We start from the raw sequence: 57671 nt of genomic DNA on the forward strand, positions 1-57671 counted from the left end.
CGGGCACAAAACCACTGACCCCATCCGGATTGATTTCCATCAGCGTGTCGCTGCCGGTCGTGGTGAAGCGCACAAAATCCGTGATGTCATCGGTCGCAGAGTTGTAGCCAACCAGTGCATCACTCACATCGATAAAGTTCCACCAGGCGTAGTCGGTGACCGTATCGACCGCGCCATCCACCACAGAGAACTTATAGGTGTCGTTGCCCTTGCCGCCGGTCAGCGTGTCCGCACCGGCGCCGCCGTCCAAAGTGTCGTTCTGCTTCTCCCCGAACAGGCTGTCGTTGCCGGAGCCGCCATAGAGAATATCCGCGCTACTGCCACCGTAGAGGGCATCATCACCAATATTGCCGTAAAGCGTGTCCAGACCATCACCGCCATAAAGCGTGTCATTACCCGCCAACCCGTCGATCGCATCAGCGCCGCCAGTCAAATACGGCAGGCCGTCGTCATCAGCATTTGTCAGTTGCGTCGCATTGGGATCAATGGGGTCCAAGCCTACTTGTACGACGGCCCATGCGGTATTGGATGTCTCACCATTAGCATCAACAACTGAGTACTCAAAACGATCAACACCCACGAAATCTTCGCTACTAGGAGTGTAGGTAAAGACTCCAGAAATAGGATCCTGGTTCAAACTTCCATAAACCGGAGCTTGGGTAATGGTGATATTTAAATCGTCTAGGGAGAGACCATCTGGATCATAGTCGTTGGCCAGTAAGTCGAGCTCCATGGGGCTGCTTGTTTCGCTGAAGAACCAATCGTTTTTTGCGATCGCAGCAGAACGCGCAGTGAAGCTGACACTTTCGTAAGATGCCGTGGTGGACGGAGCAAAGTTCGGGTCCCCCATCCAGCTAGGTGTACCGTGCCAAATGCTCATGAATATTTGAGCGTCAGCAGTCGGTACATCCAGATCCATAGGGTCGACAACTGAATGTAAAAGAACGCCATCCGCGTACCATGAAATTGAGTCCGGCCCCCATTCAATTTCATAAGTGTGGAAACCAGCGGAGGAGTCAAAGCCGAGATCGACCACTGTTCCAACGCTTTCACCCTCAAAGTGATAGGTCAGCCAGGCTTTTGTAGGATCTTCGCTTAGAAACTCAAAATCTATCTCTGTTTCCGGAGAATAAAGAAAAAATGTCGAATTTGCACCGCTGCCAGATGCGGTCTGCATTTCGACGGTATAACGCCCAAAACTATACTCGTTGATCGTGCGAACTTCCCCACCGCTATATGATTTTCCGTCAGACGGTTGATCATCAAGTGTCAGGGTCAGCTGCCCTGCAGAAACAGCAACATTGCCCGGAGACCAAGCAGTGTCGATCCATCCTCCTAGCAGTGCATAATCTGAAATCAGCCAGACGTTCGAATCTAACTGGCTGTTAAAGTCATCAGAAAAATTAGACATGCATCCAAACCCATAAAATCCCACAAAAATACGACTTATTAAGGAACAAGAAATGTCGCTTAAATTGCTAATATAATTAAATAGTCTTGAACCTTGTTAACGCATTTATAACAAATGTCGAGAACCTAGCAAATCAACTCTACGTAAAGATAGTGAGAGTTGTTTCCGGAGCTGCAACAGTGAGCCGTCGAAGTTCGCATTGTGAGGACAGAGCGCGCATTTTGGGCGGATTTTGAGTCCGCCCTCGTCAATAAAGAAGAATCAACGAACCGTTCAAAATTCAACGCGATTATTTCTTCAATTCTACAGCATGCTCGAAACCAATGTGTTGAATGATCTATTTGAATAACCCGTGAATGGCGCTTCTTCGAAGAACAAAGCAAAGTACTTTACTGCGTTGTAATTTATGGGTGGTGCATCTTCTTTGTTTTCGGCTCTATATGAAAACCTATAAGGCTCCGAGCCTCCCGGTAGGAACCGCCTAAACGCTGTGTTAGTCTGCCGGCATTCAAAACGTGCGACCCAATTCTGTTATTCGGCAATAATTGGAGGCAAAAATGCATATTTCGCGCCGGAACTTTCTGAAGTCGACGTCATCCATTGCCCTCTCTTCCCTCGCTCCATTGAGTGCCTATGCTCAGGCGGATCGCGATGTGCAATTCATTCCGCACGCCGGCCAAGCCGGTGTCTTCTGGGGAATGGTTGAGAATGGGGAATTGGTAAAAGCTATACCGCGTACTGAATTTGATCCGCGCCCAACCAAAATGATATCCGAGGGAATTGTCAGTCGAACCTACAGTAAGACACGTGTTCTTTATCCGCATGTCCGTAAGTCTTATTTGGAAGCGGTTCAAAATGGCGTGGAAGATGTAAAACCAGAACGTCGCGCTCGAGAAGAGTTTGTGCGTGTCGATTGGGATACCGCCCTTGGCCTTACGGCTAAAGCCATATTGGACACCATTGAACAGCATGGGAATGAGGCGATTTTCTCAACTTCCTATGGTGGCTGGGCGCATGGAGGGGTGCTAACGCCCAATGTTCTGCAGGGCCGCTTCTTTAACCTAATTGGTGGGGCGTCTGTCACCGTCGGCGATTTTTCCGGTGGCGCCGGTCAAATCATCATGCCGCATGTTCTTGGAGACATGGAGGTTTATTCACGTCAGACCGCTTGGTGGCAAATACTCAAACACTGTGAAACCTTTGTCTTGATCGGTACCGACCCACACAAGAATGGCCGGGCTGAAGGCGGCACAACCGACCATTCAATGTTCCCAAGATGGGAAGTCATTAAAGAAGCTGGCGTTCGGTTTATTTCAATCAACCCTCAACGCACGACGACTGATGAATGGCTCAGAGCGCAGTGGTTGAAAATCATTCCAAACACAGACTCTGCGCTCTTTCTCGCGATGTCGACCCACGTCTATGAGAAAGGCACGTATGATAAAGACTTCCTTGAAACATATACCGTGGGTTGGGAGCGCTTTGTCGACTATCTGCAAGGCAAAGATGACGGCATTCACAAAACGCCTGAGTGGGCGGCCGCCATTACGGGAATTCCAGCCAATCGTATCCGCGCGCTGGCCAATCGCTGCGCCCGCACGCGCACGCAGTTTGCTGGCTCTTGGGCAATCCAAAGAGCACATCATGGCGAAATGCCCTACTGGGCGATAACAGCCTTTGCCGCGATGACGGGGCAGATCGGATTGCCGGGCGGCGGGGTTGGCTTCTCGTGGCACTGGGGGCAAGGTGGCGCGCTTTTTGCTCAGGCACGCGCACCAGGTGGCCTCCCTCAAGGGCGCAATCGCGTCGTGGGGATCTGCCCGGCCTCTCGCCTGAATGAGATGCTTCTCAATCCTGGGAAGGAATTCACACGCAACGGCGGTACTTTCACATTCCCAGATGTCCATATGATCTATAATGCCGGAAACAACTTCGGCTCACATCAACAAGACACCAACGAGCTCTTGAAAGCGATGGAGAAGGTCAAAACGGTTGTTTGCCAAGACCCTTGGTGGACAGCCGCAGCACAGTTTTCTGATATTGTTTTGCCTGCAACATCAACTGTAGAGCGCGATGAGATCAGTTCGGGTGGCACATACTCCAAGGATAAAGTGTATGCGATGCGAAAACTCATCGAACCCCTTGGTGAGAGTTTAGACGATTTTGAGATCTTTCGGCGGCTAGCTGCAATGTTCAATGTGGAAGAGCAATTCACGAACAATCAAGACCGGATGGAGATTATCGAAACGTCTTACGACAAATCGACAGCTTCCGAGTATGTGGACTTTGAGGAGTTCTGGGAAACCGGTGTGGCGCGCGTCCCTCAGCCTCCTGAAGAATTTGACTGGGTGCGGCACGGCGCCTTCCGAACAGATCCCGCTGCAAATCCTCTTGCGACGCCTTCAGGGAAAATTGAGCTCTTCAGCCAGACGATCGCAGATATGAACTTAGACGACTGCCCGCCAATGCCAACATGGCTTGAGCCAGCAGAGTATCTTGGGAACGCGGAGCCGGACCAATTGCACATTGTTAGCCCGCATCCTTACAATCGCATTCATTCTCAGTTCGCACAGTCTGATCTTCGTCATGAGCTTAATATTGAAGACCGCGAATTCCTATTGATCAACTCTGACGATGCTTTGGATCGCGATATCCAAGATGGCGACCTTGTCGAGCTCTACAATGACCGCGGCGCAGTGATTGTTGGCGCACGCGTGACAGACAATATTATGCCCGGTGTTGTGTCTCTATATGAAGGGGCGTGGTTCTCGTTTGACAGTAAAGGACGCTGCAACTCAGGGGCTATCAATATGCTTACATCGAGCCGACGCTCCTCGGGCCTCAGTCAAGCGACCACTGCCAATAGCTGTCTGGCGCGATTGCGAAAGGCCACAGATGTTGAAGGACCCAATATGGCTTACAACGGGCCAGCCACGATTTCGGAAGTGGTTTCACTGGATGTGGCAAGATTTGGGTTGGAGAGGGCCGACGGTCTCCAGGAAGAATTCACCTCAAACATGGATCCGGGTGAGAAGCTCTTCTATGAATACTGTACGCTTTGTCACGTACCTCAGGATCCCGCGGCACATACAAAGGCGCAATGGCGCAGCATCACCGCAAGCATGTTCCCCAATGCCGGGGTAGACGAAGAGCAACAAGCGTTGATTTTGGAGTTCCTGGACAAATACGCAAAGCCGGATTGATATCATCTCAGTGGATCTCGTGGGCTTACTCTGATCCGGCGGATGTGGACTGTCGCTGCGCTAGCAATAATCAAACTAAGAAACACCGGTGGCGCTGCGAATTGGCGCCAAATTGCTACCGCAAACAGTGAAATTGCAGGCGGTGGCAGCAGGTGCGGGTACGATGATAGATAAAAAACATTGCATCGCGCGCGCAGCTTTCCCAACATCGCATCAGGTCATAATGGGAGGATAACATGACCAAAATGCGAAGAACTTTCGTGAAAGCGGCTGGCGCGGCGGCCTGTGCGGCGATCACAATGGGACTTTCAGCACTGCCTGCGTTTGCCGGTGACGTCACATTGCGGATGCATCAATTCCTGCCTGCGCAGGCAAATGTGCCAAAGAACATTCTGGATGTCTGGGCGGATAAAATCGAGGCAGAGTCAGAGGGCCGGATCGAGATTCAGCGCTTCCCGTCGATGCAGCTTGGAGGTACCCCACCACAGCTTATTGATCAGGCGATTGACGGCGTGGCAGATATTGTCTGGACCGTTGCTGGGTATACGCCTGGACGTTTTCCACGCGCCGAAGTGTTCGAACTTCCTTTCACGATGACCAGTGCAGAAGCGGTTTCACGGGCCTATTGGCAGCTTGCCGAAGAAACCATGATGGACGCAGACTTTAAGCAGCTCAAAGTGCTTGGTTTGTGGGTGCATGGGCCAGGTTTGATCCATTCCAAAAAACCGATCGAAAGCGTGTCGGATCTCAATGGCATCAAACTGCGCGCGCCAACGCGCGTCACCACACAGCTCTTTGGCTCTATGGGAGCAACATCTGTTGGAATGCCCGTGCCCGCTGTACCTGAAGCGCTTTCAAAAGGTGTGATTGATGCGACGGTAATCCCTTGGGAGGTTACAGGGGCTCTCAAAGTCAACGAGCTGGTGGGCAATCATACGACTTTTGGAGATGAAACCCTTTATACAACCACCTTTATTTTCGCGATGAATAAAGATCGCTGGAATGCACTGCCCGATGATCTGAAAGCTGTGATTGACGCAAATTCCGGGCTCGAGTTTTCGGGTTTTGCTGGCAAACAGATGCAATCTGATGATGCCGGCCCCGCCAAGGCAGCCAAGGATCGCGGCAACAATATCATCACACTCTCTGAGGCAGCAGTGGATGAATGGAAAGCTGCTGCCCAGCCCACCACGGAGGCATGGATCGCGGAAATGGATGGCAAGGGTTTGGATGGTACTGGATTGCGCACACGGGCGCTCGAATTGATCGCCGAAAATTCCGAGAACTAAGCGCGAAGGCACATGCCCCCGTCTGTAACAGCGGGGGCGTGAATTGAGGAGACGGGCATGTACAAATGGGTGGAACGCCTCGCGCGGCTGATGGCCGTGGCAGGCGGAGTGGTGCTCACGCTACTGGTTGGGCTTACTTGCCTGAGCGTTTTGGGCCGCGGACTGAATACCCTAGGCCATTCCGATCTTCTTAGAGGCTTGTTGGAAAAGGTAGCAGCTGGGTTGATCAGCAGCGGCGTCGGGCCGATCAATGGTGACTTTGAGTTGGTCGAGGCGGGAGTGGCTTTCGCTATCTTTTCTTTTTTGCCCATCTGCCAGCTCTACAAAGCACATGCGACGGTAGATATCTTCACCAATGCTCTACCGCGCCGCGCCAATCGAATTCTCACAGCATTCTGGGAACTGGTACTGTCCGCCGTTATTTTGCTGATCACCTGGCGCCTATTTGTCGGGATGCAGAACAAGCTAAGCTATGGCGAAACCACCTTTATCCTACAGTTTCCGATCTGGTGGGCCTACGGCTTGAGCTTCATCGCTGCGTGTGTCGCTTCAATCGTAAGCATCTATTGTGCGGCTATGCGCTTGGTGGAAATGTTAGTAGGGCGCGACCATCTGCTCGGTTCCGAGGAGAGCGGTCAATGAGCATGCTAGAGATGGGCTATCTGTCCTTTCCTGTCCTCCTTTTGATGATTTTTCTGCGTGCGCCGATTGGCTTGGCGATGTTCCTGTGCGGTATAGGCGGCCTCTACTTTGCCATGGGCGGCACCAATATGTTCATGTCGCGCCTTAAAACAGAGACCTATTCCACCTTTTCCAGTTACTCACTGACAATTATCCCGATGTTTCTGCTCATGGGGCAGTTTGCGACGCTGTCCGGCATGTCCTCAGCGCTTTTCAAAGCTGCTGAAAGCTGGCTCGGCCATCGCAAAGGTGGGGTCGCTATGGCCGCGGTAGGTGCATGCGCTGGCTTTGGTGCGATATGTGGCTCTTCATTGGCCACAGCTGCCACGATGAGCCGCGTCGCCCTGACAGAGTTGCGTCGATATGGCTATTCAGGCGGGTTCTCAACGGCGACTTTGGCTGCTGGAGGCACGCTCGGCATCCTGATACCGCCCTCTGTGATCCTAGTGATTTACGCCATACTGACCGAGCAAAATATCGCCAAGCTCTTCTTGGCGGCTTTTATCCCAGGCCTTTTGGCTGCGCTGGGATATATTGCGACCATATCAATCTACGTTCGAGTCAACCCTGATGCCGCTGGTACACGACCTGCTATTCCATATGCAGATCGCATGAAAGCATTGTTGGACGTTTGGCCCGTCCTGCTGATCTTCGCGCTAGTCGTCGGCGGAATTTATCTTGGTTGGTTCACTCCAACAGAAGGTGCAGCGGTAGGTGCGGCGGGAACCGGTATCATTGCCTTGTTGTCCGGCAGTCTCAGTTGGAAGATCTTTGTTGATAGCATCATCGCGACGGCCACCAGCACGGCAATGATCTTCTTCATCATTTTGGGGGCCGCGCTTTACAATGGGTTCCTAGCGCTCACCCAAGTGCCGCAAGAGCTTTCAAACTGGGTGGTGAGTTTGGGCCTTAGTCCCTGGATGGTTTTGAGCCTGATCCTCGTTTTTTATTTGGTATTTGGCTGCCTCATGGACAGCCTCTCGATGATCCTTTTGACAATTCCAATCTTCTTTCCTGTGATCAGCGCACTTGATTTCGGCATGAGCGCGGAACATGTCGCAATCTGGTTTGGGATCTTGGTTCTAATTGTGGTGGAAGTCGGATTGATCACCCCGCCTGTTGGAATGAACCTGTTTGTCATCAACGCGATGGATCGAAGCACGCCGATGATGGAAACCTACAGATCTGTGCTTTGGTTTGTCTCTTCAGACATACTGCGCGTTATCCTGCTGGTGCTTTTCCCGACAATCACGCTGTTTCTAATACCTTAGTCAAAGGCGACAGGGCGGAACGTCAATTTACTTTACCGCGATTGTTAATCAATATCTTGAGGAGGGGTAGGGAGGATAGCGATGCGCACGCAGGTGGCCATCATTGGAGGAGGACCGTCTGGGCTCTTGCTGGGGCAATTGCTTCATGGTGCTGGGATTGACACCGTGGTGCTTGAGCGACAGTCCAAAGCGCATGTCCTAAGCCGCATTCGCGCGGGTATTCTTGAAACTGGCACCGTCACACTGATGCATCAGGCGGGGGTTGGTCAGCGGCTTGAAAAAGAGTGCTTTCGTCATAATGGCACCGTAATCTGCCATGGTGAGATGCAATTTGGTGTCAACTTCTCTGAACGCGCGGGCAAACACGTTGTGGTTTATGGGCAAACAGAGCTCACGCGCGACCTCTACGAAGCCCGAGAGCTTGCAAGCGCGAAAACCCTCTTCAATATTGAAAATGTCACTATTCAAGGCGCAGATACCGACACACCCTCGGTCAGCTATGAACAGGACGGGCTTACACATACGATCAAATGTGACTTCATCGCCGGATGCGATGGTTTTCATGGGGTAAGCCGCAAAACAATCCCAGCTCAGCTGAGGCGGGAATATGAAAAGATTTACCCTTTTGGCTGGCTAGGTGTTCTTTCCGAAACGCCGCCGGTCCATGATGAACTCATATATGCAGGGTCTGACCGCGGCTTTGCGCTTTGTTCTATGCGCAATGCAAACCTGAGCCGCTATTACATTCAATGTTCCCTGACAGATCAGCCTGAAGACTGGAGCGATACAGCTTTTTGGGAAGAACTAAAGCGCCGGATACCGAACGAGTACGCAGATCGACTTGTGACGGGTGCATCCATTGAGAAATCTATCGCTCCTCTTCGTTCATTTGTTAGCGAACCGATGCGCTGGGGGCGATTGTTTTTGTGTGGAGATGCCGCACATATCGTACCACCCACAGGCGCAAAGGGGCTCAATTCCGCGATGGGCGATGTGCACTATCTTTTTAATGGATTTCGACAGCTCTATGAGGGGGGCGATAGCCGGGGCATCGACGAATATTCTGCTAAGGCCTTAGCACGTGTTTGGAAGGCTGAACGTTTCAGCTGGGCAACAACAAAGCTCTTGCACCGCTTTCCTGATGACAGCGAATTTGATCGAAAGATGCAGCAAGCTGATGTGGCGTTTCTGGCAGAAAATAGCGCGGCTCAGACCGTCTTTGCTCAGAACTATGTTGGGCTACCCTATTGAATTTGAGGTAAAATGCATGACGTTTTGGAGGAGGGAGGCCAGCTTTGGTGGACCGTTTTGAAGAAGGTATGAAAGTGCGGAGCAAAGTCTTGGGCGACGCCCATGTGGACCAAGCTGAGCAGGCCAAAACCGAATTCGACCATCCGTTTCAAACTCTCATTACTGAAGCCGCTTGGGGGCATGTTTGGGCATCCGGTCGCATATCAGACCGCGAACGGTCCATGCTTACATTGGCATTATTGGCTGCGCTGGGAAACTTCGAAGAAATCCCCATGCATATCAGGGCGACGGCCAACACAGGCGCATCGAAAGAAGATGTTTTGGAAGGCTTTCAACATGTGGCGATTTACGCAGGAGTGCCACGTGCAAATCATGCTTTGAAGCTTGCAAAACAGACTTATGCTGAAATGGAAGGCGATCCACCTGCACCTGTGCACAGTACGAACGAGTGAGCGAGGCCCAACCCATGACCAAACCAGGGAGTTTCTATCAGAGGGATATGCAACGCCACCCCCCGGCGCGTGCAGAGGCGTACAAAACCAGTGTCAGCCGTTCGCCGAACTATCCCCGGATTGCTCTGGAAAATGCGATTGGCGAAATGACCGGGCCCGTCTTTGGACATCATGATACCGGTCCGCTGGACAACGATCTGCTCCAAAATTTCGCTCAATATGGTGAAGTCCCACTTGGTGAAAGAATAATCCTGCATGGCCGAGTGCTCGATGAAAACGCCCGACCTGTATCAAATACTTTGGTTGAAATCTGGCAGGCAAATGCTGGTGGCCGTTATCGACACAAAAACGACAGCTTTCTTGCGCCACTTGACCCTAACTTTGGTGGATGCGGTCGAGCCCTCACCGATGAGAATGGGTACTATGCCTTTCGCACTGTAAAACCCGGTGCTTATCCTTGGCGCAATTGGGTTAACAGTTGGCGCCCGTCCCATATTCATCTGTCGGTATTTGGCACAGGCTTTGCGCAACGTCTGGTTACACAGTGCTATTTTGAGGGTGATCCCCTGATCGCCAAATGCCCAATCGTAAATGCCGTTCCTGATCCGGAAGCGATTGAGCAACTGATTGCACCGCTCGACCTCAATGCGGCCATTCCGTTTGATTGCTTGGCCTATAAATTCGACGTGGTGCTACGAGGACAGCGCTCTACGTTGTTTGAAAATCGACTGGAGGGTAACTGATGGCGCAAAAACTACCCTACTTACAGGAAACGCCTTCTCAAACTGCTGGGCCCTATGTCCATATTGGTCTCGCGCCTCGCGCCACCGGCATTGAAATCTACAATAAAGATCTTGGGTCTGACATCGCTGGACCAAATGCCGAAGGGGAACGGATTAGAATAGAAGGCCACATCAAAGACGGCACTGGCGCGACTGTGAAAGACGCGCTTATCGAGGTCTGGCAAGCCAATTCAAAGGGCCACTACGCGGGGTCTGGCAACGCCATAGAAGAAGATTTTCGGGGATGGGGCAGGGCGGTCACCGATTTTGAAACTGGCCTGTGGCGTTTTGAGACCATCAAGCCCGGCCAGACGCGGGCCCCAAATGGCAGAGTTCAGGCTCCGCACATCAATCTCTGGATCGTCGCTCGCGGCATCAATCTGGGTCTGAATACTCGTCTGTATTTTGATGATGAAGAACAGGCCAATGCGGCTGATCCTACCCTCAATCTGATCGAACAGGAAGAACGCCGTGACACCCTGCTTGCGACACGCATTATTCAAGGCGATGCGGTGGTTTATAATTTTGACATAACGCTTCAAGGTGAGGGCGAAACAGTATTTTTTGACATTTAGGTACCGGGTGAGAGGAAAGAGTGAGGGAAACACGATGGGCAAACCTTGCATCATTTGCTGCGCGATAACGGGATCCGTGGCGCGTAAGGAGAACAATCCTGCAGTGCCGATCTCCATTGCAGAGCAAGTCGAGAGCACACAGGCAGCTTTTGACGCGGGAGCGAGTATCGTTCATGTACATGTGCGAAATGACGATCAATCACCCACTTCCGATCCGGATAAATTCGCGCGTTTTCAAGAAGAGGTAAAAAGGCACTGCCCGGGGCTCATCATTCAGTTCTCGACCGGTGGGCGCTCTGGAGCCGAAAAGGAACGCGGCGGTATGCTGCCCTTGTCTCCGGATATGGCCTCGCTCTCTGTCGGTTCTGTAAATTTCCCCACAAGGATTTACCCTAACGCGCCCGAACTGGTCGCCTGGCTTGCCGAAGAAATGAGACGCTACGGTGTAACACCGGAAATCGAAGCTTTTGACCTGAGCCACATACTGCACGCGATCCGAATGAACGCTGAAGGCATGTTGCCCGGCAAGCTCTACGTACAGTTTGTGATGGGTGTAAAAAATGCCATGCCAGTCGATAAAGATGTGTGCGATTTCTACGTCAAAACAATGCAAACCAGCGCCCCAAAGGCGGAATGGTGCGCGGCTGGCATCGGGGTCAACCAGCTCGTGGTGAATGAATGGGCGATTGCCGCAGGCGGTCATACGCGCACCGGCCTTGAAGACAACGTGCGCCTTGATCGCAACACGCTCGCGCCATCAAATGCAGCGCTGGTCACCCGCGCAGCAGAACTTTGTGAAAGGTATCATCGGCCCGTCGCCACATGGCAACAAGCGCGCGAGATGCTGCAACTCACACCTGTGTCTGCGTAACAAGCTTGGGTCACTGGGAGACCTCAAACATGATTTTTCAGGATAAAGTTCACTGGCTGCATGGACTTTTTGAAGACCACGAAACAGCCACTCTGCTTTCCGGCCAGACCAGTTTGGATCACATGCTTGCAGTAGAACGGGCTTACTCGACTGCTCTGGGCGCTAACACCGTGGTTCCTGACAGCGCGGTTCAAGAGGCGTGCGACGCTATAGATTCTTTTGTCCCTGATTGGTCGGTGCTTAAAGCAGGCACCGCGACTGACGGTGTTGTTGTGCCTACGCTTGTTAAAGAATTGCGGTCTCAATTCCCTCAAAGGAGTCACGCTGCGCTGCATACCGGCATGACCTCCCAAGACGTGGTAGATACCGCATGGATGATGACACTGAGCCGCCTTGGCGACCTCTTTGGGCACCGTCTGAACGAAATTTTGTCACAACTCGATATTCTGATTTCAAGATTTGGAAATGCTCCTCTGATGGGGCGTACACGCATGCAGGCAGCTTTGCCCATTTCCACGGAGCACCGGTTGAGGCAATGGAGGGCTGGATTAGCGGATGGCCTAAACCGTTTGCAAGCGCTGAAGTCCCGTGGGTTTGCTCTGCAATTGGGGGGACCGGTCGGGGATCAAAGTAGCTTGGGGGATAAAGTCGATGAGATTGCCCTTCATATGGCCAAGTCACTCGACCTAATCGTGCCAGAGCAGCCTTGGCATACCAATCGGAACAACATTGTAGATTTTGCCAATCTGTTGTCCTGCATCTCTGCGGCACTCGGAAAAATTGGCAAGGACATCGCATTGATGGCGCAGCAAGGCATTGAAGAAATTAAGATTTCGGGTGGCGGCAGCTCCTCGGCAATGCCGCACAAACATAATCCGATACAAGCTGAGCTGCTCGTAGCCACTGCACAGTTTAATGCCACGCAGATGTCGGGCATCCACTTGGCGGCATTGCATGAACAGGAGCGTTCTGGTGTTTCTTGGACATTGGAATGGATGCTCTTGCCCAACATGGCTTTGGCCACAGGGAGCGCGCTCAACACAACGTCTGCGCTTTTTAAAAAGGTTGAGCGAATAGGGGCGGCCTAACAGTATCCCGGTAACACGCGATAGCAGGTTAAGTGCGTAAGTCCACGAGTTGTCCTTCACGCAGCTCCAACGTATCTGGAGCCAAGGCCTCGCGAAATGAGGGCGTATGGCTGACCAACAAAATGGCTTGCGGCAGCCTCTGAAGGATTTCCAGAAGCCGCGCCTCGTTCTTTATGTCCAGCGCGTTTGTCGGCTCATCAAGAAGAAGCGCCTCAGGCTCCATTGCAAGTACCGTCGCCAAGGTTACCAGACGTTTCTCGCCTCCTGACAGTTTGTGTGTGATGCGATCACGCAGATGCATCAGATCAAGGTCGGTGAGGACACGATCTACGATAGCGATTGCTTCGGATTTGCTGCGCCCCAAATTGAGCGGCCCGAAGGCAATATCCTCAGCGACCGTCGGGCAAAACAGCTGGTCGTCAGGGTCTTGAAACACCAAGCCAATGCGTTGGCGCACCTCATGGAAATCGGCCTCGACACTGCGCTCCTTACCGAAAATCGTGACGGTACCTGCGTCTGGCTTCTGAAGGCCAAGCGCAATGCGAAACAATGTGGATTTACCAGCACCATTCGCCCCAGCAATGGACAATCGCTCTCCAGGTTCAAGATGCAGCGAGGCACCATTCAGCACCGGAGCGTGGCCAGGGTATGCGAAGTGAATGTCGTCGAACCTTAGGATCGTCATAGGTGGTCCAGAATGAGAAGGCCCGCACAAAGCGTGCATATCGAAACCGCAAAGAGGCGATCCCGCCGAGTCAGTGCGTAATCTTGTAGCAGGAAAAGCCGCCCTGAAAAGCCTCTGCACTTCATTGCCGAAAGGATACGCTCTGATCGTTCGATGGCCCGCACAAGCATCATTCCCACCAGATAGCCAAAGCTTCGATATGTGTGCCAGTTGGTTCCCGGGCGGAATCCGCGGATTTTCATGGCCCCTCGGAGCCGGAGATACTCCTCTCGCAGCACCTCAATATAGCGAATGGTGAACATCAAGAGATGAACCAAGACTTCAGGGCATCGCAAACGGTGGAGCGCATGCCCAAGGGTGACCGGCTCCATTGTCCCAACCAGAACCATGAGGGCAAGGATCACTGTGTTTGCTGTTAGTGCAATCTCTATTGCTTTCCAAAGCCCTTGCCAGCTCGCCGGAAAGCCAAAAACTGTGAACATCGCCTCGCCCGGCATTGAGAATGGCATCAGCACGAGCATGAATATGATGAAGCCGTCCATCATCGCCATGCGCTTCAAGGTTCGACGTTTGGGAAGGCCTGACAGAATGAGCAGGCATAGGGAGACCGAAAATGCAGCAGCCAAAGCTGACAGTGTTTGCAAAGCCACGGTCACCACAGCAAAAAGACACATCGCTAGAATACGCATCCTAGGATCAAGCTCTGTGAGCTTGCCATAGAGATTGGCACCGCCAGCCCCAGAGAGCGTTTTTGCTTGTGGTTCCAGTGCGTGGGCCATCAGCTTGCCAACTTTCTGCGTGCGGCAATATAAAAACCGAGACCAAACAAGCCAACAATATAGCCAATACCCCCCAGAATGCTCTGAAAGTCATTGTGCTCACGATATGCGGCAATCTCGCGACGCAATGGGCGCATCTCGTCTCTAACAGCTTGGGCAATCGCTGCGCGTTCTTCCTCAGAAAGCGAGGCAACGGTCACACCGCTGACATTTGAGCCTGACTGGTCGGCTGGCGCTGGATCCATTATTTCTGCCGCAACCCCCAAAATCTCCGCGACTTCCTCGGCAGGCATGGTGACCTCAGCAATGTGGCCTGCACCAAGATCGGCAAAAAATGTATGCGCGACCGGGCTGCTTGGTGTGAACACAAAAAAACCATCCGCATCAGTCACCGTGCGCCCCAATTCGGCGCCATCTGGACCAGTGACAACAACTTCTTGATCTTTTGCCATATCCCCGTTTGAGAAGCCCAATTCTCCTTCGATCGCATCACCCGACGGGAACACTCCGGCAATCACCTTATGGGCCAGGGCAGGCAGCGGTGAAAGAACCAGCACACACATTAAGATCAGCTTTTTCACGCAGCTCGCCCTTTCAAAAACAGCTCCGGTTTGACTTTGCGCGCGAGCAAGACCGCAAACCCCGTTAGAACAGCCTCAATGACCATCACGGGAATATGGGCAAAAAACACGAGTTTCGCCGCAGTAATGAACTCTTCGCCTGAAAGGGCCAATGAAACCGCGACAAGTGCGGTTGTGGCCGCAATTGCAAAGGCGCCGCCGATCCCGCCCCAGATCGCCCCTTGAACAGGCGAGCCTCGGCCGATTAGGCGGCCAAACAACATCCAGGCTAATACCGCAGGAAACGCGATATTGACGGCGTTGATCCCGAGCACGGTTAAACCGCCAAAGCCAAAGAATACCGCTTGCAAAAGCAACCCTACAAAGAGGGCGGGAAATGCGGCCCAGCCGAGCAAGAGCCCGGCTAGACCGTTCAAAATCAAATGCACAGATGACGGGCCAATCGGGACATGGATCAGAGATGCCACAAAAAAGCTTGCCGACAACACGCCAGCAGCCGGGATGCGGTCAAGGTCCAGTGATCTTAGTCCCATCGCAATGCCGCCGACCGCTGCGAGTGCGCCGCCGATGACAACCGGATTGGACAAGGCTCCGTCAACAATGTGCATGAAGCGTTACTCCAGATCCCAAGCGCGGACCCAGATAACCGCATCCTGGCTCAGCTCTTTGCCCTCATGCTCGGTTTCCGGCCCAGAACCCAGAGCGGCAAAACCCCAGTAACCTGCTTTTGGAACACCGAAAGAGAAGTAGCCATTGTCGTCGGAGATCGCCACGATTGCGCCGCCTGGCAGAGGCGACACGATCGCTGCTTTGGCTCCAGTGCCTTCCAGATCTGGCTCTGCTGCCATATATTCGATCTCGATTTCAGCACCCGCCACTGGCTGACCTTCGCTCAGAACACGGCCGGTGAAGGTAGACCCCGCAATAATGTTGTATGGCTTGTTCAGCGGCAGGATCTCGGTTGCGAGCCCATGGGGCTGATCCCAGTCGGTCGGCAGCTCGTTGCGGTTCAGGTAAGTTTTGGTGATCTGCTGAATGTAGATGTCCTCGGACTCTTCATAGTAAGGCGCGGGCACAGTCACGACGACATAGTCCCCCGAGCGCTTTACCGGAACCGTTCCCAAGAAGGCTTTTGCACTGTTGTCAGGACCGTCAAAGGTGGTCTCTTCAAGCGTACCCAAGAGGTCCGTTTTCTCACTGTTGTGGATAACGAAAAACTCTTCAGGCTTTTCCAAGGTCATCACATGACCCGCTTCATGCGGATGCCAGAAAATAAGCTTGACTGGAACGTCACCGGGGCGCTCAATCATCGTGTCTTCGGTGTATTCCAGAAGAAAATGCGCTTGCGCCATCGCGGGGATGGAAAGAGCAGCGGTGGCCGCCAAAAGCAGCTTTTTCATTTGTTTGGTCCTTATCACGTTGCGCCTTCCCCGGCGCATTTATTTTTGTGTGACTTCGGAGAGCGCGGAGCCACTCGGTTTCCAAACCAAGCGGACCCGGCGCACACCCCGTCGCCGATAATGAACGCCCCTTTCAAGGGCGCATGTCCGGCAGGTCTCCTGACTTGCGGGTCAAAACACGATGCTGGCCTTCCCGGGAAACCCCAGTGGCGTTTTCAGCCGTGCTCGCCGCTTACAGTTGCGGGGGCAGTTGCAGATTTGGCACCGATATCGCCGCACTACATTCCCTATTGCTTCCGGGTTAACCCGGAACCGAACATGGCGCGTTCTTGCCAGATGCGGCGAGAGCGGGTCAATAACGGATTGCGACCTCAGCGGACACAATTGCGGAATCAAAGTAGATAAATATGAAACGGAATGGCGCGAGATTGCCCAAAAATTAATGCGTGCCGCGGTCAACGACGCTGGGATCGACGTAGGCAGTCTCATCGTCTTTCGTGGGATCGGCGAGTCGGCGCTCCAAGAGCGCAATGATCTCGCGCACGGAGGCGTCAATGGGGTTGCGCACCGTGGTGAGGTCAAACATCGGCCACTTGGCCATGTCGATATCATCAAAGCCGACAATCGCAATCTCACCCGGAACCGAGCGCCCCAGTTCGCGTGCTGCCGTCAGAGCGCCAATTGCCGAAGCGTCATTGGAGCAAACCAAGGCGTCAATGAAATTGGAAGCCAGCATCTCAAGTGCGATCTGGTGACCAGAATCCACGGTGTAGTCACTGAAAGCTTCACATTGAAGAGACAGCCCTGCTTCACCGAGGGCATCAAGCACGCCTTCTCGGCGGCCTTCAGCTGAATGAAAATCCTTTGGGCCTGCAATAAGTCCAAACCGTTTTCTCCCGCTGGCTATAAGGCGCTCTGTTATCAGCCTGCTCCCAAGCGCATTGCGGCAGCAGACGTTATCAACTCCGGATGCATCTACTGGCCGACCCGAGGAGATCATGGGGATGCCAAAGCGCGCGCAATGGGTGACGATGTCGGCAGACATGCTTCCCCCGCGCAGAATGAGAGCGTCCAGCGGGTAGCGCATGATTTCGTCAATGGCGGTGGCTGCACGTTTGCCGCCGCCATCAATCAAAACCGGCCATTTGTCGATTCCATTGAGCTCGCGCACCAGCTGGCTGACAAACATAGAGTCATAGGCGCTGCGCATATTTCCAACAAAGATGGCGACAAGATGGGACCTGCCTCCCTGAAGACCTGCAGCCAAGGCATTGGGTTGATACCCCATTTTCGCGGCCATCTGCAAAATCGCCCGACGCTTCGCGTTGTCCAGATATGCGCCTTCGGTAAATGCCCGGGACACCGCGGAACGAGACACTCCAACTGCATCTGCCACCGCTTGGGCGGTCACCCGGCGTGATTTGGGCCGCTCTTTGTCAACGCCATGATTCATCTCCGCTTGGTGCCTCCCGGATGAAACTTAACAAAAACGCAAAATTCGCTTCACAGAACTGTCGCATATCTCCGCTACCTGAACACGTGTGCAGATATTGCACAACCCTCGCGCTGAGCAATCTGCAGGCGCACCGAATTTACACAGATCACCTTTGTCGGAGGGCAATGGGGGTCGGAAAACGCTGGTGAATCCAAACTGGGTTTGCCGACTCAACTGGAGACCGATTGTGAAACATTTCATGACAAGCACGGCTGCGGCCGCATTCGCAATGGTGGCAAACTCTGCCTTTGCTGAAACTGAAATCACCTGGTGGCATGCCATGGGCGGCGCATTGGGCGAAACTGTGAATGCCATCGCAGAAGACTTCAACGCGTCTCAAGACGAATACAAAATCACCCCTGTTTTCAAAGGCACCTACGAAGAAGCCCTTACCGCAGGCATCGCTGCCTTCCGCGCTGGCGAACAGCCAAACATCCTTCAGGTGTTTGATGCTGGCGCCGCAACCGTCATCGGCGCCAAAGGCGCAACTGTTCCGGTGCAGGATCTGTTGACAGACAATGGCGTTGCCTTTGACATCAACGACTACATCTCTGGCGTGCGCTACTTCTATGCAGACGCGGACGACAAGATGATCGGCATGCCGTTCAACTCCTCCTCGCCAATCATGTACTATAACGTGCAGGCGTTTGAGAAAGCCGGCGTTGAGCCGCCAAAAACCTGGGAAGAGTTCCAGACTGTCACCGCTCCTGCGCTGAAAGAAGCCGGCTACACCGCGCTGACCCAATCCCACCTGCCATGGATCTTCACCGAGAACTTCATGTCTCGCCACGATCTTCCGTTTGCCACCAACAACAACGGCTATGACGGCGCTGAAGGCACCAAGATCCTCGTGAACAACGACGCGATCAAAGCCCACTTTACCGCTGTGACCGAATGGCAGGATGCGGGCTACTTTGAGTGGTTCGGCACCGGTTGGGGTGACAACGCAACCCCATTTGAAGAAGGCAAAGTTGGCATGTGGCTGGGCTCTTCCGGCTCTTTCGGCGGCCTGTCCAAGAAAGACCTGCCGTTTGATTTCTCCGCGACCTACCTGCCTTACTGGGAAGCTGTGACCGCAGAGCCAAAGCAAACCTTCATCGGCGGTGCATCTCTCTTCGCTATGGCTGGCCACGACGCGGCTGACAACAAAGCGACCGCTGCGTTCTTTGAATTCCTGACCCAGCCTGAGACCCAGTATTTCTGGCACCAGGAAACCGGTTATGTGCCGATCACGGAAGCAGCCTATGAAATGGCAAAAGCGGATGGCCACTATGAGCGCGCGCCAGCTGCTGAGATTGGCATCAAACAGCTGTCCCTGCCAGCAGGTGACAACACCAAAGGCTATCGCATGGGTTTCTATGTGCAGATCCGTGACGTGATGAACCGCGAATACGGCCGCATCCTGACCGGCGAAACCACTGTGGAAGACGCCTTCGCGACCATCGAAAAAGAAGCCAACGATCTGCTGGCGAAATTCGCCAAGACCCAGAGCTAAGCTTCTCTTCCAGACAGATAATGGGCGGCCGCGCGAGATCGCGGCCGTCCCCTCTTTCAAAGGACACCTTCAATGAAACGCGCCGGTTTCACCACCAGATGGCTGCCAATCCTGCTGCTCTTGCCGCAGTTGATTATCATCGCCATCTTTTTTTATTGGCCAGCCGCCCATGCGGTGCAGTCGTCATTTTATCTGCAAGATCCCTTTGGGTTTGGCTCAACCTTTGTGGGGGTCGACAACTATACGGACCTCGCAGGCAGCGGCGAATATCTGAAGATCGCGCGGTTCACGCTGGTGTTCACGATACTGGTGACCTTTTTCTCGCTTGCCCTGGCGCTTTTGCTTGCTGTGAAGGCAGACAAAGTTCTGCGCGGAGCGCGCAGTTACCGGACGCTGCTGATGTGGGTCTACGCGGTTGCGCCACCCGTTGCGGGCTTTATCGGGCTGATCATGTTTGATCAGAGCTGGGGGCCGCTGACTGAGCTTGCACGCAGCATCGGCTGGGATTTCAAACTAGGTGTAAACTTCAATGACACCGCAATTGCCATGGTGATCGTGTCCGTTTGGAAACAGGTACCGGTGAATTTCATTTTCTTTCTCTCAGGACTGCAGTCCATCCCGAAAGCCGTGCGCGAAGCCGCCCTTATCGACAACCGCTCCGCCAGCGGCCGCTTCTGGGAAGTCACCTTCCCGCTGTTGGCACCAACCGGCTTTTTCCTGCTGATCATCAACATCACTTACGCGCTGTTTGACACCTTCGGCATCGTCGACACGCTCGTGAAAGGTGAGCCTGGCAACAACCCGATGACGCTGGTTTACAAAGTCTATGTGGACGGTTTCCGCGGCAACGATCTTGGCGGCTCGTCTGCGCAATCCGTCGTGCTCATGGTGCTTGTGCTGGCACTGACCATCTTCCAGTTCCGCTTGGTTGAGCGGCGCATTCACTACACATAAGGGCGCAAATCATGACAGATATATCCCAAAGCCAGGCGCCCACGATGCCCATGCGCAAGTTCCGCATCCGCTGGAGCGATGTGGGCGATCACGCGGTACTGATCCTCGGCTCGCTCTTCATGCTGGTGCCTTTACTAATCGTGCTGCAGACCACGACAACCACCGATGTCGCAACCATCAAGAACGGTCCTGAGCTGGTGATTGGAGATCAGTTTGGCGTCAATTTTGAGAAAGCGATGTTTGAAGCTTCGGGTTTCTCTGGCGAGAACACCGGTATGTCCATGCTAAAAAACTCGCTGATCCTTGGTCTCGGCTTTGCCCTTGGCAAAATTGCGATTGGCATGATGGCGGCCTATGCGTTGGTTTACTTCCGGCTTCGGTTTGCTACCTTTGCCTTCTGGCTCATCTTCACGACGCTTCTTCTCCCGCTCGAAGTGCGCATTTTGCCGTCCTATGAGATTGCGCAAAAGCTCGGGTTGCTCAACAGTTACAGTGGCTTGATTGTGCCACTGATCGCGTCCGCGACAGCGACCTTCTTCTTCCGTCAGTTTTTCCGTTCCGTGCCTGAAGAACTGGTTGAGGCGGCCCGGATTGACGGCGCAGGACCGGTCAAATTCTTCATCGATATCCTTGTGCCGCTTAGCCAGACGATGATCGCTGCCATGTTCATCATCATGTTTGTCTTTGGCTGGAACCAATACCTCTGGCCGACGATGATCACGACCGAAGAGCACATGTACACGCTGGTGCGCGGGATCAAGCAGATCACCCAAGATCTCGAAGGTACCAATATTCCCGAGTACGGCCGCGCCAATATGCTCGCATTGATTGCGATTCTGCCGCCTGTGCTCGTGGTGATTTTCTTCCAAAGCTGGTTCGTCAAGGGCCTCACGGAATCTGACAAATAAGGACAAGAGAAATGGCTCAGGTCTCTCTGCAAAACATCCGCAAAATCTATCCTAACGGCTTTGAAGCCGTCACCCGCACCAGCTTTGACATTGCCGACGGTGAGTTTGTGGTGCTGGTTGGCCCTTCTGGCTGCGGCAAATCCACCTTGTTGCGCATGGTCGCCGGGCTGGAAGACATCTCCGAAGGCAACCTCTCGATCGGTGATCGCGTAGTGAATGACGTTGATCCTGCGGATCGTGACATCGCCATGGTCTTTCAGAACTATGCGCTCTATCCGCATATGACGGTGCGCAAAAACATCGGCTATGGCCTCAAAAACCGCAAAACGCCGGCTGAAGAGATTGAACGTAAAGTGGTCGAAGCGGCCAAGATGCTGAACCTTGAGCCGTATCTTGATCGCAAGCCAAGCCAGTTGTCCGGGGGGCAGCGTCAGCGTGTCGCCATGGGGCGCGCGGTGGTGCGTGATCCGGCGTTGTTCCTGTTTGATGAACCGCTTTCCAATCTCGACGCTAAATTGCGCAACCAAATGCGTATCGAAATCAAAGCACTGCAACGCCGCCTTGGGGTTACTTCGATCTATGTAACCCATGATCAGGTGGAAGCCATGACCATGGCAGATCGTATTATCGTGCTTAACGAAGGTCGGATTGAGCAGATTGGCACCCCGGCGGAGGTCTACCATTACCCCGCATCAACCTTTGTTGCGAGCTTCATGGGCGCGCCTCCGATGAATCTGATCAACGCCCGTCTGGAAGGAGGGCAGGTACTTGTGAACGGTGGCACGCCACTGGCCAAAGCGCCAGGGGCAGGCGCTGTGACGCTGGGCATCCGCCCGGAAGACGTCGAGCTCAACGCAGCAGGACCGCTAGATTTTCACGTCGACATCGTCGAAGAACTCGGCGCACATCGTCTCCTGCATGGTCAGCTGGCAGAGCAAAATTTCACCATTCACGTCAGCAAAGAAATCGTGGCTGTTCCGGGTGCCACACGTGTGGCGCTGAAACCCGATGCGCTGCGTCTCTTTGATGTGGAAACGGGGAAAGCGCTGTGATCACCCATACCGTTGAGGCGCTGCCAGAAATCACCGCTGCCGAACAAAAAAACCTTTGGGAGGTCCCTCGCACGGCCGAAGCGCATAGGGCGTTGCTTGCGAATACCCCCGCGATGAATGCCGTGCAAATTGGTGGGACCGCCGCACACTCCGTGCTGCCAACAAAACTTACGGTCGCAGCGTGGAATGTGGAGCGTTGCCTGTTTCCGGAAGACACTGCCGACCATTTGAAAACGGTTTCGCCAGACATCGTGCTTTTGTCTGAGGTAGATCACGGTATGTCCCGCACAGGGCAACGTCACACAACTGAGGACATGGCTGCGGTTTTGGGCATGCAATACGCCTTCGGCGTCGAGTTCCATGAGCTGGATCTTGGCGGCCCAACCGAGCGGCAGTTCTGCAAAGACTCCTTCAACAGCCTTGGTTGGCATGGCAACGCTATTTTGTCTTCCGTTCCGTTTGAGCGCGTTGGTATGATCCGGCTCGACCAAGACGGCCATTGGTTTGCCGCAGATGCTGGCGCCTCCGATCCTGATCAACCTCGGCTTGGTGGGCGCATGGCGCTTGCGGCCATTGTGCCCACAGAGGATGGCCCTCTTTGTGTCGTCTCCACGCATTTGGAGAGCAATGCAAACGCCGCACATCGCCATACGCAGTTCGCGGACCTTTTGGCTGCGATAGAAGAATTTGCCCCTGATATGCCCATTCTGATCGGCGGAGACCTGAACACAGGCAATCACATTCCTCCGGATTTTGACTGGAAGCGAGAAACGCTTTTCGATTTGGCTGAAACACAGGGTTATTTATGGGAGTTTACCGCCGAAGGGATGACCACAAGACCAAGCCTCATAACCCCGCACCCTGATCGGGTGATGAAGTTGGATTGGTTCGCGGGCAGGGGGCTGCACTGTGATGAAAAGGGCATCTTGCCCTCCATTGACGCAACGAAACGTCCTTTGTCAGACCATGATTGCGTTTGGTGTTCTGTGAGCCCTAAACATTCCCAGCCCGAGTAATCCCTAGTAGCAAAGCCCCCCTGAGCGTCCCTTCCGGACATCGGGAGGCTTGGTTCGTTGATGCATTTGCTGCGAGCATGGTGGGTGCGATTTTGTTTCCCGCGGTTCCAAAAGAGGCGTTCACCAACAAAACTACGTAGAGGTTAAGCCTTCCAATCGGCTTTTCATCATTTCTGCACTGGTAATTGCCGGAAAAACACTAGAAGTAAGCGCCCGACTCTGGCGATTCAATAGATGATGTGCGTTTTGCGACTCTGCACGTTTCCTTTGCGCCGCCGCCGGTTGCAACACTGGTGCGATTTCAAGCGTGCCACTCAAAGAAAGGCCACGATTATGGGTCTGACATGTTTTGATGTCATGGTTTCGCCCGATCTGCAGAAAACCATTCGTCCTGATGCAAGCGTTGCTGATGCCCTTGCTATCCTGAAAGAAACCCGAGCGCGTTTCCTGCCAGTGGTGGACGAGAGCGGCAAGTACTGCGGTGTGTTCAGTGCTCCCACAATGCTGAAGCTGATCTTGCCAAAGGCGGCAACCATTGGTTTGAACACGGACAGCATGCGTGTCTCCATGGACCACCTTGGTTTCATGAGCTTGGATAAAGAAGACTTCCGCAACCAGATCGAGCGCCTTAAGCAAGAGAAAGTTGCGGACAACATGTCCAATCCCAGCAACATTCCAGTGGCTGCACCGGATACGCCGATTATGGAAGGCATCTTCCTTGTCTATAAATTCAAGCGTCACGTGATGCTTGTGGAGCCCAAAACCCAGCGTTTTGTGGGCACAGTGAGTGCAAACTCGCTGATGGACAACGTCTTATAAGGTCAGCGCTGCCGCTGAGCCCAACTCACTGAAATCAAACGAAAACGGGACAGTATCTTGTCTGCACATTCTTCCTCACACTCTGAGGCAGGCTTTTCCTTGGCGGAAATGCTTGGGATTGATCCTCTGTGGATCGCTTCCGGTATTCTGGTTCTGGTTTATGCCGTACTCATCACCGAAAAAATCAACCGTGCCATCCTTGTGATGCTTGGCGCCTCGCTTATGGTGCTGTTTGGGATCTTGAACCAACAACAGGCTGTAGACGGGGTCGACTCCAACACGCTTGCGCTTCTGATCGGCATGATGGTGGTGGTTGCGATCACCAGTAAGAGTGGCCTTTTCCAGTATGTGGCCATCAAATCAGCCAAATGGGTGAAAGCGGATCCCACAGGGATTTTGATCATGCTCACGCTGATCACCGCTGTGTTCTCTGCAATGCTGGACAACGTGACAACCGTGTTGCTGATTGCACCCATCACATTGCTGATCACCGACGCGCTTGAAACACGTGTGTTCCCGTTCTTCTTGGCCGAGATCTTGGCCTCCAATGTGGGCGGTACCGCGACGCTGATTGGCGACCCGCCCAACATCATCATCGGTTCTGCTGCCAACCTCAGCTTCAATGACTTCCTCTACAACCTCGCGCCCATTTCCGCGATCTGTCTGGTGGTTCTGACCGGCATCATCTACTTCATGAACCGTAAAGAACTGTCCAAGATTCCGCCGGAAGCCAGCGCGCGCATCATGCAGTTCAACGAAAAAGAAGCCATCACCGACAAAGTGCTGCTGGTGAAATCCCTTGCCGTTCTGGCGCTGGTGATCTTCGGTTTTGTGGTTGGTCACGGCTATGGCGTTCAGCCGGGCACCTCTGCCCTCGCAGGCGCCGCGCTTCTGATGCTTCTGGCCTATGGCCATCAGCACGGCGAAGACCAGACCGAAAGCGTGCACCACATTTTTGGCGAAGTGGAATGGGTCACCATCTTCTTCTTCGGCGGTCTGTTTGTGATCGTGGCCGGTGTGGAGCAGGTGGGTTTGCTAGAGTACTTCGGTGAGAAAGTGCTGGAGTTGACACAGGGCGATATGATGTGGACCTCGTTCTTCATCTTCTGGGCGTCCGGCATTTTGTCCGCGATACTCGACAACATCCCGTTTGTTGCGACGATGATCCCCCTGATTGAATCCACCGCTGACACATTTGGCGGCCCCGATGCGATTGAGCCGCTGTGGTGGTCTCTGGCACTTGGCGCGTGTCTGGGTGGCAACGGTTCGCTCTTGGGCGCATCTGCCAACCTGACCGTTGCAGCCTTTGCTGAAAAAGCAAAGCAGCCGATCGGCTTCCTGACGTTTATGAAATACGCGTTCCCCATCATGATCCTGACACTCATGATTGCCAATGTTTACCTCTGGCTGCGCTATTTCTAAGTTCGCGTAAAAGCATTCGAAAAGCCCGGTGCATTGCGCCGGGCTTTTTGTTTGTGGCCTGCCCACGGTGGGCCGCTCCGAAAGTCGGCTTAGTGGAAATCACGGCTGGGGAAGAGCCGTTTGGCCTGGTCGCGGGGATGCATTGCCCGTGCGGGATAACGAGCCGCTTTGGGCGTATCGTCGGTGCGCTGCCCCTCGGTGGTCAACGCTTTCGGCTCCGGATGGCCCAATTCTGCCAGTTTATAAGAGAGATCCTGAATGTCCTGCGCGATCAGATGCACCACGATCCCTTCGCGTTGCAGATAGCCTGTGACATGCAACAGCCGTCCGCCCATAACAATGCGCCGGTACTGCTCATAGATTTTGGGCCAGACCACAATGTTGCTGACACCTGTTTCATCTTCCAGGGTGAGGAAAATCACCCCTGACGCAGTGCCCGGACGTTGCCGTGTGATGACCAGGCCGCACACGCTGTAGCGGCCCAGAGCGACCTGCGGCAAAGACGCATGGGTTATAATGCCCGGCAAGGACGGGCGCAGCAGTTCCATGGGATGCGCGCGCAGAGTGAGCCGTGTGGACACATAATCCTCCACCACCTCTTCCCCCAAACGCATCGCAGGCAATATCACCTGTGGCTCAGAAACGTTTTCACCATCAATCGGATCATTGAACAGCGGTAGGGGTTTCGGGCTTTGAATGGCTTTGACCTTCCACAGGGCATCACGCCGCGTCAGGCCAGTGTCTGCAAATGCATCGGCCTCCGCCAATCGCGCCAAAACATCAGGTCGTGCACCGGCCCTCAGCCAGAGGGCTTCGGGGTCAGGGTATCCATTGCCACGGGCCGCAACGATCCAATTGGCGTCCTCCTTTTTGAAGCCTTTGATCTGCCGGAATCCCAACCGCAGCGCCAAAGCACCATCAGGGCGGCGCTCCAGCGTGTTGTCCCATTCTGAGTGGTTCACGCAGATCGGGCGGGTCTCCACCCCATGTTCTCTTACATCACGCACGATTTGTGCCGGGGCATAAAACCCCATCGGCTGCGAATTGAGGAGTGCACAGGCAAAGACAGCAGGGTGATGACACTTCATCCACGCTGAGACATAGACCAGCATTGCAAAAGCGGCAGCGTGACTTTCGGGGAAGCCATAATCCGCGAACCCTTCGATCTGACCAAAGCAGCGCTCGGCCACCTCCGGAGAATAACCGTTGCTCAGCATCCCGGCGATGAATTTATCCCGATGTTTGCCGATGGTGCCCATACGCCGGAAGGACGCGAGCGAGCGGCGCAGGTGGTCGGCTTCTTCTGCAGAAAACCCTGCGCCGACCATGGCAATTTGCAATGCTTGTTCCTGAAAGAGTGGCACGCCCAGAGTCCGCCTGGTCACCTCTTCTAGAGCAGGCCCGAAAGGTTCCGACTTTTCCTGCCTGTTACGTCGACGGATATAGGGCTGCACCATATCTCCCTGAATAGGGCCGGGGCGCACAATCGCCACTTCGATCACCAGATCATAGAACTCTCGAGGTCTCATCCGCGGCAAAAAATTCATCTGTGCGCGGCTTTCCACCTGAAAGACCCCAACCGCATCCGCGCGGCAAAGCATATCATATGTGGGAGCGTCCCCTTGCGGGATGGAAGCAATGCTATGACTGAGGTTTTCATGCTGGCGCATCAAGGCAAAGGCCTTTTGAATGCAGCTCAGCATACCCAAACCCAGCACATCGACTTTCAAAATGCCAAGAGCGTCGATGTCATCTTTGTCCCAGCAGATCACAGTGCGGTCTTCCATCGCCGCATTTTCAATGGGCGCAAGCTCATCCAATCGCCCACGGGTGATGACAAAACCTCCCACATGTTGTGAAATATGGCGGGGAAATCCGATGATCTCGCCAATCAGCCGGAGGGTCTGCATCAGCCGGCGATCTTCGGGATTGAGACCCAACTCACGCACGCGGTCCAGATCAACACCGCCATTTGTCATGCCCCAGATTTGCCCAGACAGACCTGCCGTGACATCCTGACTGAGGCCCATCACTTTGCCAACTTCACGGATTGCAGCGCGGGTGCGAAAATGGATGACCGTTGCGCACAACCCCGCGCGATGACGCCCGTATTTTTCATAAATCCATTGAATGACCTCTTCGCGGCGTTCGTGTTCGAAATCCACGTCGATATCCGGCGGCTCACCGCGGTGTTTGGAAACAAAGCGCTCAAACACCATGGCGATCATATCAGGGCTGACATCAGTGATGCCTAACAGATAGCACAGGATGGAGTTTGCAGCGGAGCCACGTCCTTGGCACAAAATACCCTGCGATTTGGCAAATTGCACAATGTCATACACGGTCAGAAAATAGGCAGGAAATTGCAGCTCTTTGACCACAGCGAGCTCTTTTTGCATCAACTCGACCGCTCTATTCGGTGCGCCTTCAGGGTAGCGGCGCTCTAGGCCCTCGTTGGCAAGCCGTTCCAAACGCTCCTGGGGCGTTTCATCCTCTGTTTCTGCATGCGGATACTCATAAGACAGCTCACTCAGATCAAAACTGCACCTGTCCGCAATCTCGAGCGTTCGACGCAGTGCAGCCGGGTAATCGCGAAAGATCCGCGCCATATCTGTACCGGCTTTGATCCGGCGTTCTCCATTGGGTAAAGCACGGGTGCCGATTTCATCAATGGTGACATGCTCACGCATACATGTAAGCACATCGGCGAGCTGCCGACGGCTGGCGTGGTGCATCAAGACATCACCTACAGCCACCAGAGGTGCTGAGGATTTTTGGGCTGCGCACGCGCAGGCTGCAAAATAGTCTTGATCGCTGCCGTCATAACGCGGCGCAGCGCCCAGGAAGACATGATTGGGAAACTGGCGCCGCATATGCTGGATATCTTCGATGCTTGCCTCCGGCCTGCTGTGTGGCAGGGCAATCAGGATCATGCCGCTACAGGTAGCAACCAAATCGTTGACATAGAGGACACATTGTCCTTTTTCAGTCCGACGTTTCCCCAGTGTCAGCAAACGGGTCAAGCGTTGGTAAGCCGCGCGGTTGCGGGGCAGGACAATCCACTCAACAGCGCTGTCCTGCAACACCAAGCGGCACCCCACAATCAGTTTGGGCAAGGATATGATGTCCGATTTGGCAAGCGGATTGCTCTGCCCCATATCCTGCCGGGAGGAGGAATCCATTTGCTGTTGCGAGCGGATCTGCACCTGTTCCTGCGTTTCCCGCTTCAGCTCTTTTAAGGCGGACCACGCACGCACCACACCAGCCAGGGAATTACGATCGGTGATCGCGATGGCCGACAGTCCCAGCTCCGCGGCCCGCACAACCAATTCCTCCGGATGCGACGCACCTGTCAGAAACGTGAAATTCGTGGTTACGCAAAGCTCTGCATAAGCCTGGCCCGACATGCGCGGCGTTCGCGTATCCTGTTGCCGCTCCGACAGTGGCGTGCTGTGCTGGATATCGTTCATGCGAATTCCCCTTGCACAAACCAGCCTGGGTTTTGTGGCGTATGAAACAACCAAAGTCGCCGTCCCTGCGCGGTATATACCCGCCAGTAATCGCGCAGTCCGGAGTGCCAATTTTCATCCTGCATCCACCATTCCGGAGCGATGCGCTCCGGCCCGGCGATGCGCTCTGTTGTGAGTGGCATGCGACGCCAGTTAAACCGGGTAGGGGGGCGGTGACCGTTTCCTCCAATCGGCTCTGGTGGGAAGAGACAGATGGGACGCAATTGCATATGACCCCAGCTCTTTGCCGGATCTGAATAGGCTGCCGATGCGATCAAAAAACTGCGTTCGGGGATGTGACTGTCCGCCGGCAGGACGCGCTGTATTTGATCCAGCCCGATCCTTGAGCCAAGCCTCGAGATCAAGTCATCCAACTCATTCTTGCCGCCAATGGCAACATGGCTGATTTGCTGCACGGGCAGTGCCTCAACCTGTGTGGCCACCAGCCGCAACATATCAATTCCAAACCCCGCGTCGATCTCCATCAAGCCACGTTCAAAAAGAGGCAAAATGCGTTGCGGGTCTCGCAAGGCGCGCGCCAATTGTAGCTCAACCTGCTGATGGTCTTGATCCACACGGCGCAGCGTAAGGCAAAGCCTGCGTGCGCCTGTTTCCTGCGCCTTCAGTTTTGCACAGAGCTGAGCCAGCAAGCGCTCTGTTCCCGCCATGACATCTGACAAAAGGCCAATAGGCTCTGGCAAGGTCATGCGTATGCTGTAATGCGGGGGATCGGTGCGCGGCGTAATCTCTTCGGCCTGCGCCCCCAGCGCTTGATCAAGCCGCAGAAGCAAGCCCGGACCAAAACGGCGCGTGAGGGGGCCTCGGGCCGCCTGGGCCAGCGCTCCAATACTGCGCAGCCCCAATCGCTGCAGCGTGACGGAGGTTTGCTCATCTATGCGGAGGGCCGCAACAGGCAGGTTGCTGAGCGCTGGCAACATCTCTCCAGGCGTGGCCACCCCCTCATCGTAATGTGCCAAAGCCCAAGCGGCACCACGGGTATCTGCGAGGCCTATGCAAACAGACAGTCCGGCGCGCATCAGGCGCGCACGTATGTCCGCCAGCAGGGCCTCTTCGCCGCCAAAAAGATGTGCTGACCCTGTGATGTCCAGCACCAAACCATCGCGACCTTCCAAGCCAACCCATGGGCAATAGCGTGTGGCCCACCGACACAGCAGATGCAGAAACCTCTGATCCTGTTCGGGATCCGCCGCATGACTTTGTAGATCCGGACAGAATGCCCGCGCATCTGCATAGGCCATGCCCTGATGCAATCCATGATCTGACGCGGCTGCATTTAGACAATAAATCCGGTTGGAGTTCTGCTGATTCAACGTCAGCGCAAAAGGGCCGTCGACCGGGTGCCGACGCAGAACCCGGTCACTAGCCAACCTGGGGAACCATAATGAAACAATGCGACGCTGTATCCCATCGAACATGCTAGACACCAAATGTTCTCTATTTGTTCCTAATAACCGTTCTCCTATATGGAGTCGAGTCATAGCGCGTGACTAACAGAAGCAACTTGCGCCGAAGGCGAATGGCGGGTGAGGGGACATACACCCACCATTATTCGCTGCACGAATGTAAACAAACCACTTGGATGCCGCCCGTTCTAGGCTGTATGCGTGTGGGACAGGCCCACGAAACACAGAGAGATCATCCCATGTACATTGAACCATTTGGCGTAGAGCAATGGATGAACGAGTGGGAAACAAAATGCGCCCTAAATCTCGCTGAAACCTGCGTGGAAAGCTTGACAATCGAAGAACTTTTGCAAATTTCAGGCAAAAACGACACCGATTTGTCCGATCTACTGTCAATGAAGATGACATATGGCGACATCGAAGGGTCTCCACGCCTGAGACAAGCCATAGCGCACACCTACGCACAGCAAACGCCCGCCAACATCATCACGACCCACGGCACCATTGGTGCGAATATGCTCGTGCATAAAGCTCTGGTATCGCAAGGCGATAGGGTAGTGGCCGTCGTGCCAACTTATCAGCAGCACTACTCGATACCCGCCAGCATTGGCGCTGATGTGCAGGCTGTGCAGCTCAGAGAAGAAGATGGCTGGCTGCCCAATCTGGATATTTTGCGTGCAGCAGTGACACCGGGTACAAAACTGATTGCGCTAAACAATCCCAACAACCCAACGGGCGCACTGATTGATCGCGACATGCTCCTGCAGATCGTAGAGATCGCGCGCGCCGCAGATGCCTGGATACTTTGCGACGAAGTCTATCGCGGGACAGATCAATCCGGGGATGGCACAACCGCATCCATCGCGGACCTCTATGAAAAGGGCATCAGCACAGCGAGCATGTCGAAGGCTTATTCTTTGGCAGGACTAAGATTGGGCTGGGTCGCAGGACCGGAGGCTTTGATCCATGAAATCGCCATCCACCGGGATTACGACACCATCTCTGTCGGCATGCTGGACGACCATTTCGCCACCATCGCACTTGAAAACAGGCACGCGGTGCTGGAACGCAGCCATGCGATAACGCGCGAGAACATTGCGATTGTAGAGCGCTGGATCGCGAAGGAGCCGCGTATGAGCTGGGTAAAGCCGCAATCCGGCACCACAGCGCTTCTGAAGCACGACCTACCAATGACATCGCGCGCGTTCTGCGTTGCTTTACTGGAAGATTGTGGCGTTATGCTGACACCGGGATCCGCCTTGAATATGGAAGGCTACGTTCGACTTGGCTTCGCCAACAACACGAATGTGCTTCGTGAAGGATTGGTAAAACTTTCCAACTTCCTTGCGCGTCAGTGAGGCCAAGGCGAAGACAGGTTATCTGCGAGCTTGAGGTAAGTTCTTGGCAATTTCGGGCATAATCAGTGTTATGTCATTAAATTGACCTATCGCATACATCAAAGCCGTATCCAAACTCAACCGAGATCAAGCCGCATTCGTCACGCAGCGCGGGGTGTTATTGGCCACTTTCTGCCGCCGTTTGAGGTGGCGCATAACGTCTTTCTTAGACACCAATTTTCGCGCCCTTGCGCCATACGCACACTCCACCGGCTGACGGCGGATCGCTGGGATGGCGCCCTCCAAAGACCGAAGGCTCTCAGGCGAAAGCATCGCGCGGGCGATTGGCCCTGGATAAAAACTCTCGCTCGCTGCGCCATTGCAATAAACGACCTCATGGTGCTCAAAGAGCATGTGGAAATACGTCTCCTGACGCCGTCCGTTCGCCACCCGCACAGGCCCTGGCGCTTGCGCCAAATGCTTTGCCCGCACAAACGCTTCACCCGGATTGCCAGCAATATCTGGCATCAGCATGCAGTGCTGCGGGGAGACAAAAAGCGGGCTGTGATTGCCGAGATACCCTTCAGGCAAACGCACGGAACGCCATTCCGGATTGGCCTCCAAAGCCTGCCGATCCAGATGGGTATATGTGATCCACTTGACCGGCTGCGGACCGCGATCGCGGGTCATCACGAGATCTCCGGCGCGGAGGTTTTCAATTGGCACCTCACCGTTTGGGGTCATGATCAACGTACCTTTGGTGAAACAAGGAATGCCGATTGAGTTCAACTTGATCCCATTGTCCAGCTGATCCGGCGTAACGCCGCGCAACAAGACGGTTTCACCATTGGGAAACGTCAGCAGTGCGTTGCCATTGCCGTCATCCCCAACCACCACGTCGGTGGTTTTAACCGGATCGGAGTTCGCGTTGGTCAGCAGCGAGACGTCGAGCTGGTCGTTGGTGAAGCCATCGCCATCGTCATCACTCATGTCAAAGTCGGTGACAACGTCGTGCTCGCCAAGATCTGTGAGGGCAAAGGTATCATCCCCTGCTCCCCCGCTCAGGGTGTCATTGCCCTTCCCGCCAACCAGTGTGTCTTCGCCATCGCCGCCGGACAGGACGTCATCGCCCTCCCCTGAAACGCCACCACCGTGCAACAAGTTGTCATTGCTGTCGCCAGTGATGTTGTCACCGCCAAAGGTGCCGTAGACGTTCTCGATGCTGACAATAGTACCGTAGTCGCCCGTCCCAAGGGTGTAGGTGCCTTGGCCAAGGTCTACGGTGGCAAAAGATGCAGGGCCGAAAGAACGAAACGTCAGCGTGTCAATGTCGGCACCACCGTCTAGGGCTTCCCCGCTCCCAAAGCTACCATGAATAGTGTCATCACCTGCACCACCAAAAACCGTATCGGTGCCGGCACCGTTCTCATACCCAAATCGGCTGCCGCTAAAGGCATCGATAAAATCGTTGCCCTCGCCGCCCGACAGGTAATCTGCGCCATCCCCACCTATGATGGTGTCGTCACCGGTGCCGCCATCAATTGTGTCGTTGCCTTTGTCCCCATTGATAGTGTCATTGCCACCGTTGCCTTCGATCCGGTCATCGCCAGTGGTAATGATATCTCCCCCGCCGTCTTCGGCGCCGTTTTCATCATTGTAGCCAAGGCCCATATTCTCGCCGGTCTGCTCACCATCAACGGTTCCATCCGGCGGAGCATCAAAACGCACATTATCAATGAGGGTGTTTTCAGAGAGGCTACGCGCATCTGCATTGATTCCAAAGAATGCAAGATCGCTCATCACCGCTTCAAACTGTGCAGGCGTGACGTTGCCGCCCCCCTGGGTCTTGAAGGTTGCGGAGTCCAAATTAAACGAAACATTTTTGACAAGCGTGCCAGTTTCTGGCTGGAACGAAACAGAGGCAAAGAGCTTGGTTCCGTCATTCGCCACCAACATCACATCAACGCTGCTGATTGGAGCGTCAGCGGTAAAAGGCTGTGCGTCTGCATTGCGGTAGGAGAAATCGACTGTGCCGCCGACGAGGGCGCTGTTGTCGCCTCCGAAATCGGTTGGCGTGGTCAACCAGGGAGACGGACCCGTTTCGTTGTCACCGTGTTGGGCGCCACCAAAGAAGGAGTTGAACCGGGCTCCTCCAATGAAAGAGTCGGAATTATTATCATAGACACGCCAGCCTTCATTGCTGCTGTCAAACGTGAATGTCTCTCTTGGCATCAGCCCGCTCCAAGACATATGACAAGTATGGCATATGTCTCACCTAAAGTTCTTGAAACGACTGAATCACATAAGCAACCCAGCCGAACAGCAGAGCTAATTTCTGACCGTTAATTGCGGCCTAAATTGGACGCAGTCTTGAAAAGTTTGAAAAACAATTAATTGGCGAAATTTTTTCTAAAACGCACCATACACTCGGTAGCGTGCAAAATGTTCAAGGCGCCATTCATTTAAACGACACGTTTGAGCAGCTAGATAGCACGCTCCAAATTCGTGAAGATCAACAGCGCGACAAGCGCTTGACACCTCAAAACTTTTAATTGATTAGTTCGCTCAGGATTTTACCCGACTGACTTTGTCGGGTTTATTGGAGGGAACGCGAATGTTCAAAACGACTTTGAAATTGACCACTGCGCTTGCAGTATGTGCGGCGGCAAGCATTGCAAGTGCCGATACCTATGGCCCGTTTCCGGTGACCGTAAAAGGCTATGAAGGCGACAAGACCAACTCTGTTTCCTATTCCGGCCAAATCGCACGTCACGCGCTGCACGACAGCCTCAAAAAAGCAGCGGGCAAAGGCAACGGCGGCGCAAATGCAGCTGAAGTAGAAGCCATGCTGCTGGCGTATTTCAACGGCTCTGACGCGGACCTTGAAATCATGGCGCCCGCATCCAAAGATGGCTACCCGGTCAAACAAGCAACCGTAAACGCGATCTCCAAAGGCAAGAACATCTCCGGCAAATTCTACGACGGTGCTATGCCTGCATGGCCCGGCAATGTGAGCGGCAAAGAAGCCATGCTGCACATGATCAAACACGCCGCGCAATCAAACGGCGGCTTTGATGCTGAGAACGGCTATGACTGGGGCCAGGTGATCTCCAAATACACCATGGGCGCCATGATGTATAACCAAGCGGTCGACAACTATCTCGACGAAAAGCTTGATGCAGACAACAAGCCAAACAACAAGCCTTACAAAGACGGCGCTTACTACACCGGTAAAGAGCACTCTTGGGATGAGGCCTTTGGCTATTGGGGTGGTCCTGCGCACACTCTGAGCCTGAGCCCAGAGCAGGCCTACAGCATTGCCAAGCAGAAAGACCTTACTGCTGCAGACGCCAATGGCGACGGTGTGGTTGACCTGAAATCCGAGCACGTATTTGGCCCGGCTTACTACGCGGCCGGCGCAGACAAAGGCGGCACCAAGTCCACCAACTACATGCACACCATCATGCAGGCCTTCGTTGACGGCCGTCAGCTGATCGCGGATGCAAATGGTGAAGCGCTCACTGATGATCAACGCGCGCAGCTGAAAGGCTATGCGGAAGTCGTCGAGAGCAACTGGGAAAAAGTGCTGGCGGAAGCGACCTTCAAATACGCGGGTTCGGTCTATAAAGACATCGGCAAGATGGGCGAACTGGAAGGCGAAGAGCTGGCCAAAGCCTATCGCAACTATGTCAAGCATTGGGGCGAGCTGAAAGGCTTTGCCATGGCTCTGCAAACCGGAAAAAACAATCTCGGTGCGACTGCGACCGAGCTGAACAAACTGATCGGTTTTGGTCCGGTGACGCTGGACAACACCTATGTGACCGGTATCGATGCGGACGGGAACTTTGTGCGTGAACGTCGCAAAACCTGGAGCGATTACCAGCTGCAGATGCTTGAAACCCAGAAGCTTCTCGCTGACACCTTTGGCCTGAAATCCCGCGCCAATGATGCCCTTGCCGATCTGGAAACACTGGCAGGAAAGCTGAACTCTGCGGACAGCGCTGAAACTGACTAAACTCATCAGGGCGGCACCTGAAAGGTGCCGCCCGTTCTAACTCAATGGATTGGATACAGACTCTTACGCCCTTCTTTGCTGATTTTGCCGACCCGAAAAAACGGATTTTTGTCGGCTATCTTGGGCTGTCTCTGCTGATCGCTTTCCTTTGGCTGCTTTTTATCAAACGCCAATCGTTCCGAGACGCCGTTGCCCGCGTGTTTGATCGAAAGGTTTTCTTCTCGAAATCCGCTTTGGCGGACTACCAGATTTTCTTCATCAACCGCGTCTTTACGCTGTTTGTTTCTCCCCTGCTCATTACGCAGCTGGCCATAGCAACAGCAATATACTTTGCGCTGCACCGTCAAAGCTTAGTTGTGCCGGGTCTATTTGAAGACGTAAAAAAACCGCTCGTCGTTGCTGCGTTCTCCACCACGTTGTTTATGGTCGATGACTTGACCAAATACTGGCTGCACCGCTGGATGCATAGATGGCCACCTCTTTGGGCCATCCACAAAGTGCACCATTCCGCCGAAACGCTCACCCCAATCACAGTTTATCGCGTGCACCCATTCGAAGGCGTGCTTTACGCATTGCGAAGCGCCTTTGCGCAGGGGCTCGTATTGCCGGTGTTTATCTTTAGTTTCGGCAATACTGTGGATCTCTATACGGTTGTAGGCGTCAACGTGCTGGTGTTCTTGTTCCACGTCACAGGATCAAACCTGCGCCATTCGCATATCAACATCAGCTATTGGCCGTGGCTTGAGCGCCTGTTGATATCCCCCGCACAGCATCAGCTGCACCACTCCACAGCCGAAAGGCATTTCGACAAAAATTTCGGGGCAGCGCTGGCAATCTGGGACTGGCTGTTTGGCTCACTACATCTCTCGGAGAAGGATGAGGATCTCACTTTTGGTCTTCCGGACAAAGAGGCCAGTGCAACCGATCTGATCGATATCTACTTTCGACCATTTTCAGACATCTGGCGCTATCTCAAAAGACGAGGACAACGGTTGCTGAAAGTGCGTTGAAACACTCGGCATCAGACTAGGAGGCTCGTCTTAAACGGGGCGAGTAAGGATCAAACGTAAGCCTTGAGAGCCGCGAGGCTGCCCGACTGAAAGATCATCGTGTGCCAATGCGTAAACGTCTCAGAAAAAGCGCTGTTTTTCGATAGATCCCCGTAAATCTCACTCATGCTAAGCCATGCCGATGGGTCGGCTTTGCTTCTATGCGCCATTTCCGTAAGCCGGTCCCAATTGGGGTCGTTTGGTGCGATCATCTCGCCGTTCTCGCGGGTTCCCAGACACATACGCGCCCAAAGCGCTTCAACCAGAGCAAGGCCTGAGATCGAACCGCCAGCCGCCGCAGCATCTCTCACAGTCGGAAGCACGAACCCGGGATGACGTGAGGACCCATCAAAGGCGACCCGTCGTGTTGTGTCTTTTATTTTAGGGTTTGCGAAGCGAGCCTCAATCAAAGCAAGGTAGTCTGAGGGTGTCATCCCATCGACCCCCTCAACATGCGGCAGCACCTCTTGTGCCTGTACTTTGTAAAAAAATGCCGAGATTTCTGGGTGCGCCATGCAATCCGAGATTGTCGAAAGGTTCAGCACTTCCCCAACATTGGCAAGCATCTGGTGACCGGCATTGAGCACGCGGATTTTCATGCTTTCATAGGCATGCACATCCTTGGTGATGGTGACACCAGCCCGCTCCCAAGGCGGGCGGCCCGCGCAAAACTCATCCTGCAGGACCCATTGCCGAAAGTTTTCGTGCGTCACCGGAGCGGCGTCATTTATGCCAAGGCTCTGTGTCATAGCCCTCTCGGCGTCGCCGGTTGCAGGCACGATGCAGTCGACCATCGCGTTGGGAAACGATGCGTTTTTGTCGATCCAATCTGCGAGATCCGGATTAGACAGTCTTGCCAAGCCAACGACTGTGCTACGCAAAACATCACCGTTGTTCTGGAGATTGTCACAACTCTGCCCGGTAAACGGGAGCATCCCGGCTAAATAGCGGGAGCGATAGGCGGCAACCATGGCTCCGAATGCCGTCTTTGGCTGATCTGGGTGTGCAACATCGTGCATGATATCAGGATGCGCGGTATTCAGCGCACCGTCCTCAGATTGATAATATCCCCCTTCGGTGACCGTGAGCGATACAATACGGATGCGTGCGTCACTCATTGCCCTGATAAGCGGTCCGTTGGTTGGGGCCACCTCCACAAAGTCAATCATAGGTCCCACGACCTCTATCGCTGAGCTTTCAGGATCCAGCTCAATCAATGTGGTCAAACAGTCCTGTGCCAGCAATTTTTGCCGCATCTCTGCATCACTTGGCCGAACACCTGCCCCGATGATACCCCAATCCATGGCAAGCCCTTGCTGCATCAGGCGATGCAAATACCAAGACTGATGCGCTCTGTGGAAATTTCCAAGCCCGATGTGAACAATCCCGGGCGTAATCTCGCTCCGGTCATAGGTTGGGGTGATGACGTTGGCAGGCAGGCGTCCAAGCGCACCATTGGTCAAATCAATTGCGGGCGTTTTTGAAGCCGGTGTCTTCATCAGCTCATCCAATTCCCGCCATCAACATTGTAAGTCTGCGCAACAACGTAATTTGCCTCTTCACTGGCCAGGAAAATAGCCATGCCACAAAGATCTTCAGCAGTTCCCATCCGGCCAAATGGCACCGCATCCCCAACTTCTTTCTTCTTTTGTCCGAGAGGCTTACCTTCGTATTTGGCAAAAAGAGCATCTACGCCCACCCAATGCTCGCCATCGACCACACCAGGGGCGATCGCATTCACGTTAATGCCGTGTTCGATCAAATTCAGGCCAGCAGATTGTGTCAGGGAAATCACTGAGGCTTTGCTCGCACAGTAGACCCCCACAAGGCTTTCACCACGGCGCCCGGCCTGACTGGCCATATTGATAATGTGACCCTTCACGCCAATCTCGATCATATGACGCGCAACGGCCTGCAGCGTGAACAATGTGCCCGCGACATTGACGTCAAACACACGAGAATAATCCGCCCGGGAGATGCCGCAGATGGGAGCTGCGCTAAAGATCGCAGCGTTGTTTATCAGTATGTCAATCTTGCCGAAGGCTTCAATTGTCTCCGCTACGGCCGTGTCAATGCTTGCCTGATCTGACACATCCATTTCCACGGCGATCGCAGCATCTCCAATGGACTGGGCCGCGGCTTGCGCCAAATCCACGTCGATGTCTGCAATAGCCACGCGAGCACCTTCATCAACATATGCTCTTGCAAATGCCGACCCGATGCCCCGCCCAGCCCCGGTAATCAAAGCGTTTTTCCCAGCAAGTCTCATCAAACAATCCGCAGTCCATCGGCACCAAAGCGGTGTATCTCTTCGGCGCGCGGGTTGAGATGAATGGTGTCGCCATGTCTAAGGCTGACATCCCCGATAGCACGTACCGTCAGTGTTTCCGCCAATCCCGTATTGTGGATGTGGAAAAACGTATCTGAACCCAGATGCTCTGCGACGCCAACGGTGCCTTGCCATTGCCCACCCGTTTCGACCACATCGATATGCTCGGGGCGGATGCCAATGGTATGAGCGTTGAGTTTTTGCGCTTCACTGCCCGTAAGAAGGTTCATTTTCGGCGAGCCAATGAAGCCTGCCACAAAGGTATTGCGCGGGGTTCGGTAGAGCTCAAGCGGAGAGCCGACTTGTTCGATAACGCCTGCCTGAAGCACCACAATCTTGTCAGCCATCGTCATTGCTTCAACCTGATCATGCGTCACATAGATCATGGTAGTTTTCAGACGCTCATGCAGCTCGCTGATTTCCAACCGCATACCCACACGCAGCGCTGCGTCCAGGTTTGAAAGCGGCTCATCAAAGAGGAATGCGGCCGGCTCGCGCACGATGGCTCGGCCAATTGCGACACGCTGGCGCTGACCACCGGAAAGCTGGCCGGGGCGGCGGTCCAAATAATCACTAAGGTTCAGGACCGAAGCAGCCGCTTCCACGCGCTTTTCGATTTCCGCCTTTTCAAGTTTCGCCATCCGCAATGGGAAGGCGATGTTCTTGCGCACTGTCATATGCGGATAAAGCGCGTACGACTGAAAAACCATAGCAAGACCGCGCTTGGCAGGCACCACGCCAGTTGCGTCTTCTCCGTCAATCTCGATATGTCCACTGGTGATATCCTCAAGTCCTGCGATCAGACGCAACAAAGTGGATTTACCGCAGCCAGAGGGGCCGACGAAAACGGTGAATTCTCCATCCTGGATCGTCAGGTCGAGTGACGGGATCACCTCGGTGCTGCCGAAGCTCTTGGAGACTTGCTTGAGTTGAATTTGTCCCATGTATCAGCTTCCTTATTTAACAGCGCCGAATGTGAGGCCGCGGACGAGTTGTTTCTGGCTGAACCAGCCAAGAATGAGGATGGGGGCGATGGCCATGGTGGACGCCGCGCTTAGCTTCGCAAAAAACAGACCTTCGGGGCTGGAATAACTCGCAATAAATGCCGTGAGCGGAGCTGCATTTGCTGCGGTGAGATTGAGGGTCCAGAAGGCTTCATTCCAAGCTAAGATAAAATTCAGGAGAAGGGTCGATGCGATGCCAGGCACAGCCATCGGTGTGAGCACATAGAGCAGTTCTTCTTTCAGCGTGGCACCGTCCATACGGGCCGCTTCCAGTATTTCACCAGGGATTTCCTTGAAATAGGTGTAGAGCATCCAGACAATGATCGGCAGATTGATCAGCATCAGCACGACCATAAGCCCGCCGCGAGTGTCCAAAAGGTTGAATTCCACAAAGATGAGCGAAATCGGATAAAGGACACCTACCGCTGGCAGCATCTTCGTAGACAGCATCCAGAGGAGGATATCCTTGGTGCGTCTGGAGGGCACGAACGCCATAGACCAGGCCGCGGGGATCGCGACCAGAATGCCCAGAATGGTAGAGCCGCCAGCGATAAACACTGAATTCCAAAGGAATTTCATGTAGTCAGAACGCTCTTGAACGATGGCATAGTTTTCCAGCGTCCAGTCGAATGTAAAGAACAGCGGCGGGTCGTTGATGGCTTGGGCTTCCGTTTTGAAACTTGTCAGAATTGTCCAATAGATCGGGAAGAAGATGATCAGCGCAACAGTCCAAGCGGCAGCTGTGGTGACGATCTTGCGTTGCGGTGTTGCAGAGCGTGCCATATTGCCTCCCTCTTAAGCGTCGAGATTTTTGCCGACGATGCGCATCAGGAAGATCGCAACGAGATTGGCAAGAATGATGGCGTAAACACCGCCGGCAGAGCCAAGGCCGATGTTTTGGCTGTCAATGACACGCTGAAAGATCAGATAGGTCAGCGTGCGGGTCCCAAAGGCGCCGCCAGTGGTGACAAAGATTTCCGCGAAGATAGACAGTAGGAAGATTGTCTGGATGAGGATCACAATCGTGATCGCTCGAGCCAGATGCGGCAGGATGATGTGCCAAAAGCGCTTCAAGGTTGGTGCGCCATCCATTTCGGCTGCTTCAAGCTGCTCCCGGTCCAACGATTGAATCGCGGTGAGTAAAATGAGCGTCGCGAAGGGCAGCCACTGCCACGAAACAATGAGGATGATAGAGCCAAGCGAAACATCTTGGAGCCACGCCACAGGCTCTGCTCCGAAGAACCGCCACAAATGCGCAAAAATGCCATTCACAGGGTCCATCAGCATGTTCTTCCATACCAGTGCGGAGACCGTTGGCATGACAAAGAAAGGCGCAATGACTAGAATGCGGACCACGCCTTGTCCCCAGATTGGCTGATCGAGCAGCAAGGCAAGCAATACGCCAAAGACAACTGTGATAAGCAGTACGCCGCCCACCATCACCAGCGTGGTTTGCACAGCAGGCCAGAACGAGCTTGATGAGAGAAACCGACCGTAGTTGGCAAAACCGACCCAATCCAACCCTCGTTGAATGCTATCGCCTCTCAAGGGCAGATATCTTGTAAAAGAGAACCACAGCGTCATGATCAAGGGCACAAGCATCCATCCCAGAAGCAGGACAACCGCTGGCGCCATCATCACGCGGGCAGCAGATCTGGAGGCTTTGGTGGACATTGGATGGACCTCTCCTATTGGCGATGATTTCGCCCGTGACACTAGCAAATGTTGGGGAGTTGATGAGAGAGATCAGGGGCAGCTGAGAGCTGCCACCTGAATAGGGAGCTTAGCGGTAACCCGCGGCTTCCATCGCATCGTTTGTGAGTGCCTGTGCTTTTTCAAGCGCGACGGCAATGCTCTGCTGTCCAGCATAAGCCGCAGAGAACTCTTGGCTCACTTCAGTCGCGATACCCGCAAACTCCGGGATTGCGGCAAATTGAATGCCAACGTATGGACTGGGATCTACCGTGGAGTCGTTCGGATCGGCAGACAGAATGGAATCCAGCGTCATCTTGGCAAAGGGTACCGACTGGTAGTTCGGGTTTTCATATAGGGATGTACGTGCACCAGGCGGCACATTCGCCCAACCTTCGTTGGCCGCAACCAATTCAATATAGCTCTTTGAGGTTGCCCATTCGATGAATTGTTTGGCTTCTGCTTGTTGTTGTGTACCAGCCGGAATGGCGAGCGCCCAAGCCCAGAGCCAGTTGGACCGTTTGCCGAGGCCCGTATCCGGTGCGAGCGCAAAACCCACACTGTCCGCAACGGTCGAGTCTTTTGGGTTCGTCACAAAGCTTGCGGCGACCGTCGCATCGATCCACATGCCGCACTTGCCTTGTTGAAACAACGACAGGTTTTCGTTGAAACCGTTGGTTGCGTAGCCAGTTGGGCCCGCCGCATCCATCATAGTTTTGTAAAAATTCAGCGTGTTGGCCCAAGCTTCAGTGTCGAACTGGGCATTCCAGTCTTCGTCAAACCAACGGGCACCAAAGGAATTGGACATTGCGGTGATGAACGCTCCGCCTTCGCCCCAGCCCGCTTTACCGCGCAGACAGATCCCGTTAATTTCGTTGTCCCGGTCGGTCATCGCAGCCGCGGCTTCAGCGATAAACTCCCAAGTTGGCGCTTCAGGCATGTCCAGCCCGGCTTTTTCTATCAGATCCGTGCGGTACATGATCATGGAGCTTTCGCCATAAAATGGTGCGGCATAGAGCGTACCGTTGTGGGAAAGACCGCCCGCCATCGCAGGCAGGATGTCGTCAACATCATATTCTTCAGAAAGATCATCCAGTGCGACAAGCCAACCGTTCTCGCCCCAAATCGGGGTCTCGTACATGCCGATTGTCATGATGTCGAAAGCCCCACCTTTGGTGGTGATATCCGTTGTTACGCGCTGACGCAGGACGTTTTCCTCGAGCGTCACCCACTCGACGTCGATACCGGTCGCTTTGGTGAATTCGTCTGTATAGCCCTGCATGCGGATCATATCGCCATTGTTGACGGTGGCGATCGTGATCGTTTTGGAGTGGCCGTCTGCGAAAGCGCCGCTTGCTGTGATCAGCGAAAGCGCGGTCGCAGCACAAAGTGTGCTTTTAAAGGACATCCGGTTTCCTCCCTGTTTGGATGTGGAAACAGGCTAGCTCTCAACACGACGCGGCGTCAATAAAAATTTTACGCGCGTAAATTTTGTACCATTAAGCTGAATCACGCAATATGAGCTGCCCTTCCAAACGCGTGCTTTTCCAAGGAGATAGTTGGCCTTCTATGGCCAAAAACAAAGCATTTGCAGCCGTTTGAGACACCGCATCATAGTTGTGAGAAATTGTGGTGAGCGGCGGGCAGGTATAGCGAGAATGGGGATGACCGTCCTGGCCTGCGACCCGAATCGCACAGTCCTGTCCCCTTCCGACACGCACGCCCTGCTCGTAACATGCGGTCAAAAGACCAATGGCAAGGCGGTCGTTGCTGCAAAGGATAGTGTTTGTCGAGAACCATTTGTTTTTGAGCGCTTCATGGCCTCCGAGCCGTCCAATCTCCTCAAAGCCCCACCCCTCACCGTCGACAGATACCACTTCGGGTGTATGGCCGAAGCTCTCCATAGCCGTGATATAGGCCTGGCGGCGACGGTGCGCATTTGGATTGGCTGGCGTCCTCATTTCAAAGAAACAGGGCGGCTCACCCGTCCGGCACAAATAATCTGTTATGTGCGTGGTGAATTGCACATTGTCTGATCCGACAAAGGAGAGCCCTATTTCCTCGACGCTGCTGTCAAAAATGAGCGTTGGGACCTCAGCGCAAAACGCCTCTAACGCTTTAGTGTCGGATGCCCGCCCCAGCGGTGCCAGCAAAACCCCCGCAGGTTTCAATGAGCGTAAGGTTTGCAGCACCTCAACTTCGAGCGCCGTATCGCCGTGCGAGCTGAACAATGTCGGGCGATAGCCAGCCGCAATGCAGCGCTGTTCAAGATTGCGCGCAATTTCGGCAAAATAGGGATCTGAAAGCAATGGCACCACGATCCCGATGTTCTTTGTGAGCTTACGGTTCTGGTTCATCGCATAGATATTCGGGCGATAATCAAACTGCTCTAGCGCCGCCTCAATTCGGGAGCGCGTACTTGCTCTGACACTTGTTGGGTCATTAAAGAACTTCGAAAGCGTCGGCCGAGAAATCCCGCTCATGCGGGCGAATTCTTCCATGTTTCGAATTTTCTCGCCCGCCATGAATTCCACTCCAAGTTCTTTGGCAGGTAAGATACAAAAATTTCCTGAGGCATCAAATTATTTTGCGCGCGGAAATTTTTAAATTACCAAGGTGAGCTGCTGTTCGCACTCACCAAAACCTGCGCCACTGGTCTTTAAAGGTTCTCAACGTCATCGCTTTTCCAGAACGAGTGGCATTTTTAATGGCATCTACCACGCGTAGACTCAGCAGACCTTCTTCTCCAGAAGCGAGCGGCGCCGCACGTTCTGCGATGACTTCGACAAAATGATCCCATCCGGTTTGCCGTCGGATATGAGCTCGGCCAAGCTAGGAAGCGATGGCTGTTAAATCAACAAAATCCGATCCTTCAAGCCTTGCCAGTCTCTAGCAAACATTCCCCAACGGCCCAGCACCGCAACGTCTAGCTCTCGATTTGGCAACCAACACTATCGCTGGTAATGCAGTAACTTTCTGACCTCGAACCTGCCTCAAACGGAAACACTGCTCAGCAATTTTTCGCGGTTCAACTCCTCTTTGGCACCTGAAAGCATCACCTCCCCGCGCCGCAGAACCACAAATTGATCCGCCAACCCATAGGCAAAATCGAAATATTGCTCCACTAGAACAATGGCCATTTCACCTTTGTCACGCAGGAGTTTGATCACTTCGCCAATCTGCTGAATGATATTGGGCTGAATACCCTCTGTCGGTTCGTCCAGCAGCAGGAGTTTGGGTTTTGTGATCAGTGCGCGTGCAATGGCAAGCTGCTGTTGTTGGCCGCCAGATAGATCCCCTCCACGGCGTCCCTGCATTTCCTTGAGCACCGGAAAGAGCTCAAACATCTCTTCCGAAACAGCCCTCTCCCCCTTCGGCAGACAGTTAAACCCGGTTTCCATATTCTCTCGCACTGTCAGCAGAGGAAATATCTCACGCCCCTGCGGAACGTATGCAACACCTTTATGCGCAAGAGCTTGCGCCGGTAGAGGTGGGAGGGCTTCACCATCCAGCGAGAGCGCTCCACCAGAACGCAGATGAGTGCCAGAGATGGCTTTGATCAAACTGGTTTTTCCCACGCCATTGGTGCCCATAACACAGGTCACCTCACCCTTTTGAGCCTCCATGGAAATCCCGTTCAGGATCTGAGAGTGGCCATAGTGCAGAGTGATATCTTTAAGTGTCAGCATCTTAACGCTCCAGATAGACGTCGATCACGTTTTGATCGGAGGTCACATGGTCAAGGCTGCCCTCAGCCAGAACAGCGCCTTCATGCAAAACCGTCACTTTGCAATTGAGACGGCGGACAAATTCCATGTCATGCTCAACAACCACAACCGCTCGGGTCTTAGCGGCTTCCACCAAGATATCGGTGGTGTGCTCACGCTCTGCAGGCGTCATCCCTGCAGCCGGCTCATCAACCAGCAACAAGCTTGGATCTTGCGCAAGCAACATACCGATTTCCAGCCATTGTTTTTGCCCATGACTCAATTCGCCAGAAGTCCGCGTCAGCTGATCACGCAGGCCGATTTCCTCTGCCAGTGCATCGACTTTGGCGAGATCAGCGTCGCTCGGTCGATAGGTGAGCACTGAAAACCAGCCCCGGGGCTTTTTAAGCGCCATCAGCAGGTTTTCCTGCACCGTCTGTTCCTCAAAAACCGTGGGTTTTTGAAATTTGCGCCCAATGCCTTCCTGTGCGATCCGGGCTTCATTCATGCCAAGAAGGCTCATCGACTTTTCTCCCCAGATCACCCGACCTTCATCCGGTCTGGTTTTGCCGGTCACGATGTCCATGAACGTGGTTTTGCCCGCGCCATTGGGGCCAATCACCGCGCGCATTTCAGCCTCGCCAATCTGGAACGACAGATTATTGATTGCGCGAAAGCCATCAAAGGTAACCGAGACGCCGGAAACTTCAAGAAGTGTGCTCATTGGTTTGCCTCCTTTGCGGCGCGGCGCTCAGTAACGATGTCAAAAAGGCCGCCAATGCCTTTGGGTGCAAATAGCGTCACGAGAACAAAAGAGAGACCCAGCAAAACCAGCCACCAATCGACCCATTTGATGGTGTAAAACCCAAGGTTAATGTCCGGAGCTTGCCCGCCAGTGAACCATGTGGACAGCAGGCTCACAAAAGCCGCACCAATGACAGCGCCATAGAGCCGTCCACGTCCGCCGATAGCGACCCAAACCGCAAGATAGATCGAAGCGATTGGTGCAATTTCTGCAGGGTTAATGATGCCTGCTTGCGGATAATACAGCGCGCCCGCGACTGCTGCGATGCAGGCCGTAAGCGTGAAAATCACCAGCTTGTAGGTTTCCACAGAGTACCCAAGGAATCGCGCACGGGCTTCGTTGTCGCGGATACCGCGAATGACAGATCCAAATTTTCCGCTTACCAGCCAAGCACACAACACGTAGCCTGCCCCCAAAGCTGCCGCAGATGCCCAGAAAAACCATAGCGACACATGGTCTTGTGAGGCGGTCACACCGGGCAGGTTTTGCAATCCGGAAAGACCATTATTGCCACGCAGGCCGCTGTCGTTTTGAAACAGATAGAGCGCAAGTGCGAGTGTCATGGCCTGGGTCAGGATCGACAGATACACCCCTGTCACCCGGCTGCGGAATGCCAACCAACCAAAGATCAACGCGAGCACGCCCGGCACCAGCAGCACAAGTATCAGCTGGATCGTAAGGCTGTCTGCAAAAGCCCAGATCAAAGGGAACTCGCTGGACCCGACAACGCCGAAAATCTGGTTGCCGATGGCATCGATAACTTCGCCGTCTGTGGGAGGGATTTCGGTGCTAGTGAGGCTGTCGACCACAATCAAACGGGTCCGCTCATACATCAGCCACATACCAATCATATAGCCGCCGAGGCCAAAGAAAGCGAAATGTCCGAGACTGAGAATACCTGTGTACCCCCAGATCAAATCCATCGCGAGGGCGATGAGGCACAGGCAAAGCGTCTTGCCCAGCGTCTTGATGAAGCTGGTGGAGATGCCCCCCACTCCAAAACCCTCAGACATCACAGTCACAAGCAGCGTGAACAGCGCCAGGATCGACAGGAAAATCAGAACGGATGGGTTTTTGGCAATGAAACTACGCTGCATGGTTTAGTCCCCCGCCGCGCGACCTTTGAGGGCGATGATGCCCCGTGGCCGGAATTGGATAAAGATGATGATAAAGATGATCATGTAAGTCTGCGCGGCGAGCGTGTTGGATGGGTTCATCCACTCGATGCCCTTTTGCAGGAAGCCAATCATGGTTGCGCCAGCAAGTGTGCCCCAGATGTTGCCCACACCGCCCACAACGACAGTCATAAAGCTTTGCACGATATAGTCGCTGCCGAGCTCTGAGGTCACTTTGGCAAACAGGCCGATGGCGACGCCAGCGATACCTGCGATGCCGGAACCCAGCCCAAAGGTGAGCATGTTCACGCGATCCGGATTGATGCCCATTGAGGCCGCCATACGCGGGTTTTGGGTCACCGCACGGGTCTCAAGCCCCAAGCGCGTGCGTTTCATGATGTAGAGGAAGGCCGCAAAGAAGATCAGGGCGAGGATGAAAATCGCAATCCGGATATAGGAGATCGACACCACATCGTTCATGACCCAAGCACCGTCCAGCCAGCCCGGTGCCGTAAGTGGACGTGCCTGAGTGCCGAAGATGTTCTTTGCAAGCTGCTGAAGGGCAATGGAAATACCAAATGTGGCCAGCAAGGTCTCCAGCGGGCGAGCCTGCAGCCAACGAATTACCAGTCTCTCCATGGCAACACCTGCGGCAAAGGTCACCGCAAAGGCCGTTGGGATCGCTACGATGATAGAAGCCGTATGATCGGGAATGATCTGCTGCACTACGTAACCGGTGTAGGCGCCCATCATAATGAATTCACCATGCGCCATGTTGATCACGCCCATCACACCGAATGTGATGGCGAGCCCAATGGCTGCGAGGAAGTAGATCGATGCGAGTGACACCGCATCCAGCGTCAAATCGAGCGTCTGGTTGAGGCCCACCTTCAGCTCTATGTCGTTCAGTGCTTCCGTGGCGGCATCGGTCACTGCCTTGGACGGTTCCAGATAGACATCAAAGAAAGTGTGCGCGGCAAGTGCTGCCTCAATTGCGGTGTCAGTGGCAAAGGCGGGCACGGTGCCTACCTCTGCGAGCGCATTGTAAGCCGCGAGACGGTTGGCATCGGTGTTGAGCTGCGCCACCGGCACACCGCCAACGCGCGCGCCGTCGATATGGGCGGCAAGCTGGGTGCGGATGTCATCCTTGCTGATGCGTGCGGGCGCGAGGCCTTTGGCGACAAGCATGTCATAGGCAGCGAGGCGATCAAACTCCCCCTGCCCCGGTCTCAGAAGCGCAGCGATGTTCGCGCCCTCTGGCGCAGCACCTACAACCACATCGCGCTTGGTTGTGAGCAGCGGATTGAGCGTTGCGCGCACATCCACGCCCAGATCACCCGACATATCGGAAATGGCGGCCAAACGCGCGGTCTCGTCTTCATCATAGCCAATGGTCAGCAACCGTTCGAGACGTTGCTTCTGTGCCTTAAGCCCAGCGTCCGTTTCCCCTTCAATCGAGGCGCGCAGCGGCGCAAGCAAACTGGCTTCTGGATCGCGCTCGATCGACAGGAGTGCCGCGCGGCGAGCCTCAATATCGGGATCGCTCAGCTGGAACTGCACCAATGCCGTGCCGATCAGCGCGCGAATGCCGCTATTAGGCTTAAGCTGTTTGAGGTCCGACTTGAGAAATTCACCGAGCAGCTCGCCGCTGTCAAAATCCGTCAGCGCGTAGGTCTTGCTATCAATTTTCTCACCAATAAAAAACAGGCCGTCGGATTTACGCTGCCACATATTTTTGGCGGCCCAAACCTCAAGTACGGACTGTGCCTGCGGCAAACCAGAGCTGGCCACAGCATCAATTGCCGGGCTAATGGTCTTGCGCGAGCTCTTCACAATAAGCGCCTGATGCTCTTGTAGTATAGGCTGGATCAAGGCGTCCTGCGCCTGCCCCAAGCCGGGCGAAATCAGGCAAGCGGCCAAGAAGGCAAGGCCCGCCAAAAAAAATTGTCTCATGTGAGGAAGTCCGCGCGAGTGGTTAAGGGGGCGCAGGTCATCGCGCCCCCAAAAGGTCAAACCTTAGTAGTTGGACAGCGTCTGAACGCAGGTTTTGGTTTCGGTGTTGTACATACCGCAATCCAGCTCTTTCCAGTCAGACACCAGAACTGCGGATTCTGGCAGGAAGTCTGTCCACGCATCGCCCGGCACTTCTGCGGTCTGGGAAATGATGTCAAACTGACCGTCTTCCTGAATTTCACCAATCAGAACCGGCTTCGCCAGGTGGTGGTTGGGCAGCATCACAGCGGTGCCGCCGGTCAGGTTCGGGAATTCTTGACCATACATTTCCGCGCGCACAGCATCCACTTCGGTAGAACCTGCTTCAGTTGCCGCATTCACCCACATGTTAAAGCCGATGTAGTGAGCTTCCATTGGATCGTTGGTCACGCGTTCTTCGCCCATGGTGGCTTTCCAGGTTTCCACGAACTCCGCGTTCACTTCAGAGTCAGCGGACTGGAAGTAGTTCCACGCCGCGAGATGGCCCACGAGGTTGGAGGTGTCCAGACCCGCCAGCTCTTCTTCGCCAACGGAGAAGGCCACAACAGGGATGTCATCGGCAGAAATGCCAGCAGCTGCCAGCTCCTTGTAGAAGCCGATGTTCGCATCGCCATTGATGGTAGAAATCACGCCGACTTTCTTGCCGTCCGCACCCAGCGCAACGACGTCTGCCACAATTTTGGACCAGTCAGAGTGACCAAAAGGAGTGTAGTTCACGAAGATGTCGTCGTCCGCGATCCCTTTGTCTTTCAAGTAGGATTCAAGGATGTTGTTCGTAGTGCGTGGATACACATAGTCGGTGCCCAAGAGCGCGAACTTTTCAACGCCCAGTTCTTCGAGGAAGTAATCGGTTGCCGGGATCGCCTGCTGGTTTGGAGCTGCGCCGGTATAGAAGACGTTTTTGGAGCTTTCTTCGCCCTCATATTGGACCGGGTAGAACAGAAGGCCATTCAGCTCTTCGATCACTGGGAGCACGGATTTGCGAGACACGGACGTCCAGTTGCCAAAGATCACGTCAACTTCGTGCACGGTCAGCAGTTCGCGGGCTTTTTCCGCAAACAGCGGCCAATCAGACGCAGGGTCCACCACGACCGCTTCCAGCTGTTTGCCCAGCAGACCGCCTTTAGCGTTTTGCTGATCAATCAGCATCAACATGGTGTCTTTCAGGGTGGTTTCAGAGATCGCCATGGTGCCAGACAGCGAGTGCAGCACGCCAACTTTGATGGTGTCTTCCGCCGCCATCGCCGCACCTGCGAGCGAAGCAAAAACCAGAGATCCGGCGAGCGTGGATTTCAGAAAGGTCATAAATTTCTCCCTGCGGGGATGGCGCAGAAACGCTTGCGCCCAAGCGCGCGTTTCCATTACCTGATCCCGCAACTTTTGTTGCATCCGTGTGGCGGCTTTACCGAGGTCCAATTCGTGGGCCGTCACACACCCTCCGCTTTCTTAAGACATCCCGTCCTGCGGTTGGCGACATCACCCTTTGACACGCGCGGCGTGTTGGCAATTTTCACGCGGGTGAGAGACAAAAAATCCAGTGACACTGATCAATAATTGAACAAATTTCCCCAGAAAGCACAAAAAATAATCGCGCCAAGTGGCGCGCCGCACATCTTATGCGTGTTTTAACAGCATAACTGACGTAAGGACGCTAATTCTTCATCACTCCCGGTCAATCTCCACTCGAACCTCAGGCAGGTTAATAAATCGTCCATCCACAAAAAAAGGCCCGCAGAAATCTACGGGCCAATCTTCGTACTGAATGGGGCGGTCGCAATCAGGTGTTAAACAGAAAGTGCATGACGTCTCCGTCTTTCACTTCATAGCCTTTGCCCTCGGCCCGCATTTTGCCAGCCTCCTTGGCGCCACTTTCACCGTCGCAGTTGATATAATCCTCGTACGCGATGGTTTCCGCGCGAATGAATCCCTTTTCAAAATCACCATGGATCACCCCGGCCGCCTGCGGTGCCATGGTGCCTCGGCGAATGGTCCAGGCGCGCGCCTCTTTGGGCCCGACTGTGAAATAGGTTTCCAGCTGCAAGAGTTCGTAGCCAGCACGAATGAGACGGTCCAGACCGGCCTCCTCCAGCCCCATCTCCTCAAGGAACATAGCCGCTTCTTCGTCTTCAAGCTGGCTGATCTCTTCTTCGATCTGCGCAGAAATGATGACATGGCTGTTGCCTTGCTTGGCAGCCATTTCCGCCACAGCGGCAGAATGCGCATTGCCTTCAGCGGCCTCGCTTTCACCCACGTTGCAGACATAAAGGATTGGCTTGGTGGTCAGCAGCTGCAGCATTTTCCAGGCTTTGAGATCGTCTTCATCGACCTCAACCACGCGCGCGGGCTGGCTGTTTTCCAGCGCTTCCTGTGCCATTTGCAGCAGTCGGTCCTGCTGCTGAGCCTCTTTGTCATTGCCCTTTAGCTTGCGCACCAGATTGGCGCGGCGTTTTTCAATGCTTTCCAGATCGGCCAGCATCAGCTCGGTTTCGATGGTTTCCGCGTCCGCCACCGGATCCACACGGCCATCCACGTGAGTCACATCGCCATCCTCAAAACAGCGCAGCACATGGGCAATCGCGTCGGTTTCGCGAATGTTGGCCAAAAACTGGTTGCCAAGGCCTTCCCCCTTGGAGGCGCCTTTCACCAGGCCAGCAATGTCCACAAAAGTCATGCGGGTCGGGATAATCTGTTTGGATTGCGCAATGGCTGCCAGTTTATCAAGGCGCGCATCCGGCACGCCCACTTCGCCCACATTGGGCTCGATGGTGCAGAACGGAAAGTTTGCCGCCTGCGCAGCTGCGGTTTTGGTCAGCGCGTTAAAGAGCGTGGATTTGCCAACATTCGGCAATCCGACGATGCCCATTTTGAAACCCATGTCCGGTCTCCTGTCTCTTGTTTGTGCTGCTCATAGGCAGAGTCCAGCGGTGACGCAAGCCACGTGACATATCAGCCCTTCAAAATAACGACTTCTGGACAAAAATGGCGCGCTTTCAACAGGCGCTTCAGAAGCCTTCTTTTCGAGCTTACGGCCCGCAGCGACATCAAGTGAACTGATGCTTCCGCTTAGAAATGAGACACTTAGCTAATAGGCATCACACAACTTCAAGTCCACGTGATGCGGTGCGTTTTCAATTTGACCTCTGAGATGAATTCTCGCAGAGGTGACCTTGGGGAAGACAGGAGGCGACTCTCTAGACGGAAAGACACGCACATGAAACTTCTGGCACCAATAGCCGCTGCAATTTTAGTCGCCACTCCAGTGGCTTCGCAGCAACTTGTCGTTGGATTGGGATACGCAGATTTCTCCGACGGCGCCGCGAACGATACGGTCGAGCTTGATATTGAATATCACTTTGACCCGTTTAGAGATTTCGGCCGATGGACACTTGCCGCCGGCGGCGTTTTGACGGTGGATCAAGAGGGTGACGCATTTCTAGGGGCTGGTATTTCCAGCGTCTATGACTTCAACGAAAAGTGGTTCGCTGAATTCAGCTTTATGCCTGGCCTGTACACCGATGGCGACCGACGCAATGACCTCGGCAATACCTTAGAATTCCGCAGCTTGCTTGCAGTTGGACGCAAGGTTACTGACACAGCCGCTATCTCACTTGCGCTTCAGCACAAATCCAATGGCGGCCTTGGGGATGACAATCCCGGTGTGAATACGCTGAGCTTGCGTTACCACTATAATTTTTAGGGCGACCTTGCGAACGGTCTTGCGTGGGATTGATTTCCCACGCACCTTCCGGCACATGAAGGTGACCGAAAAACAAGGATCCGCCGATGACTCGTATCGACGCCAAATTCGCTGAACTGAATGCCGCAGGCAAAAAGGCCTTTGTGGCCTATGTGATGGCTGGAGACCCAGACTACGGTGCCTCTTTGGAAATCGTGAAAGGGCTACCGGGCGCTGGTGTTGACATCATTGAGCTGGGCCTGCCCTTCACGGATCCTATGGCAGACGGGCCAACCATTCAGTTGGCAGGTCAGCGCGCGCTTGATGGCGGCATGACACTCCAGAAGACGCTCGATCTGGCGGCTGAGTTTCGCAGGACCGATGACACCACGCCGATCGTATTGATGGGTTACTACAACCCTATTTATTCTCGCGGCGTTGAGGCGTTTCTCACAGATGCCAAAGCTGCGGGGATTGACGGGCTGATCGTCGTTGACTTGCCGCCTGAAGAAGACAGTGAGCTTTGCATTCCCGCACAGGCAGCAGGGATGAACTTCATCCGGCTCGCAACCCCGACGACAGACGATAAACGTCTCCCTAAAGTCCTGCAAAACACATCCGGATTTGTGTATTATGTTTCCATTACCGGCATAACGGGCGCCGCAGAAGCAGAGGCCACCGATGTGGGCCCCGAGGTGACGCGCATCAAAGCCAGCACAGATCTTCCCGTCATCGTTGGCTTTGGTATCAACACGCCAAAAAAAGCACAGAATATCGCCTCGGTGGCAGATGGTGCTGTGGTTGGCTCGGCCATTGTCAGCCAAATTGGCGCAGGCAAATCCACAACCGAAGTGCTGGAGTTTGTAAAATCTCTGGCGGATGGGGCGCATCGCGCTTAACCCACCCTTCCAGGCCGCAAATCTTCAGGCCTCAATTGACGCAACAAAAATCTTTGAGGGGCCTAAGCCCCCGCTATTCTGGCTTTGCTCAAGTCGGCAGGCAGTGAGCTAAATCGGTGTGTGCCCTAACGGTCTTGGCTCTACAGACCTGAAGGAGGAACACAGGCCGGTCGACCAAAACACACCCCCCAAAAACGCGCAAGCGCCGCGGCCGCAAGTCCCCGCCAATCAGCAGGGCCTCTGCGGATGCCTTCAGTTTGGAGCACACCATCGGGTCTCGCGCGGGTTTTGGTTTTCTCGACAACGATCGCATGGAGACGCTGAAAGAGCGGGTTCTTGATCTCCTCTCAGAATACGGCGTCATGATTGTGCATCCGCTGGCACGAGAGACCCTTGTGAAAGCTGGCGCGCGAGAAGGTCGCGAAGTCGGGCGCCTGCGAATGCCGCGCGAAATGGTGCAAGAAGCTTTGGCTGCGACACCAAAATCCTGTCGCGTTGCGGGCAAGGACAGATCGTTTGATCTCACTGTGCCGCGCTTGGATCAGGGTTTCATTCTACGTACTGGCACGGGAGCCCACGGGTATGTCGATCCACGCGACGCGAGCTATCGCAATATGGATCTCACCGCAGTTCAAGAAATCACAGCAGTGGCCAACACTTTCAATCAGGTTGGATTTATTGCCCACCCCTTTGTGCATGGCGTTCCAGAGGTCACAGCGGACATTCACTCTTATGCAACCATCACTGCCCGCACCCAAAAGCACGTTTGGATGCAACCTTACCAGAAGGAAAATATCGACTACCTGCTGAAGATCGCTGCGATTGCGGCAGGTGTAGAAGAAGCGCTGCGCGCCAACCCGTCAACCAGCACGATCACCTGTTCATTCTCGCCACTTGAGTTCATGTAAATGGACACGGAGGTGATTATAGCTTGCGGCAGATATGGTGTGCCCGTTCACGCCTGCTCGCTGCCAAGTGCTGGCGGTACTGCGCCCCTTTCCCCGGCGGCGCTGGCCGTTATGGCAGTTGCGGAAGTTGTCGGCATGATCACCATGGCACATGTGCTTTCACCCGGCCAGCCAATCATTGCAACCCCGCTAATGTTTGCGCTTGATATGCGCACCGGAGGCGCCCTGCAATCTTCTGTGGAAGCGATGCAAGCAGCATCTCTGTCAATCCAACTCGTAAAGTATGGCTTCGGATTGATGGCGCACACCTATGGCTCAGGGTCCGACACACCAGATTCAGACCACCAATCCATGGCGGAGCGGGCCATGTTGATGCAAACCGTAGCCCTGTCCGGCGCAGACATCTTGGGGGGTTCGGTCAGCTTGAGTGCGCTACCGTATTTTGCCCAGTTCAGGCGGTGCTGGACAATGAAATCGGCGCGATGGCACGACGCCTGTTGCGTGTTCCAGACATCTCGGATGCCGCGCTGAATTTTGATGAGATGCTGAAGGTCCCTGTTGGTGGGCATTTTCTAGATAGCGACCATACGGTTTCGGGCTGCAGAGAACAGTTTACCCCTGAGGTGTTCCAGCGCATTGGCCGCGACGACTACGAAGCTGGCGATCGTAAGGCAGCCTTTGAGTTCGCTCGCGACAAAGCCCTTTCCGCGATAGAAAATGCCCCCGAAGCGCCACTGTTGTCGCGCGATCAAATGACAGAGATCAGCGAGCTAATACAGATGGCGGACAAGCATATCGTCGAAGTTTATTCTGGTAAGGTTGAGACCATCTAGGCGGCTCTCTTGCCCCAAGCCGCTCCCCTACGCTAACGCGACGCCCGTGATCCAGCGGGTGATTAATCAAACCCGCGCTGGCACTTTGCGAGTGCGGTTTTCATGGCGCCAACAAGTTTGTCCCGGCTAATGGGCTTGGGCACATGCCCCATCATGCCGCCATTGAGGTAGCCGGCCACCTGATGCACCATTGCATTGGCACTGACAGCGATGATCGGGATGGGCTCAAGCATGTTTTCATGCTCCAGTTCCCGTATTCGCCGCGTCGCCTCCATGCCATCCATTACCGGCATGTCGATGTCCATTAAGATCATATCATACCGCCCGCGCTGCCATTCCTGCACGGCTTTTTCTCCGTCGTCGACAATAGTGAGTTTGGGTGGACCTGCCTTTTTGAGCATGTGTTTTAGAACTATTTGATTGGTGCGATTGTCCTCAGCCGCAAGTATGCGAAGCCCTGCCAAGCTGGCAGCTTGATCGCCTTCTGCGATGTGACCGGGCGCGTCGCCCTGTGACAGAGCTTTCTCAACAAGAAGATTCGCCTGAAACTCCGCTCCCGCGCCCTCCTCGCTTCGCAACTTGATGGACCCACCAGTCAGCTCGCAAATATGCCGGGATATCGCGAGACCCAGACCGGTCCCACCATGCATGCGCGTTATGCTTGCATTGGCTTGGCTGAACCTCTGAAACAGTCTCGGCTGTTGCGATCTTGAAATGCCCCGCCCAGTGTCCTTGACCCGCAGAACCAGAACAGATCCTCCAGCCAAAGTCTCTCGCAGATCTATATGCAACGACACACTCCCAATGTCCGTAAACTTAATAGCGTTTGACAGAAGGTTGCCTGCCACCTGCTGAAGCCGCATTGGGTCTGCACGTATTGTCGCATGGGCCGCTTCAGACAGGCTGACATGAAAGGCCAAACCCTTCTCCTCAGCGCGCAACCGGAAGTGCTGCAGCATCGCGTCACTGAGCTGTCTCAAGTCATAGGGAATTGCCTCGAACTCCAGCTTGCCCGCTTCTATCTTTGAAATGTCGAGAACATCATTGATCAGAGATAAGAGCAGTCCTCCACTGTCATGAAGGACCTGCACCAACTGCCCTTGATCTTCCGACAATCCACTGTCCCGAAGGGCCTGTGCCATACCCAAGATCCCATTGAGCGGTGTGCGAATTTCGTGGCTCATGGTGGCCAAAAAGACGGACTTGGCCTCGTTCGCCGATTCCGCAACGACGCGCGCTTCTTCCAGCTCCTGGGTCCGCTCCTTAACGGCGACCTCCAAGGTATCTAGGAGCTTCTGTAACCTTTGGTTTGCCTCATAGAGTTCACGACTTTTTGCCTCAAGAAGATGCTCAGCCTCCTCTCGCGCACGCATCTGTCGATTGTACCTGCGGCGCGATACTGTTTCGGTTGGCGCCGCAAGGTCTTCGCGTAAAAACATCACGCGGCTTTCTGCAGTGTGAATTCTGCTGTAAAGCGCCCGTCCTGCGAGCGATCCACCATTTGAAGATCAACTTCCTGCTGGAAATGCTCCATGCAGGATTGGATCATCCCCTTGCAGAAATGGTGGAGCGGACGCTCACTGTCGTAGACCATTTTGAACTGATCCGCCGAAAGTCGCTCCGTGGTAAAACTTGGCAGCTCGACTTCCGGGTAGAGCTTGCGCACCTCCACATGGACCTCATTTTCGATGGACTCCAGCATGTCGAACCCGTCAGTCTTACCCTCAAAGAACACTGGATAGCTTTCCACAAAGCGGGCAAACATCCACTGGCCAAATTGCTCATGCAAATCCTCTACAGGTACCTTAACCCGAGCGCCGATCGCCTCGACAATTGTAAGCAGTTCTCGGCAGGGGTAGTTTCCCACAACGCTGAATGCGCCATCGGTTTCCAATTC

The 57671-nt window shown here is 54.2% G+C and carries 48 protein-coding genes, 1 pseudogene and 1 riboswitch (1 of these 50 running past the window's edge); of the genes and pseudogenes, 24 read left to right on the plus strand and 25 right to left on the minus strand.

Annotation, left to right across the window (positions count from 1 at the left end):
* On the minus strand, positions 1 to 1411 hold a 1411-nt coding region (locus J7412_RS16610; RefSeq protein WP_209079644.1), incomplete at its 3' end, for a family 16 glycosylhydrolase.
* A 557-nt stretch (positions 1412 to 1968) separates the two neighbouring features.
* On the opposite strand from J7412_RS16610, the gene J7412_RS16615 reads away from it, so the two are divergent.
* From J7412_RS16615 to J7412_RS16660, 10 genes are all read left to right on the plus strand, one after another.
* Positions 1969 to 4614: a molybdopterin-dependent oxidoreductase gene (locus tag J7412_RS16615; RefSeq protein WP_209079645.1), complete on the plus strand. Its 2646-nt coding sequence runs from the start codon at positions 1969 to 1971 to the stop codon at positions 4612 to 4614.
* Between the two features lie 236 nt (positions 4615 to 4850).
* Complete coding sequence (locus J7412_RS16620) at positions 4851 to 5903, plus strand: TRAP transporter substrate-binding protein (RefSeq protein ID WP_209079646.1); 1053 nt, start codon at positions 4851 to 4853, stop codon at positions 5901 to 5903.
* Between the two features lie 57 nt (positions 5904 to 5960).
* A complete protein-coding gene (locus J7412_RS16625; RefSeq protein WP_209079647.1) occupies positions 5961 to 6545 on the plus strand; it encodes a TRAP transporter small permease in 585 nt (194 codons plus the stop codon).
* Positions 6542 to 7855 carry a TRAP transporter large permease gene (locus J7412_RS16630; RefSeq protein WP_209079648.1) on the plus strand — a complete coding sequence of 438 codons (1314 nt, stop codon included), beginning with the start codon at positions 6542 to 6544 and terminating at the stop codon, positions 7853 to 7855. Before J7412_RS16625 ends, J7412_RS16630 begins: the two co-directional genes overlap by 4 nt.
* Before the next feature lie 81 nt (positions 7856 to 7936).
* Entirely contained in the window at positions 7937 to 9106 is a 1170-nt protein-coding gene (gene pobA / locus J7412_RS16635) for a 4-hydroxybenzoate 3-monooxygenase (protein ID WP_209079649.1), read from the plus strand.
* A gap of 44 nt (positions 9107 to 9150) precedes the next feature.
* Entirely contained in the window at positions 9151 to 9558 is a 408-nt protein-coding gene (gene pcaC / locus J7412_RS16640; protein WP_209079650.1) for a 4-carboxymuconolactone decarboxylase, read from the plus strand.
* A gap of 14 nt (positions 9559 to 9572) precedes the next feature.
* A complete protein-coding gene (gene pcaH / locus J7412_RS16645; protein WP_209079651.1) occupies positions 9573 to 10301 on the plus strand; it encodes a protocatechuate 3,4-dioxygenase subunit beta in 729 nt (242 codons plus the stop codon).
* On the plus strand, positions 10301 to 10915 hold the full coding sequence (gene pcaG, locus J7412_RS16650; RefSeq protein WP_209079652.1) for a protocatechuate 3,4-dioxygenase subunit alpha: 615 nt from the start codon (positions 10301 to 10303) through the stop codon (positions 10913 to 10915). The genes pcaH and pcaG overlap by 1 nt, the downstream gene beginning before the upstream one ends.
* Before the next feature lie 34 nt (positions 10916 to 10949).
* A complete protein-coding gene (locus J7412_RS16655) occupies positions 10950 to 11786 on the plus strand; it encodes a 3-keto-5-aminohexanoate cleavage protein (RefSeq protein ID WP_209079881.1) in 837 nt (278 codons plus the stop codon).
* A 29-nt stretch (positions 11787 to 11815) separates the two neighbouring features.
* Positions 11816 to 12874 carry a 3-carboxy-cis,cis-muconate cycloisomerase gene (locus J7412_RS16660; RefSeq protein ID WP_209079653.1) on the plus strand — a complete coding sequence of 353 codons (1059 nt, stop codon included), beginning with the start codon at positions 11816 to 11818 and terminating at the stop codon, positions 12872 to 12874.
* Between the two features lie 28 nt (positions 12875 to 12902).
* On the opposite strand, the gene J7412_RS16665 is transcribed toward J7412_RS16660, so the two are convergent.
* The 6 genes from J7412_RS16665 to J7412_RS16690 form a co-directional block, all read right to left on the minus strand.
* The gene (locus J7412_RS16665) at positions 12903 to 13559 is read right to left on the minus strand and encodes an ABC transporter ATP-binding protein (RefSeq protein ID WP_209079654.1); all 657 of its coding nucleotides are present in this window, start codon (positions 13557 to 13559) and stop codon (positions 12903 to 12905) included.
* On the minus strand, positions 13556 to 14338 hold the full coding sequence (gene cbiQ / locus J7412_RS16670) for a cobalt ECF transporter T component CbiQ (protein WP_209079655.1): 783 nt from the start codon (positions 14336 to 14338) through the stop codon (positions 13556 to 13558). Before cbiQ ends, J7412_RS16665 begins: the two co-directional genes overlap by 4 nt.
* Positions 14338 to 14919, minus strand: a complete 582-nt coding sequence (locus J7412_RS16675) for a cobalt ABC transporter permease (RefSeq protein ID WP_209079656.1) — start codon at positions 14917 to 14919, stop codon at positions 14338 to 14340. The genes cbiQ and J7412_RS16675 overlap by 1 nt, the downstream gene beginning before the upstream one ends.
* Positions 14916 to 15527, minus strand: coding sequence for a cobalt transporter CbiM (gene cbiM / locus J7412_RS16680; protein ID WP_209079657.1), 612 nt, complete (start codon positions 15525 to 15527; stop codon positions 14916 to 14918). Before cbiM ends, J7412_RS16675 begins: the two co-directional genes overlap by 4 nt.
* Positions 15528 to 15533: 6 nt before the next feature.
* Positions 15534 to 16319 carry a DUF4198 domain-containing protein gene (locus tag J7412_RS16685; protein WP_209079658.1) on the minus strand — a complete coding sequence of 262 codons (786 nt, stop codon included), beginning with the start codon at positions 16317 to 16319 and terminating at the stop codon, positions 15534 to 15536.
* A 131-nt stretch (positions 16320 to 16450) separates the two neighbouring features.
* Positions 16451 to 16651, minus strand: a riboswitch (cobalamin riboswitch).
* 107 nt (positions 16652 to 16758) lie between these two features.
* On the minus strand, positions 16759 to 17772 hold the full coding sequence (locus tag J7412_RS16690; RefSeq protein WP_209079659.1) for a substrate-binding domain-containing protein: 1014 nt from the start codon (positions 17770 to 17772) through the stop codon (positions 16759 to 16761).
* A 241-nt stretch (positions 17773 to 18013) separates the two neighbouring features.
* On the opposite strand from J7412_RS16690, the gene J7412_RS16695 reads away from it, so the two are divergent.
* The 7 genes from J7412_RS16695 to J7412_RS16725 all read left to right on the plus strand — a co-directional run bounded on the left by J7412_RS16695 (position 18014) and on the right by J7412_RS16725 (position 25480).
* Complete coding sequence (locus J7412_RS16695) at positions 18014 to 19309, plus strand: extracellular solute-binding protein (RefSeq protein WP_209079660.1); 1296 nt, start codon at positions 18014 to 18016, stop codon at positions 19307 to 19309.
* Between the two features lie 72 nt (positions 19310 to 19381).
* Complete coding sequence (locus tag J7412_RS16700) at positions 19382 to 20263, plus strand: ABC transporter permease subunit (RefSeq protein ID WP_209079661.1); 882 nt, start codon at positions 19382 to 19384, stop codon at positions 20261 to 20263.
* A 50-nt stretch (positions 20264 to 20313) separates the two neighbouring features.
* Positions 20314 to 21171 (plus strand): ABC transporter permease subunit, encoded by an 858-nt coding sequence (locus J7412_RS16705; protein WP_247743985.1) that lies wholly within the window; start codon positions 20314 to 20316, stop codon positions 21169 to 21171.
* An 11-nt stretch (positions 21172 to 21182) separates the two neighbouring features.
* Positions 21183 to 22223, plus strand: coding sequence for a sn-glycerol-3-phosphate ABC transporter ATP-binding protein UgpC (ugpC, locus tag J7412_RS16710; RefSeq protein WP_209079663.1), 1041 nt, complete (start codon positions 21183 to 21185; stop codon positions 22221 to 22223).
* Complete coding sequence (locus J7412_RS16715; protein ID WP_209079883.1) at positions 22223 to 23239, plus strand: endonuclease/exonuclease/phosphatase family protein; 1017 nt, start codon at positions 22223 to 22225, stop codon at positions 23237 to 23239. The genes ugpC and J7412_RS16715 overlap by 1 nt, the downstream gene beginning before the upstream one ends.
* Positions 23240 to 23572: 333 nt before the next feature.
* A complete protein-coding gene (locus J7412_RS16720; protein WP_209079664.1) occupies positions 23573 to 24058 on the plus strand; it encodes a CBS domain-containing protein in 486 nt (161 codons plus the stop codon).
* Positions 24059 to 24115: 57 nt separating this feature from the next.
* On the plus strand, positions 24116 to 25480 hold the full coding sequence (locus tag J7412_RS16725; RefSeq protein WP_209079665.1) for an ArsB/NhaD family transporter: 1365 nt from the start codon (positions 24116 to 24118) through the stop codon (positions 25478 to 25480).
* Between the two features lie 89 nt (positions 25481 to 25569).
* Here J7412_RS16725 and J7412_RS16730 read toward each other — a convergent pair whose 3' ends face one another.
* Positions 25570 to 28887, minus strand: coding sequence for an error-prone DNA polymerase (locus tag J7412_RS16730; protein ID WP_247743987.1), 3318 nt, complete (start codon positions 28885 to 28887; stop codon positions 25570 to 25572).
* Positions 28888 to 28946: 59 nt separating this feature from the next.
* The gene (locus J7412_RS16735; protein WP_209079667.1) at positions 28947 to 30425 is read right to left on the minus strand and encodes a DNA polymerase Y family protein; all 1479 of its coding nucleotides are present in this window, start codon (positions 30423 to 30425) and stop codon (positions 28947 to 28949) included.
* A 227-nt stretch (positions 30426 to 30652) separates the two neighbouring features.
* Between J7412_RS16735 and J7412_RS16740 the strand changes: the two genes are divergently transcribed.
* On the plus strand, positions 30653 to 31771 hold the full coding sequence (locus J7412_RS16740) for an aminotransferase (RefSeq protein ID WP_209079668.1): 1119 nt from the start codon (positions 30653 to 30655) through the stop codon (positions 31769 to 31771).
* Positions 31772 to 31897: 126 nt separating this feature from the next.
* Here J7412_RS16740 and J7412_RS16745 read toward each other — a convergent pair whose 3' ends face one another.
* Entirely contained in the window at positions 31898 to 33982 is a 2085-nt protein-coding gene (locus J7412_RS16745) for a Hint domain-containing protein (RefSeq protein WP_209079669.1), read from the minus strand.
* Positions 33983 to 34364: 382 nt separating this feature from the next.
* Between J7412_RS16745 and J7412_RS16750 the strand changes: the two genes are divergently transcribed.
* Both J7412_RS16750 and J7412_RS16755 read left to right on the plus strand, forming a co-directional pair.
* Positions 34365 to 35765 carry a DUF4856 domain-containing protein gene (locus J7412_RS16750; protein WP_209079670.1) on the plus strand — a complete coding sequence of 467 codons (1401 nt, stop codon included), beginning with the start codon at positions 34365 to 34367 and terminating at the stop codon, positions 35763 to 35765.
* A 197-nt stretch (positions 35766 to 35962) separates the two neighbouring features.
* Positions 35963 to 36775, plus strand: coding sequence for a sterol desaturase family protein (locus J7412_RS16755; RefSeq protein ID WP_348540507.1), 813 nt, complete (start codon positions 35963 to 35965; stop codon positions 36773 to 36775).
* A gap of 50 nt (positions 36776 to 36825) precedes the next feature.
* On the opposite strand, the gene J7412_RS16760 is transcribed toward J7412_RS16755, so the two are convergent.
* The 13 genes from J7412_RS16760 to ychF all read right to left on the minus strand — a co-directional run bounded on the left by J7412_RS16760 (position 36826) and on the right by ychF (position 52333).
* Positions 36826 to 38313 carry a mannitol dehydrogenase family protein gene (locus J7412_RS16760; RefSeq protein WP_209079672.1) on the minus strand — a complete coding sequence of 496 codons (1488 nt, stop codon included), beginning with the start codon at positions 38311 to 38313 and terminating at the stop codon, positions 36826 to 36828.
* Entirely contained in the window at positions 38313 to 39086 is a 774-nt protein-coding gene (locus J7412_RS16765; protein WP_280637748.1) for an L-iditol 2-dehydrogenase, read from the minus strand. Before J7412_RS16765 ends, J7412_RS16760 begins: the two co-directional genes overlap by 1 nt.
* Complete coding sequence (locus J7412_RS16770) at positions 39083 to 40087, minus strand: ABC transporter ATP-binding protein (protein WP_209079674.1); 1005 nt, start codon at positions 40085 to 40087, stop codon at positions 39083 to 39085. The genes J7412_RS16765 and J7412_RS16770 overlap by 4 nt, the downstream gene beginning before the upstream one ends.
* A 12-nt stretch (positions 40088 to 40099) precedes the next feature.
* Complete coding sequence (locus tag J7412_RS16775) at positions 40100 to 40930, minus strand: carbohydrate ABC transporter permease (protein WP_209079675.1); 831 nt, start codon at positions 40928 to 40930, stop codon at positions 40100 to 40102.
* 12 nt (positions 40931 to 40942) lie between these two features.
* Complete coding sequence (locus J7412_RS16780; RefSeq protein WP_209079676.1) at positions 40943 to 41821, minus strand: sugar ABC transporter permease; 879 nt, start codon at positions 41819 to 41821, stop codon at positions 40943 to 40945.
* 109 nt (positions 41822 to 41930) lie between these two features.
* Positions 41931 to 43247: a sugar ABC transporter substrate-binding protein gene (locus tag J7412_RS16785; RefSeq protein ID WP_209079677.1), complete on the minus strand. Its 1317-nt coding sequence runs from the start codon at positions 43245 to 43247 to the stop codon at positions 41931 to 41933.
* A 91-nt stretch (positions 43248 to 43338) separates the two neighbouring features.
* Positions 43339 to 44364: a LacI family DNA-binding transcriptional regulator gene (locus J7412_RS16790; RefSeq protein ID WP_209079678.1), complete on the minus strand. Its 1026-nt coding sequence runs from the start codon at positions 44362 to 44364 to the stop codon at positions 43339 to 43341.
* 468 nt (positions 44365 to 44832) lie between these two features.
* On the minus strand, positions 44833 to 45528 hold the full coding sequence (gene urtE, locus J7412_RS16795) for an urea ABC transporter ATP-binding subunit UrtE (RefSeq protein WP_209079679.1): 696 nt from the start codon (positions 45526 to 45528) through the stop codon (positions 44833 to 44835).
* 1 nt (position 45529) lies between these two features.
* Complete coding sequence (gene urtD, locus J7412_RS16800) at positions 45530 to 46270, minus strand: urea ABC transporter ATP-binding protein UrtD (protein ID WP_209079680.1); 741 nt, start codon at positions 46268 to 46270, stop codon at positions 45530 to 45532.
* A complete protein-coding gene (urtC, locus tag J7412_RS16805; RefSeq protein ID WP_209079681.1) occupies positions 46267 to 47448 on the minus strand; it encodes an urea ABC transporter permease subunit UrtC in 1182 nt (393 codons plus the stop codon). Before urtC ends, urtD begins: the two co-directional genes overlap by 4 nt.
* Before the next feature lie 3 nt (positions 47449 to 47451).
* Positions 47452 to 49419, minus strand: a complete 1968-nt coding sequence (gene urtB / locus J7412_RS16810) for an urea ABC transporter permease subunit UrtB (RefSeq protein WP_209079682.1) — start codon at positions 49417 to 49419, stop codon at positions 47452 to 47454.
* Between the two features lie 63 nt (positions 49420 to 49482).
* Entirely contained in the window at positions 49483 to 50763 is a 1281-nt protein-coding gene (gene urtA / locus J7412_RS16815; protein WP_209065597.1) for an urea ABC transporter substrate-binding protein, read from the minus strand.
* A gap of 472 nt (positions 50764 to 51235) precedes the next feature.
* Complete coding sequence (gene ychF / locus J7412_RS16820; protein ID WP_209079683.1) at positions 51236 to 52333, minus strand: redox-regulated ATPase YchF; 1098 nt, start codon at positions 52331 to 52333, stop codon at positions 51236 to 51238.
* Between the two features lie 336 nt (positions 52334 to 52669).
* On the opposite strand from ychF, the gene J7412_RS16825 reads away from it, so the two are divergent.
* The 4 genes and pseudogenes from J7412_RS16825 to J7412_RS22045 all read left to right on the plus strand — a co-directional run bounded on the left by J7412_RS16825 (position 52670) and on the right by J7412_RS22045 (position 55774).
* Entirely contained in the window at positions 52670 to 53155 is a 486-nt protein-coding gene (locus J7412_RS16825) for an acyloxyacyl hydrolase (protein WP_209079684.1), read from the plus strand.
* Positions 53156 to 53241: 86 nt separating this feature from the next.
* Positions 53242 to 54033 (plus strand): tryptophan synthase subunit alpha, encoded by a 792-nt coding sequence (gene trpA, locus J7412_RS16830; RefSeq protein WP_209079685.1) that lies wholly within the window; start codon positions 53242 to 53244, stop codon positions 54031 to 54033.
* A gap of 215 nt (positions 54034 to 54248) precedes the next feature.
* Positions 54249 to 55334, plus strand: a pseudogene (locus J7412_RS21890) (trimethylamine methyltransferase family protein); the annotation flags it as partial.
* Complete coding sequence (locus J7412_RS22045) at positions 55289 to 55774, plus strand: trimethylamine methyltransferase family protein (RefSeq protein WP_348540508.1); 486 nt, start codon at positions 55289 to 55291, stop codon at positions 55772 to 55774. The pseudogene J7412_RS21890 and the gene J7412_RS22045, both read left to right, overlap by 46 nt.
* A 62-nt stretch (positions 55775 to 55836) precedes the next feature.
* Here J7412_RS22045 and J7412_RS16850 read toward each other — a convergent pair whose 3' ends face one another.
* Positions 55837 to 57213: an ATP-binding protein gene (locus J7412_RS16850; protein ID WP_209079688.1), complete on the minus strand. Its 1377-nt coding sequence runs from the start codon at positions 57211 to 57213 to the stop codon at positions 55837 to 55839.
* On the minus strand, positions 57213 to 57671 hold the 3' portion of the coding sequence (locus J7412_RS16855; RefSeq protein WP_209079689.1) for a heme NO-binding domain-containing protein. The gene runs 87 nt beyond the window's last position; 459 of the gene's 546 nt are visible here — the last part of the coding sequence; its start codon lies beyond the right edge, outside the window; the stop codon is at positions 57213 to 57215. The genes J7412_RS16850 and J7412_RS16855 overlap by 1 nt, the downstream gene beginning before the upstream one ends.

The organism is Shimia sp. R9_3 (assembly GCF_017743755.1).
Lineage (GTDB): Bacteria > Pseudomonadota > Alphaproteobacteria > Rhodobacterales > Rhodobacteraceae > Shimia.

What these genes read in the sequence shown, in the direction of transcription:
- J7412_RS16615 (WP_209079645.1), top strand. Translation starts at nt 1,969, where the DNA reads ATGCATATTTCGCGCCGGAACTTTCTGAAGTCGACGTCATCCATTGCC.
- J7412_RS16620 (WP_209079646.1), top strand. Translation starts at nt 4,851, where the DNA reads ATGACCAAAATGCGAAGAACTTTCGTGAAAGCGGCTGGCGCGGCGGCC.
- J7412_RS16625 (WP_209079647.1), top strand. Translation starts at nt 5,961, where the DNA reads ATGTACAAATGGGTGGAACGCCTCGCGCGGCTGATGGCCGTGGCAGGC.
- J7412_RS16630 (WP_209079648.1), top strand. Translation starts at nt 6,542, where the DNA reads ATGAGCATGCTAGAGATGGGCTATCTGTCCTTTCCTGTCCTCCTTTTG.
- pobA (WP_209079649.1), top strand. Translation starts at nt 7,937, where the DNA reads ATGCGCACGCAGGTGGCCATCATTGGAGGAGGACCGTCTGGGCTCTTG.
- pcaH (WP_209079651.1), top strand. Translation starts at nt 9,573, where the DNA reads ATGACCAAACCAGGGAGTTTCTATCAGAGGGATATGCAACGCCACCCC.
- pcaG (WP_209079652.1), top strand. Translation starts at nt 10,301, where the DNA reads ATGGCGCAAAAACTACCCTACTTACAGGAAACGCCTTCTCAAACTGCT.
- J7412_RS16655 (WP_209079881.1), top strand. Translation starts at nt 10,950, where the DNA reads ATGGGCAAACCTTGCATCATTTGCTGCGCGATAACGGGATCCGTGGCG.
- J7412_RS16660 (WP_209079653.1), top strand. Translation starts at nt 11,816, where the DNA reads ATGATTTTTCAGGATAAAGTTCACTGGCTGCATGGACTTTTTGAAGAC.
- J7412_RS16665 (WP_209079654.1), bottom strand. Translation starts at nt 13,559, where the DNA reads ATGACGATCCTAAGGTTCGACGACATTCACTTCGCATACCCTGGCCAC.
- cbiQ (WP_209079655.1), bottom strand. Translation starts at nt 14,338, where the DNA reads ATGGCCCACGCACTGGAACCACAAGCAAAAACGCTCTCTGGGGCTGGC.
- cbiM (WP_209079657.1), bottom strand. Translation starts at nt 15,527, where the DNA reads ATGCACATTGTTGACGGAGCCTTGTCCAATCCGGTTGTCATCGGCGGC.
- J7412_RS16685 (WP_209079658.1), bottom strand. Translation starts at nt 16,319, where the DNA reads ATGAAAAAGCTGCTTTTGGCGGCCACCGCTGCTCTTTCCATCCCCGCG.
- J7412_RS16690 (WP_209079659.1), bottom strand. Translation starts at nt 17,772, where the DNA reads ATGAATCATGGCGTTGACAAAGAGCGGCCCAAATCACGCCGGGTGACC.
- J7412_RS16695 (WP_209079660.1), top strand. Translation starts at nt 18,014, where the DNA reads ATGACAAGCACGGCTGCGGCCGCATTCGCAATGGTGGCAAACTCTGCC.
- J7412_RS16700 (WP_209079661.1), top strand. Translation starts at nt 19,382, where the DNA reads ATGAAACGCGCCGGTTTCACCACCAGATGGCTGCCAATCCTGCTGCTC.
- J7412_RS16705 (WP_247743985.1), top strand. Translation starts at nt 20,314, where the DNA reads ATGCGCAAGTTCCGCATCCGCTGGAGCGATGTGGGCGATCACGCGGTA.
- ugpC (WP_209079663.1), top strand. Translation starts at nt 21,183, where the DNA reads ATGGCTCAGGTCTCTCTGCAAAACATCCGCAAAATCTATCCTAACGGC.
- J7412_RS16720 (WP_209079664.1), top strand. Translation starts at nt 23,573, where the DNA reads ATGGGTCTGACATGTTTTGATGTCATGGTTTCGCCCGATCTGCAGAAA.
- J7412_RS16730 (WP_247743987.1), bottom strand. Translation starts at nt 28,887, where the DNA reads ATGTCGGGCCAGGCTTATGCAGAGCTTTGCGTAACCACGAATTTCACG.
- J7412_RS16735 (WP_209079667.1), bottom strand. Translation starts at nt 30,425, where the DNA reads ATGTTCGATGGGATACAGCGTCGCATTGTTTCATTATGGTTCCCCAGG.
- J7412_RS16740 (WP_209079668.1), top strand. Translation starts at nt 30,653, where the DNA reads ATGTACATTGAACCATTTGGCGTAGAGCAATGGATGAACGAGTGGGAA.
- J7412_RS16745 (WP_209079669.1), bottom strand. Translation starts at nt 33,982, where the DNA reads ATGCCAAGAGAGACATTCACGTTTGACAGCAGCAATGAAGGCTGGCGT.
- J7412_RS16750 (WP_209079670.1), top strand. Translation starts at nt 34,365, where the DNA reads ATGTTCAAAACGACTTTGAAATTGACCACTGCGCTTGCAGTATGTGCG.
- J7412_RS16760 (WP_209079672.1), bottom strand. Translation starts at nt 38,313, where the DNA reads ATGAAGACACCGGCTTCAAAAACGCCCGCAATTGATTTGACCAATGGT.
- J7412_RS16770 (WP_209079674.1), bottom strand. Translation starts at nt 40,087, where the DNA reads ATGGGACAAATTCAACTCAAGCAAGTCTCCAAGAGCTTCGGCAGCACC.
- J7412_RS16775 (WP_209079675.1), bottom strand. Translation starts at nt 40,930, where the DNA reads ATGGCACGCTCTGCAACACCGCAACGCAAGATCGTCACCACAGCTGCC.
- J7412_RS16780 (WP_209079676.1), bottom strand. Translation starts at nt 41,821, where the DNA reads ATGTCCACCAAAGCCTCCAGATCTGCTGCCCGCGTGATGATGGCGCCA.
- J7412_RS16785 (WP_209079677.1), bottom strand. Translation starts at nt 43,247, where the DNA reads ATGTCCTTTAAAAGCACACTTTGTGCTGCGACCGCGCTTTCGCTGATC.
- J7412_RS16790 (WP_209079678.1), bottom strand. Translation starts at nt 44,364, where the DNA reads ATGGCGGGCGAGAAAATTCGAAACATGGAAGAATTCGCCCGCATGAGC.
- urtE (WP_209079679.1), bottom strand. Translation starts at nt 45,528, where the DNA reads ATGCTGACACTTAAAGATATCACTCTGCACTATGGCCACTCTCAGATC.
- urtD (WP_209079680.1), bottom strand. Translation starts at nt 46,270, where the DNA reads ATGAGCACACTTCTTGAAGTTTCCGGCGTCTCGGTTACCTTTGATGGC.
- urtC (WP_209079681.1), bottom strand. Translation starts at nt 47,448, where the DNA reads ATGCAGCGTAGTTTCATTGCCAAAAACCCATCCGTTCTGATTTTCCTG.
- urtB (WP_209079682.1), bottom strand. Translation starts at nt 49,419, where the DNA reads ATGAGACAATTTTTTTTGGCGGGCCTTGCCTTCTTGGCCGCTTGCCTG.
- urtA (WP_209065597.1), bottom strand. Translation starts at nt 50,763, where the DNA reads ATGACCTTTCTGAAATCCACGCTCGCCGGATCTCTGGTTTTTGCTTCG.
- ychF (WP_209079683.1), bottom strand. Translation starts at nt 52,333, where the DNA reads ATGGGTTTCAAAATGGGCATCGTCGGATTGCCGAATGTTGGCAAATCC.
- J7412_RS16825 (WP_209079684.1), top strand. Translation starts at nt 52,670, where the DNA reads ATGAAACTTCTGGCACCAATAGCCGCTGCAATTTTAGTCGCCACTCCA.
- trpA (WP_209079685.1), top strand. Translation starts at nt 53,242, where the DNA reads ATGACTCGTATCGACGCCAAATTCGCTGAACTGAATGCCGCAGGCAAA.
- J7412_RS16850 (WP_209079688.1), bottom strand. Translation starts at nt 57,213, where the DNA reads ATGTTTTTACGCGAAGACCTTGCGGCGCCAACCGAAACAGTATCGCGC.